This window comes from Demequina sp. NBRC 110056 (assembly GCF_002090155.1).
Classification (GTDB): Bacteria; Actinomycetota; Actinomycetes; order Actinomycetales; family Demequinaceae; genus Demequina.
In genome coordinates this window covers 57,672-114,012 of the sequence record NZ_BBRM01000004.1, presented here as the reverse complement: position 1 = coordinate 114,012, position 56,341 = coordinate 57,672, and the positions used below count along the sequence as shown (strand labels likewise).

Annotated in this window: 50 protein-coding genes and 1 riboswitch (2 of these 51 only partly in view); of the genes, 32 read left to right on the top strand and 18 right to left on the bottom strand. The window is 71.0% G+C overall.

The window, feature by feature from the left end; translation table 11 throughout:
- Positions 1-288: the final stretch of a bifunctional glycosyltransferase family 2 protein/CDP-glycerol:glycerophosphate glycerophosphotransferase gene (locus B7K25_RS06855; RefSeq protein ID WP_144018910.1), read on the top strand. Its footprint begins 1,920 nt before the window's first position; the window shows 288 of its 2,208 coding nt (coding positions 1,921-2,208); its start codon lies off the left edge, out of view; it ends in the stop codon at positions 286-288.
- A gap of 38 nt (positions 289-326) precedes the next feature.
- Positions 327-2,528 (top strand): bifunctional glycosyltransferase family 2 protein/CDP-glycerol:glycerophosphate glycerophosphotransferase, encoded by a 2,202-nt coding sequence (locus tag B7K25_RS06850; RefSeq protein ID WP_084104995.1) that lies wholly within the window; start codon positions 327-329, stop codon positions 2,526-2,528.
- Positions 2,529-2,539: 11 nt separating this feature from the next.
- On the opposite strand, the gene B7K25_RS06845 is transcribed toward B7K25_RS06850, so the two are convergent.
- Both B7K25_RS06845 and B7K25_RS06840 read right to left on the bottom strand, forming a co-directional pair.
- Positions 2,540-3,988 (bottom strand): polysaccharide pyruvyl transferase family protein, encoded by a 1,449-nt coding sequence (locus B7K25_RS06845; protein ID WP_084104994.1) that lies wholly within the window; start codon positions 3,986-3,988, stop codon positions 2,540-2,542.
- Between the two features lie 96 nt (positions 3,989-4,084).
- The gene (locus B7K25_RS06840; protein ID WP_084104993.1) at positions 4,085-4,753 is read right to left on the bottom strand and encodes a sulfotransferase family 2 domain-containing protein; all 669 of its coding nucleotides are present in this window, start codon (positions 4,751-4,753) and stop codon (positions 4,085-4,087) included.
- Between the two features lie 135 nt (positions 4,754-4,888).
- Here B7K25_RS06840 and B7K25_RS06835 point away from each other — a divergent pair, with 135 nt between their 5' ends.
- From B7K25_RS06835 to B7K25_RS06800, 8 genes are all read left to right on the top strand, one after another.
- Positions 4,889-6,094, top strand: coding sequence for an ROK family transcriptional regulator (locus B7K25_RS06835; protein WP_084104992.1), 1,206 nt, complete (start codon positions 4,889-4,891; stop codon positions 6,092-6,094).
- A 68-nt stretch (positions 6,095-6,162) separates the two neighbouring features.
- Positions 6,163-7,500: an extracellular solute-binding protein gene (locus B7K25_RS06830; protein WP_084104991.1), complete on the top strand. Its 1,338-nt coding sequence runs from the start codon at positions 6,163-6,165 to the stop codon at positions 7,498-7,500.
- 204 nt (positions 7,501-7,704) lie between these two features.
- A complete protein-coding gene (locus B7K25_RS06825; protein ID WP_084104990.1) occupies positions 7,705-8,673 on the top strand; it encodes a carbohydrate ABC transporter permease in 969 nt (322 codons plus the stop codon).
- On the top strand, positions 8,670-9,518 hold the full coding sequence (locus B7K25_RS06820; RefSeq protein ID WP_084104989.1) for a carbohydrate ABC transporter permease: 849 nt from the start codon (positions 8,670-8,672) through the stop codon (positions 9,516-9,518). Before B7K25_RS06825 ends, B7K25_RS06820 begins: the two co-directional genes overlap by 4 nt.
- Entirely contained in the window at positions 9,515-10,945 is a 1,431-nt protein-coding gene (gene nagZ, locus B7K25_RS06815) for a beta-N-acetylhexosaminidase (protein ID WP_084104988.1), read from the top strand. Before B7K25_RS06820 ends, nagZ begins: the two co-directional genes overlap by 4 nt.
- A complete protein-coding gene (locus B7K25_RS06810) occupies positions 10,942-11,847 on the top strand; it encodes an ROK family protein (RefSeq protein WP_084104987.1) in 906 nt (301 codons plus the stop codon). Before nagZ ends, B7K25_RS06810 begins: the two co-directional genes overlap by 4 nt.
- Entirely contained in the window at positions 11,840-12,622 is a 783-nt protein-coding gene (locus B7K25_RS06805) for a glucosamine-6-phosphate deaminase (protein ID WP_084104986.1), read from the top strand. Before B7K25_RS06810 ends, B7K25_RS06805 begins: the two co-directional genes overlap by 8 nt.
- 23 nt (positions 12,623-12,645) lie before the next feature.
- On the top strand, positions 12,646-13,518 hold the full coding sequence (locus B7K25_RS06800) for an N-acetylglucosamine-6-phosphate deacetylase (RefSeq protein ID WP_084104985.1): 873 nt from the start codon (positions 12,646-12,648) through the stop codon (positions 13,516-13,518).
- Here the strand turns inward: B7K25_RS06800 and B7K25_RS06795 are convergent.
- Positions 13,515-14,552, bottom strand: a complete 1,038-nt coding sequence (locus tag B7K25_RS06795; protein ID WP_084104984.1) for an S-layer homology domain-containing protein — start codon at positions 14,550-14,552, stop codon at positions 13,515-13,517. The genes B7K25_RS06800 and B7K25_RS06795 overlap by 4 nt on opposite strands.
- A 299-nt stretch (positions 14,553-14,851) precedes the next feature.
- Between B7K25_RS06795 and B7K25_RS06790 the strand changes: the two genes are divergently transcribed.
- Positions 14,852-16,747 (top strand): SpoIID/LytB domain-containing protein, encoded by a 1,896-nt coding sequence (locus B7K25_RS06790; protein ID WP_084104983.1) that lies wholly within the window; start codon positions 14,852-14,854, stop codon positions 16,745-16,747.
- A gap of 36 nt (positions 16,748-16,783) precedes the next feature.
- Here the strand turns inward: B7K25_RS06790 and purU are convergent, their stop codons facing one another.
- A complete protein-coding gene (purU, locus tag B7K25_RS06785) occupies positions 16,784-17,650 on the bottom strand; it encodes a formyltetrahydrofolate deformylase (RefSeq protein ID WP_084104982.1) in 867 nt (288 codons plus the stop codon).
- Positions 17,651-17,714: 64 nt separating this feature from the next.
- Here purU and B7K25_RS06780 point away from each other — a divergent pair, with 64 nt between their 5' ends.
- Entirely contained in the window at positions 17,715-18,242 is a 528-nt protein-coding gene (locus B7K25_RS06780; RefSeq protein WP_084104981.1) for a GNAT family N-acetyltransferase, read from the top strand.
- A gap of 56 nt (positions 18,243-18,298) precedes the next feature.
- Complete coding sequence (locus tag B7K25_RS06775) at positions 18,299-19,357, top strand: acyltransferase family protein (RefSeq protein WP_084104980.1); 1,059 nt, start codon at positions 18,299-18,301, stop codon at positions 19,355-19,357.
- On the opposite strand, the gene B7K25_RS06770 is transcribed toward B7K25_RS06775, so the two are convergent.
- Positions 19,354-21,033, bottom strand: a complete 1,680-nt coding sequence (locus B7K25_RS06770) for a CDP-glycerol glycerophosphotransferase family protein (protein WP_144018909.1) — start codon at positions 21,031-21,033, stop codon at positions 19,354-19,356. The two genes, B7K25_RS06775 and B7K25_RS06770, sit on opposite strands and share 4 nt — an antisense overlap.
- A gap of 111 nt (positions 21,034-21,144) precedes the next feature.
- Positions 21,145-21,244: riboswitch (ZMP/ZTP riboswitch) on the top strand.
- Positions 21,245-21,306: 62 nt separating this feature from the next.
- Here B7K25_RS06770 and glyA point away from each other — a divergent pair.
- From glyA to B7K25_RS06755, 3 genes are read left to right on the top strand one after another with little or no spacing between them, the layout of a single operon-like run.
- On the top strand, positions 21,307-22,605 hold the full coding sequence (gene glyA / locus B7K25_RS06765) for a serine hydroxymethyltransferase (RefSeq protein ID WP_084104978.1): 1,299 nt from the start codon (positions 21,307-21,309) through the stop codon (positions 22,603-22,605).
- Positions 22,605-23,492 carry a bifunctional methylenetetrahydrofolate dehydrogenase/methenyltetrahydrofolate cyclohydrolase gene (locus tag B7K25_RS06760; protein ID WP_084104977.1) on the top strand — a complete coding sequence of 296 codons (888 nt, stop codon included), beginning with the start codon at positions 22,605-22,607 and terminating at the stop codon, positions 23,490-23,492. The genes glyA and B7K25_RS06760 overlap by 1 nt, the downstream gene beginning before the upstream one ends.
- Entirely contained in the window at positions 23,492-24,295 is an 804-nt protein-coding gene (locus B7K25_RS06755; protein WP_084104976.1) for an exodeoxyribonuclease III, read from the top strand. The genes B7K25_RS06760 and B7K25_RS06755 overlap by 1 nt, the downstream gene beginning before the upstream one ends.
- Before the next feature lie 10 nt (positions 24,296-24,305).
- On the opposite strand, the gene B7K25_RS06750 is transcribed toward B7K25_RS06755, so the two are convergent.
- On the bottom strand, positions 24,306-25,535 hold the full coding sequence (locus tag B7K25_RS06750; RefSeq protein WP_159450149.1) for a galactokinase family protein: 1,230 nt from the start codon (positions 25,533-25,535) through the stop codon (positions 24,306-24,308).
- Positions 25,536-25,695: 160 nt separating this feature from the next.
- Here B7K25_RS06750 and B7K25_RS06745 point away from each other — a divergent pair, with 160 nt between their 5' ends.
- Positions 25,696-26,418: a hypothetical protein gene (locus B7K25_RS06745; protein ID WP_084104974.1), complete on the top strand. Its 723-nt coding sequence runs from the start codon at positions 25,696-25,698 to the stop codon at positions 26,416-26,418.
- Between the two features lie 33 nt (positions 26,419-26,451).
- Here B7K25_RS06745 and B7K25_RS06740 read toward each other — a convergent pair whose 3' ends face one another.
- Positions 26,452-27,576, bottom strand: a complete 1,125-nt coding sequence (locus B7K25_RS06740; protein WP_084104973.1) for an Mrp/NBP35 family ATP-binding protein — start codon at positions 27,574-27,576, stop codon at positions 26,452-26,454.
- A gap of 190 nt (positions 27,577-27,766) precedes the next feature.
- On the opposite strand from B7K25_RS06740, the gene B7K25_RS06735 reads away from it, so the two are divergent.
- Positions 27,767-28,348, top strand: coding sequence for a hypothetical protein (locus B7K25_RS06735; RefSeq protein ID WP_084104972.1), 582 nt, complete (start codon positions 27,767-27,769; stop codon positions 28,346-28,348).
- Between the two features lie 11 nt (positions 28,349-28,359).
- Here B7K25_RS06735 and B7K25_RS06730 read toward each other — a convergent pair whose 3' ends face one another.
- The 3 genes from B7K25_RS06730 to B7K25_RS06720 all read right to left on the bottom strand — a co-directional run bounded on the left by B7K25_RS06730 (position 28,360) and on the right by B7K25_RS06720 (position 31,726).
- Positions 28,360-28,863: a DUF1003 domain-containing protein gene (locus B7K25_RS06730; protein WP_084104971.1), complete on the bottom strand. Its 504-nt coding sequence runs from the start codon at positions 28,861-28,863 to the stop codon at positions 28,360-28,362.
- On the bottom strand, positions 28,860-30,149 hold the full coding sequence (locus B7K25_RS06725) for a magnesium transporter MgtE N-terminal domain-containing protein (RefSeq protein ID WP_084104970.1): 1,290 nt from the start codon (positions 30,147-30,149) through the stop codon (positions 28,860-28,862). Before B7K25_RS06725 ends, B7K25_RS06730 begins: the two co-directional genes overlap by 4 nt.
- 167 nt (positions 30,150-30,316) lie before the next feature.
- Positions 30,317-31,726, bottom strand: coding sequence for an aminotransferase class V-fold PLP-dependent enzyme (locus B7K25_RS06720; protein ID WP_159450148.1), 1,410 nt, complete (start codon positions 31,724-31,726; stop codon positions 30,317-30,319).
- A gap of 97 nt (positions 31,727-31,823) precedes the next feature.
- Between B7K25_RS06720 and B7K25_RS06715 the strand changes: the two genes are divergently transcribed.
- A complete protein-coding gene (locus tag B7K25_RS06715; protein WP_084104968.1) occupies positions 31,824-33,224 on the top strand; it encodes a PLP-dependent aminotransferase family protein in 1,401 nt (466 codons plus the stop codon).
- A gap of 79 nt (positions 33,225-33,303) precedes the next feature.
- Here B7K25_RS06715 and B7K25_RS06710 read toward each other — a convergent pair whose 3' ends face one another.
- From B7K25_RS06710 to B7K25_RS13945, 5 genes are all read right to left on the bottom strand, one after another.
- Complete coding sequence (locus B7K25_RS06710; protein ID WP_084104967.1) at positions 33,304-34,278, bottom strand: LLM class flavin-dependent oxidoreductase; 975 nt, start codon at positions 34,276-34,278, stop codon at positions 33,304-33,306.
- A 154-nt stretch (positions 34,279-34,432) separates the two neighbouring features.
- Positions 34,433-35,935 carry a hypothetical protein gene (locus B7K25_RS06705; RefSeq protein WP_084104966.1) on the bottom strand — a complete coding sequence of 501 codons (1,503 nt, stop codon included), beginning with the start codon at positions 35,933-35,935 and terminating at the stop codon, positions 34,433-34,435.
- 10 nt (positions 35,936-35,945) lie between these two features.
- A complete protein-coding gene (locus B7K25_RS13745) occupies positions 35,946-36,116 on the bottom strand; it encodes a hypothetical protein (protein ID WP_159450147.1) in 171 nt (56 codons plus the stop codon).
- A 187-nt stretch (positions 36,117-36,303) separates the two neighbouring features.
- Positions 36,304-36,516: a hypothetical protein gene (locus B7K25_RS13580; protein WP_144018907.1), complete on the bottom strand. Its 213-nt coding sequence runs from the start codon at positions 36,514-36,516 to the stop codon at positions 36,304-36,306.
- Positions 36,517-36,624: 108 nt separating this feature from the next.
- Positions 36,625-37,998, bottom strand: coding sequence for an aminopeptidase P family protein (locus tag B7K25_RS13945; protein ID WP_234988110.1), 1,374 nt, complete (start codon positions 37,996-37,998; stop codon positions 36,625-36,627).
- Positions 37,999-38,181: 183 nt separating this feature from the next.
- On the opposite strand from B7K25_RS13945, the gene B7K25_RS13940 reads away from it, so the two are divergent.
- From B7K25_RS13940 to B7K25_RS06685, 3 genes are all read left to right on the top strand, one after another.
- The gene (locus tag B7K25_RS13940) at positions 38,182-40,020 is read left to right on the top strand and encodes a hypothetical protein (protein WP_084104964.1); all 1,839 of its coding nucleotides are present in this window, start codon (positions 38,182-38,184) and stop codon (positions 40,018-40,020) included.
- 70 nt (positions 40,021-40,090) lie between these two features.
- Positions 40,091-40,915 carry a PHP domain-containing protein gene (locus B7K25_RS06690; protein ID WP_084104963.1) on the top strand — a complete coding sequence of 275 codons (825 nt, stop codon included), beginning with the start codon at positions 40,091-40,093 and terminating at the stop codon, positions 40,913-40,915.
- Positions 40,916-41,033: 118 nt separating this feature from the next.
- Positions 41,034-41,651, top strand: coding sequence for a GNAT family N-acetyltransferase (locus B7K25_RS06685; protein WP_084104962.1), 618 nt, complete (start codon positions 41,034-41,036; stop codon positions 41,649-41,651).
- 133 nt (positions 41,652-41,784) lie between these two features.
- Here B7K25_RS06685 and B7K25_RS06680 read toward each other — a convergent pair whose 3' ends face one another.
- Complete coding sequence (locus tag B7K25_RS06680; RefSeq protein WP_084104961.1) at positions 41,785-43,479, bottom strand: DEAD/DEAH box helicase; 1,695 nt, start codon at positions 43,477-43,479, stop codon at positions 41,785-41,787.
- A 188-nt stretch (positions 43,480-43,667) separates the two neighbouring features.
- Positions 43,668-44,321 (bottom strand): TetR/AcrR family transcriptional regulator, encoded by a 654-nt coding sequence (locus B7K25_RS06675; protein WP_084104960.1) that lies wholly within the window; start codon positions 44,319-44,321, stop codon positions 43,668-43,670.
- Between the two features lie 220 nt (positions 44,322-44,541).
- Here B7K25_RS06675 and B7K25_RS06670 point away from each other — a divergent pair, with 220 nt between their 5' ends.
- From B7K25_RS06670 to B7K25_RS06640, 7 genes are all read left to right on the top strand, one after another.
- Positions 44,542-47,022 (top strand): beta-glucosidase, encoded by a 2,481-nt coding sequence (locus B7K25_RS06670; RefSeq protein ID WP_084104959.1) that lies wholly within the window; start codon positions 44,542-44,544, stop codon positions 47,020-47,022.
- Positions 47,023-47,108: 86 nt separating this feature from the next.
- A complete protein-coding gene (locus B7K25_RS06665; protein ID WP_084104958.1) occupies positions 47,109-48,800 on the top strand; it encodes an ABC transporter substrate-binding protein in 1,692 nt (563 codons plus the stop codon).
- Between the two features lie 115 nt (positions 48,801-48,915).
- Positions 48,916-49,821, top strand: coding sequence for an ABC transporter ATP-binding protein (locus B7K25_RS06660; protein ID WP_084105246.1), 906 nt, complete (start codon positions 48,916-48,918; stop codon positions 49,819-49,821).
- Positions 49,818-50,621 carry an ABC transporter ATP-binding protein gene (locus tag B7K25_RS06655; protein ID WP_084104957.1) on the top strand — a complete coding sequence of 268 codons (804 nt, stop codon included), beginning with the start codon at positions 49,818-49,820 and terminating at the stop codon, positions 50,619-50,621. Before B7K25_RS06660 ends, B7K25_RS06655 begins: the two co-directional genes overlap by 4 nt.
- Positions 50,622-50,625: 4 nt before the next feature.
- Complete coding sequence (locus B7K25_RS06650; protein WP_084104956.1) at positions 50,626-51,609, top strand: ABC transporter permease; 984 nt, start codon at positions 50,626-50,628, stop codon at positions 51,607-51,609.
- Position 51,610: 1 nt separating this feature from the next.
- On the top strand, positions 51,611-52,672 hold the full coding sequence (locus tag B7K25_RS06645) for an ABC transporter permease (RefSeq protein WP_200807872.1): 1,062 nt from the start codon (positions 51,611-51,613) through the stop codon (positions 52,670-52,672).
- Positions 52,673-52,681: 9 nt separating this feature from the next.
- A complete protein-coding gene (locus B7K25_RS06640) occupies positions 52,682-53,176 on the top strand; it encodes a gluconokinase (protein ID WP_084104955.1) in 495 nt (164 codons plus the stop codon).
- 5 nt (positions 53,177-53,181) lie between these two features.
- Here B7K25_RS06640 and B7K25_RS06635 read toward each other — a convergent pair whose 3' ends face one another.
- Positions 53,182-53,400: a DUF3107 domain-containing protein gene (locus B7K25_RS06635; protein ID WP_084104954.1), complete on the bottom strand. Its 219-nt coding sequence runs from the start codon at positions 53,398-53,400 to the stop codon at positions 53,182-53,184.
- A gap of 62 nt (positions 53,401-53,462) precedes the next feature.
- Between B7K25_RS06635 and B7K25_RS06630 the strand changes: the two genes are divergently transcribed.
- The 3 genes in view from B7K25_RS06630 to B7K25_RS06620 are tightly spaced (at most 49 nt apart) and all read left to right on the top strand, a layout consistent with a single transcriptional unit that may run on beyond the window.
- Positions 53,463-54,410: a DUF3152 domain-containing protein gene (locus B7K25_RS06630; RefSeq protein ID WP_159450146.1), complete on the top strand. Its 948-nt coding sequence runs from the start codon at positions 53,463-53,465 to the stop codon at positions 54,408-54,410.
- Positions 54,411-54,420: 10 nt separating this feature from the next.
- Complete coding sequence (locus tag B7K25_RS06625) at positions 54,421-55,389, top strand: DUF368 domain-containing protein (protein ID WP_084104952.1); 969 nt, start codon at positions 54,421-54,423, stop codon at positions 55,387-55,389.
- A gap of 49 nt (positions 55,390-55,438) precedes the next feature.
- A protein-coding gene (locus B7K25_RS06620; RefSeq protein ID WP_084104951.1) for a UrvD/REP family ATP-dependent DNA helicase crosses the window boundary here: on the top strand, positions 55,439-56,341 show its beginning. The gene runs 2,247 nt beyond the window's last position; only the first 903 of its 3,150 coding nucleotides appear in the window; the start codon lies at positions 55,439-55,441; its stop codon lies off the right edge, out of view.

Genomic DNA, 56,341 nt, shown 5'->3' with positions numbered 1-56,341 from the left:
ACCTATCGCGCGATGCGCGGGACCTACTTCGACATCACCGTGGACGCCCCTGGTGTGGTGGTGCGTTCGCAGGATGAGCTGCACGCTTCGCTCGCTGGCCGGAGCTACGAGTCGCCTTCGGCGGCAGAGGCGCTCCAGGCGTTCCAGTCGATCTTCTGCGAGTACGATGATGGTCGCGCTTCCGAGCGCATCGTGCGCACGATCATCCTCGGCGAGGACTTCGAGCCGGCGCAGCGGCTGCATGGACCGCGCGGTGCCCTCGCCTCGTTCGAGATGCCCGTGAGCTAGTTCCCCCCTCTCGCGAGCAAGGAGTCGTCAAGGCCGCCATGGTCAAGTTCTCAGTGGTCGTCCCGGCCTACAACGTGCAGGGCTACCTGCGCCAGGCAGTGAGCTCGGTCGCGCACGAGGACGACACCGAGGTGATCGTCGTGGACGATCGCTCGACCGATGGAACGGCCGAGCTGGCCGACGCTCTCGCGGACACCCACCCCACCGTGCGAGTGGTGCGACCGGACGTCAACTCTGGACTCGGCGAGGCGCGCAACCTGGGCCTCAAGCATGCTGTCGGCGACTACGTGCTCTTCCTCGATGGCGACGACTACTTCGCTCCAGGAGCGTTCGCGCAGATTCGCGCAAGCGTCGACGCGCATCACCCTGACATCGTGATGTTCGGGTACGCGCGCCTGTATCCGAATGGCAAGCGCGAAGAGGGGATCATCCGCGGCCCGCTCGCAGGATTCGAGCCTTTCCGCGCCAGCGAGCGGCTGGACATCTACACGGTCCTGAACGTCGCGTGGAACAAGGCGTACCGGCGCGACTTCCTCGCCGAGGTGGGGCTCACGTTCCCCCGCGGCTACTACGAGGACATCCCGTGGACGTACCCGCTGCTGTCCCAGGCTCGCTCCATCGCGCCCGTCGATGCGCCGCTGTACATGTATCGCCAGCGGGGTTCGGGCTCGATCCTGCGCAGCACGGACGCGCGCCATATCGAGATCGTCGACCAGTTCGACCGCTTGATGTCGATTCTCGCCGAGTACGACCTCGATCCTGTCGAGAGGCGCATGATCTTCGACTGCGCGTTCCGCAACCTCTCGACGCTCGCCTCGCACCAGCGCGCGCGCATCCCGGCAGCGCGTCGACGCGAGTTCTTCGAACGCGTGCAGCAATCCGTCCGCGCGCACGCTCCCGCCGGCTACGAGCCGCCCGCGGAGGGGCACCAGGCGCGCGAGATGCGATGGATCTGGGAAGGGACGTTCGCGACCTTCGAGCGCCAGGTGCGCTCTCGCAGCGCCGCGCGCGCTGCGCGAGAGCGATCGCGCACGCTGGCAAGGAGCGTGGCTCGCTCGCTCAAGCGGTCGCAGCAGCGCCGGATCGCCTACCGAGCCACGGTCGCCGCGACACGCGTCGACGAGAACCTGGTCGTCATGGAGAACCTCTGGGGGCGCGCTCCCAGCCTGAACTGCCTTGCGGTCGACCGTGAGCTTCGTCGCACCCACCCTGATCTCTCGATCGTCTGGCTCGTGACCCCTGCCGAGACGGGCAAGGTGCCGGCCGACATCGACTATGTCGCCCACGGGTCTCGGGAGCACTTCCTCGCGCTCGCTCGCGCGAAGTATCTGTTCGTCGACGCGAACCTGCCCGGCTGGTGGCGCAAGCGCGGCGGCCAGGTGCTGACTCAGCTTCACCACGGCACACCGCTCAAGCTCATGGGGGTCGAGGAGCGTGGAAAGACTCCGGAGTGGCGTGACGGCCTTCTGCGGCGCTGCTCGAACTGGGACTTCTCCGTCGTGTCGAACTCGTACTCGACGGAGGTCTGGCAGCACAGCTACCCCGTCCGGTGCACCACCCTCGAGTACGGATATCCCCGCAACGATGCCTTGGTGAACGCGTCGGAAGCAGACGTCGCCGCTGCCCGCGAGCGCGTGGGTGTCGCGCCGGGTCAGCGCGTCATCCTCTACATGCCCACGTTCCGGCCTGAAGACCAGATGGATGCCGACGAGCCCGATCTCGACGCCGTGACCGCGTCGCTCGGCGAGACCGATGTGCTCCTCGTGCGCTCGCACTACTTCGCGAGCGCCGGCGAGGGCTCGCGCTTGGGTGCGTCTGTGCGGGACGTCTCGGACTATGCGAAGGTCGATGATCTGTACCTCGCGGCAGACGTCATGGTCACCGACTACTCCAGCGCGATGTTCGACTTCTCCAACCTCCGCCGTCCCATCGTGGTCTTCGCCTACGACTGGGAACGCTACTCCGAGCACCGTGGAACGTACTTCGACATCACGGTCGACGCACCTGGCGCCGTCGCGCGGTCCAGCGAAGAGCTCGCGCGCATCCTCGAGGCGCGCGAGTACGACGACCCGAAGAATCGCGGCCGCCTTGAGCGGTTCGCCGCGATCTTCGGCGAGTTCGACCAGGGCACGGCCGCGCAGGACATCGTGACCCGTGTCGTGGACGGCGTCACACCTCCGTCGCGCCGGCGCGAGCCAGTGCCGCATCTCACGTCGTGGATGCTCGACCGCCAGAGTTGAGTCAGCGGCCCTCAGCGCCGTGAGCGCCGGTCCAGCATCTGGATGACCTTGCGGCTCCGGTAGCGCTCGACCGAGGCCTGTGCGGTGGCGAGCTCACGCTCCAGCGCAGCGATGCGGGCGCGTGACTGGATCACAGTGTCCGCGGTCCGAGCGAGTTGCTCATAGACGGGTGTGATGGTCTCGTTGGCGGTGCTCCACTCTCCGCTGGGCTCGAAGCTTGCGTAGCGGGGAGACGTGTCGAAGGCGACGGGCGAGCCCTCTCGGATGGATGCGACGATCGCATCCCACCACGAGTTCTGGAGCCCGCGCGCATGTCGTGAGGCTCCCTCCAGGTGGTCCTTGAGCCGTGCGTCGAGGGAGAGCGCCTCGGCGACGGCCTGGGGCAGCAGGTCGATGGAGCTGGTGTTGACGACGAAGCGTTCCAGCCCGACGTTGCGCAGCGCGCCACGCATGCGAATGCTCGAGTAGTACGACGGGGCGATCGTGATCGCGGGGGTCACCACCGCCGGCGCGAACACTGCCGGGTGATAGCGAGTCGAGATGGACAGCCGCGCGCGCTCGAGAAGCGCGACGTCCTCACGAGCCGTCACCATGCGCGTAGCTCGCACCCTCGGCGACGACGCGAGCGACTCGATGCGTGCGTTGCTCTCCAGATCGCGGGATCGGTCGTCGGGCTCGAACGATCCGGCGTGCGGAACGAGAAGCACGTCGACGCCGTGATCCGAGGCGATGCGCGCGCTGATGCGCGCAAGGTCCGCGTAGTACCGGTCGAGGCTGCCCCAGGTGTTCCCTGAGTGCCACGTGAAGGACGCGACCACGAAGTTGTCGCTCGCGCTGATCTCCGCGGCTCCAGCGCGCGCCTCGTCGTCTGCGTCGAGCAGAACCGCGTCGTCGAGGGTCTCGTGCACGACGGCTGGGCTGGTCGCATGCTGCCGGATGAGGCTCGCGGTCGTCGCTTCGCGGCACCCGAAGGCGCGTGAGGACTGAGCGATCTCGATCACGCGTTCGCGGTCGGGCTCATCGAGGATCGGGCCGACCGTCTGGCTGGTGACGTAGACCGGCCGTCCGAACGCACGTGCGATGCGGACGCTCGCGAGCCGCTCGTACAGGAGGTGGTAGTCGCGGCTGTTCATGTTGCCGCCGCCCGCGATGATCAGGGCATCGCACTCGCGAATCGCGCTGTAGCTCGAGCGCTCCTCGAAGCGTCCCTGTGTCGCGACGCGCATCGAGTCCTCGAGATGCTCGTCGTTGCGTGCCCTGCTCCAGGATGCGCGGAAGCCGATGCGCGGGACGCTCGGGAGGCCGTAGAACTTCTCGGCGGCATCCGGTTCACCGGCGACCAGGGTGATGTCGTCGATGCCCCGTGACCGCAGCGCGTCGATCGCGGCCTCCGTCATCGCCTCGTCACCCAAGTGGTACAGGCCGTGCCAGCCGATGTCGCCGAGCAATACGACCTTCACGATATGGCGTCCTTTGCGGTCGGGAGCGGGCGAGACAAGGGTACCGGCGCAGGGCCCGAGGAGGGGCTCGTGGCGGTGGTCTTCACCGGGACTGGGTCACCTTGTGCGGTCCCCACGGGTGCGAGGCGGGTCTGGCCGTTCGTAGCCGAGGCGCCTGTAGTCCTCGGCGTAGAACTCGCCCACGAGGCGCGCGGCGCGCGCCGTGACCTCGATGTCCGCGGGGCGGACTCCCGTCACGTCTGCGCCGCGATGGGCCCGCGGCACCGACCGGGGGAGGTTAAGCCCTGTGAGGTCGGCCAGATGCGCGAGCCCGGCCGCGATGCCGTCCTCCACACGGAGGTTGCGAGCGCCCGTGACCATGAACTCGACCTGCGGCCGCATGTGGTTGTCGTGGAGCCACGGGTCGTTGAGCGTGCGGCGGAACGTCGATCGCAGCCACTTCTCGAACGCCTTGCCCGAGGCGTCGATGCTCTCCTGCTTGCGCTTGCGCCAGACGTACTCCGATCGCATCCGCGCCAGGGGATCGCGCACGAAGGAGAACACGGCGTCGAACTGGTCGATGCGGAAGATGCGCTCGAGGTCGGCGGCGTGCGTGTGCTGAGGGCTGTTGCGGCGGAGCGCGTTGACGCTGCCGGGGCTGCTGCGATGGTCGAAGAAGTCCATCGTCCAACCGGCGTCCTTGAACGCGGCCTCGACGGAGCCGCCTCCGGTCTTGGGGATGTGGACGAACAGCAGTGCCGCCCCGTCCTTGCGCAGCACGGGCATGCGGGTGACTCCTCGGTGCGATGGGGAGAGCCAAGAATATCAAGCCCGCCGAATGGTCACGGATCGGTAACAGTCGCGATCGAATCGTTCCGACGGACTTGCGCGACATTGGTTAGTAACCTTTACTAACTAACCATGACGACTGATGAGGCGCGTCGCACGACCGCCGCGAACCGAGCGCAGCAGCTCGGCCAGGCCCGCCAGGGCCGGCCCCGCGCGCATGCCGCCACGGTGCGCCCCGGGGCCCGGGTTCGTCCCGAGCACGCCCGTCGTCACAACCGCGCACTGGTCCTCCAGGCGCTCTACCGCAGCGGCGGTCAGAGCCGGGCAGACCTCGCCCGCGAGGTGGGCCTGACCCGAGTGACCATCTCCGACCTCGTCGCGGACCTCATCGAGGAGAACCTGGTCGTCGAGCTCGGCATCCGACCGGACTCGCGCCCCGGCAAGCCGGCGACGCTGCTGGACATCAACCGCTCGGGGTTCTCGATCATCGGCCTCGACCTCTCGCACAACGCCGCGTTCCGTGGCGTCGTCACGAACCTCGACGGCACGGTGCTCGAGCGCGCCGAGGCGTCCGTCGCCGGCGTGACCGGCGACGCCGCGCTCGACGCCGTATGCGCGCTCCTCGACGAGCTGCTGGCACGCGCATCGGCGCCGGTCATCGGCATCGGCATCGGCAGCCCCGGCATCGTCGACCTCGACGGCACCGTCGTCAGCGCTCCCAACCTGCACTGGCAGGACCTGCCGATGCAGCGGATCATCGGAGAGCGCTACGACCTTCCCGTGCAGGTGGCGAACGACGCGAACATGGCGGCCGTCGGCGAGCGATCCTTCGGCGGGGCTGACGCCGACATGATGCTCGTGCGCGTCGGTCGCGGTGTGGGCTCCGGCATCGTCGTGGGCGGACAGCTCGTCTACGGTTCGGGCTTCGCCGCTGGCGAGATCGGCCACGTCGTCGTCGGCACCGATGGCGGCGACGAGTGCGCGTGCGGCAAGCACGGCTGCCTCGAGACCTGGCTCGCGACCCCGCGACTGGAGGCGCGCCTCACGGCCGCGACCTCCGACGCCGAGCGCGAGGCCGTGCTGCGCGAGGCGGGGGAGCGGCTGGGTATCTCGCTCGGCCCCGTCGTCGGCGCGCTCAACCTCGGCGAGGTCGTCCTCGCCGGTCCCTTGAATGTGCTCGGTGGGTCTCTCCTCGAGGGAACCTCCGAGACGCTCCGCAGTCGGACGATGGCCGAACTCCACGGCGATCTGACCCTGCGGATGACCACGCTCGGGCGCGACATCGTCGTGCTCGGGGCCGTGGTCATGGTCCTCACCGGACAGCTGGGGGTCTCCTGACCCTCGCACCACAACGACGTGGCCCACGGGTCACGGACGGCACACACACAAGAGAAGGAAGCAGATCAATGAAGAAGATGACAAGCGGTGCGGTGGCCTTCGCGGCCGCCTCCGCCATCGTCCTCGCAGGATGCTCGTCGTCCGGATCCGACGACGAGTCGACCACCGAGCCCACCGACACCGGTTCGGAGACCCCCACCGAGACCGTCGCGCAGGACATCACCCTGTGGCTGATGGGTGCTCCTGACACCCCCGAGGCGCTCGTGACGTACCTCGAGGAGCAGTACACCGAGGTCAACGGCGGCACGCTGTCCGTCGAGGCCGTCGCCTGGGGCGACGCGCTGCCCAAGCTCACGACCGCTCTCCCGGACGCCGCGAACACCCCCGACGTCGTCGAGATCGGCAACACCTGGGCGCCCACCTTCACCGCGGTCGGCGCGTTCGCGGACCTGTCGGACGTGTACGACGAGCTCGGCGGCGACGACCTGCTCCCCTCGTTCACCGAGGTCGGCTCGGTCGACGGCACCCCCTACGCCCTCCCGTACTACTTCGGCTCGCGCAACATGTGGGCGCGCGCTGACCTCTACGAGCAGGGCGGCGTCTCCGTGCCCACCACGCTCGCCGAGGTGACCGAGGTCCACGCCTCGCTCAAGGAGCAGGGCATCGGCGGTCTCTACCTGGGTGGCCAGGACTGGCGCAACGCCATCTCCTGGATCTTCGCCAACGGCGGCGACCTCGCCGCGAAGGACGGCGACCAGTGGGTGTCGACCCTGTCGAGCCCCGAGAGCCAGGAGGGCATCGCCCAGTGGCAGGAGATGTTCCAGACGGCGTCGATCGCGGCTGCGAACGACACCGACGCGGACAACTACTTCATCATCAACGATGACACCCTCGCGGGCACCGCTGCTGCGGCCTCGATGGCTCCGTCCTGGGCCTCCTGCTGCATCGGCATGCCGACCGGCGAGACCGACGACGACGGCAACCCCGTCCTCGCGTGGGACGACGCGGCGAACACCGCGTACGGCCTGCCCGGGATCGACGGTGGCCTCGCCCCCGTCTTCGCCGGTGGCTCGAACATCGGCATCTCGGCCACCTCGGCCAACCAGGAGGGCTCGCGCGACCTGCTGCGGATCATCTTCTCGGACGAGTACCAGAACCTCCTCGGTGAGAACGGTCTCGGCCCCGCGAACGTGAACGCGAAGGACTCGTTCGTGACCGACGACTTCCGTCAGATCGCCTGGGACACCGCTCAGGTGTCGAAGCTCACCCCGGCCGCGCCGGGCTGGGCCGCCGTCGAGGGCTCGGGCCTGCTGGAGGAGTTCTTCCAGAAGGTCGCCGAGGGTGGCGACATCGCCGCCCTGGCTGCTGAGTACGACGAGCAGATCACCCCTCAGCTGAACAGCTGACCCCCTCGGCTCCCGGCCCGGACGTCCCCCGCGTCCGGGCCGGGACCCCCCGAGACTCTGGGGCCCAGGAGCCCCACCCGTGCGGGGCCACGGCCCCGCCGCACGCGACACCCTCACGGCGCGCATCGGCCCGCCGACCCCGCTGACACTTGAGGCATGAGCCTCGTGTCGCCCACGCCACCGCATTGCTCGAAAGGCTCCGCCATGTCCGCACCCGCCGTCGCACCGCCGGCAGAGGTCCAGCCCCCCGGGCTCCAGGACCCGCCCGCTCCGCGCAAGCGCCGTGGGAAGACCAAGCTTCCCTACTGGCTCATCATCCCCGCGATCGTCGTCGTGGTCGTCGGCACCGGCTACCCGCTGATCTGGCAGTTCATCACCTCCTTCAAGGAGTACGGACTCGCGCAGCAGTTCGGCCAGGCCGCCGAGTTCGTGGGCCTCCAGAACTACACCGAGATGCTGACCGACTCGGGCTTCTGGATCATCGTCCTGAAGTCCGTCGCGTTCTGCGTCGTCACCGCGGCCGCGACCATGGTGCTCGGCATCGGGCTCGCCCTCGTCATGAAGAACACCGGCAAGGGCCTGCGGCTCACGCTGCAGATCGCGCTGCTCCTGGCATGGGCGATGCCGGTCGTCGCCTACATGACTGTCTGGACGTGGCTGTTCGATGACCGCAACGGCATCGTCAACTACCTCCTGAGCCTCATCCCCGGCGTGGACCTCATCGGCCACGACTGGCTCATCAACCCCTGGAGCTTCTTCGCCGTCGCGTCGATCATCATCACCTGGTATTCCGTGCCGTTCGTCGCCTTCTCTGCCTACGCGGGCTTCACCCAGGTCAACGACGAGGTGCTCGAGGCCGCCCAGCTCGACGGGGCCTCCGGGTTCCAGATGACGCGGCGCATCATCCTGCCGATCATCAAGCCGGTGCTGTCGATCGTGTTCCTGCTCCAGCTGATCTGGGACCTGCGCGTGTTCGCGCAGATCCAGCTGCTGCAGGACGCGGGCTCGTTCGGCTCGCAGTACGACCTGCTCGGCACCTACATCTACAAGCTCGGCACTGGATCTCAGGACTTCGGCCTCGCGGCCACCGCGTCGATCGTCGTGATGATCCTCACGCTCGGCCTGTCCTGGGTCTACGTGCGCCAGCTCCTCAAGGAGGACGAGCAGTCATGAACACCACCAAGAAGAGCCCCGCCGCCAAGGTGTTGTGGGGCACGATCGCCCTCGTCGCGACCATCGCGTGGGCCTTCCCCGTCTACTGGATGCTCAACTCGTCCTTCCTTCCGCGCGCGACCCTTGAGAGCCTCACCCCGACGTTCCTGCCCTTCGGCGGAAGCCTGTCGAACTACGAGTCCGCGCTCGACGACGGCACGTTCCTGCGAGCCCTGGGCATGTCCGCCGCGATCACCTTCCTCACGCTGATCGTGTGCATCGCGTTCGCGTTCCTCGCGGCGCTGGCGATCTCCCGGTTCCGGTTCCGCGGCCGCAAGTCGTTCGTGCTCGCGGTCCTCGTGATCCAGATGATCCCCGCTGAGGCGCTGTTCATCGCGCAGTACAAGATGGTCGCCGGCTTCGGCATGCTCAACACCGTGGTGGGCGTGTCGCTCATCTACACGGCCACCGTCATCCCGTTCACCATCTGGATGCTGCGAGGCTTCGTCGCCGGCATCCCGGCGGAGCTCGAGGAGGCTGCCATGGTCGACGGGCTGAGCCGCAACCAGGCCTTCATGCGCATCACGTTCCCGCTGCTCGCCCCGGGTCTGGTCGCCTCCGGCGTCTACGCGTTCCTCCAGGCGTGGAACGAGTTCGCGGTCGCGCTGATCCTGCTGCCCGACGGCACCAAGGCCACGCTGCCGCTGTGGCTGCGCGGCTTCCTGCAGGACTCGGCCGTCAACCAGACCAACTGGGGCGAGGTCATGGCGGCATCGACGCTGGTCGCCGTGCCTGTCATCGTGTTCTTCATGTTCGTCCAGGGCCGCATGACCCAGGGCCTCGTCGGCGGGGCGGTGAAGGGATGACCGCCCTCGCCACCCTCATGCCCGGCTTCGAGGGCACCGTGCTGCCCGCGTGGGTCGAGCGGCGGCTGCGCGAGGGGATGGGTGGGGTCTGCCTGTTCGCGACCAACGTCGAGTCGCCCGAGCAGCTCAAGGCCCTCACCGATGCGATCTACGCGGCGAATCCCGACGCGATCGTGTCCATCGACGAGGAGGGCGGCGACGTGTCGCGCCTGTACCAGCGCGATGGCTCGCCCTTCCCGGGAAACGCGATCCTGGGCCGGCTCGACGACCTCACGCTCACGCGTGAGGTGGGCGCGCAGGTGGGCCGCGAGCTCGCCGCCGTGGGCGTGAACCTGACGCTCGCTCCGGACGTCGACATCAACTCGAACCCCCTCAACCCGGTGATCGGGGTGCGCTCCTTCGGCACGGACCCCGTGCACGTAGGTCGCCACGGCGTCGCATGGACCGAGGGCGTCCAGGCTCAGGGCGTCGCGGCCAACGCGAAGCACTTCCCGGGCCACGGCGACACCGCCGCCGACTCCCACCACGCCCTCCCCGTCGTCGAGGCCGACCTCGAGACGGTGCGCTCCCGCGAGCTCGCACCCTTCGCGGACGTCATCGCTGGTGGCACGCTCACCATCATGAGCTCGCACATCCTGGTGCCCGCGCTCGATGCCGACAACCCGGCCACGTTCTCCCGCGCGATCCTCACGGACCTGCTGCGTGGCGAGATGGGCTTCGACGGCGTGGTCGTCTCCGATGCTCTCGACATGGCCGGGGCATCGGGCGAGATCGGCATCCCAGCAGCTGCGGCGCGTGCGTTGGCAGCGGGCTGCGACCTCCTGTGCATCGGGACCGCGAACACGGACGAGCAGATGGGGCAGATCGTCGACGCGATCGATGCGGCCGTCGCGGACGGCGAGCTCGAGGCTGCGCGCGTCGCCGACGCCGCGGCTCGGCTGCGCGCGCTCGTCGAGCACTTGTGCGGCATCGACCCCGAGCCGGCCGCAGGAGCGGCGGGCCAGGTCGGCGGCCTCGAGCTCGACGCCGTGCGGTCCTCCTTCACCGTCTCCGACGAGGCCGCGGCGGCGATCGCGGCTCGCGACGAGTCCACACCCGTGCACTGGGTGCGCTTCGAGCCCGCGCCGAACATGGCGGTGGGAGCGAGCCCGTGGGGGCCGTTCGCGGCCGGAGCGGTCGCTGGCACGGTCGTCGGTCCGACGGACACGCTTGACGTGGCGGGTGTGCCCGAGGGGCACCTCATCGTCGCCGTCGGCAAGGACAATCACCGCCACGCGTGGATCAAGGAGGCCGTCGGTGCCCTGCGCGAGCGCGGCGCCATCGTGGTCGACATGGGGTGGCCGGATCCCGACCAGCCGTACGCCGACATCGCCACCTACGGTGCGTCGCGCCTGACCGGCGCCGCACTGCTGGAGCTGGTCCGATGACGGGCGAGCGCATCGGCGTCGACATCGGCGGCACCAAGGTCGACGCCGTCGTCCTGTCGGCCGATGGCACGGTCGTCGCCCGTCACCGCGTCCCCGTGCGCAAGGGTGATGACGGCGTCGTCGAGTCCGCGCTCGAGGCCGTCGCGGCAGCGTGCGACCTCGCGGGGCTGTCCATCGGCGACGCCGCGAGCGTCGGGGTCGGCATCCCGGGCGCCGTCAGCGGTGGGGTCGTGCGACACGCGCTCAACCTCGGCGTGACGGAGCTCGACCTCGCGAGCGCCCTGTCTGCGCACTGGTCCGTCTCCGTCCAGGTCGAGAACGACGTGAACGCGGCGGCCGTCGGGGCGTGGCACCTGCTCGGCGATGGTAAGAAGTCAGTCGCCTACCTGAACCTCGGCACGGGACTGGCGGCCGGCATCATCCTCGATGGTCGACTGTGGCGCGGAGCGCACGGAGCGGCAGGGGAGATCGGCCACATCTCGGTCGACCCGAGCGGACCCGTGGGCGGCGACGGCCTCCGCGGTGGCATCGAGACGTACGCCTCGGGCTCCGGCATCGCGCTTCAGTGGAGCCGCGATGGTCAGACCAGCGCGGACGTCCTCGAGCACGCCCGTGCCGGCGACACGGAGGCCATCGAGATCCGCGATCGCCTCATGTTCGGACTGGCCAGCGCGGTGCGCGTGCTCGTGCTGACTCTCGACCTCGACCACGTGATCCTCGGTGGCGGCCTCACCGGCATCGGCGCCGAGCTCACAGACGGCGCGCGTGCCGTCATCGACGACTGGGAGGCGGCGTCCCCGTTCCTCGCCTCCCTCCGCATGGGCGACCGCATCAGCATCGCTCCCGCGGAGCAGCCCGTGGCCGCGATCGGCGCGGCGATGCTGGAGGCAGACCATGGCTGAGGTGCTCGTCCTCGACACGAAGGAGGCTGGTGCGGCGCTCGTCGCCGACCACATCGCCTCGCTCGTCCGCGACAACCCGCGCGCGACCCTCGGAGTCGCCACCGGCTCCACGCCGTTGCCGGTCTATCAGGCGCTGGGAGAGCGCCGTGCGGCAGGCGTCGACTTCTCGCAGGCGTCGGCGTTCGCGCTCGACGAGTACGTCGGGCTGCCCGACGGACACGTCGAGTCCTACCGTGCGGTGATCGACCGCGAGGTGACGCAGCGGCTCGGGATGGACCCCGAGCGTGTCCACGTTCCCGACGGCTCACAGGTGGGCATCGAGTCCGCAGGAGAGCGGTACGAGCAGGCGATGATCGCCCACGGCGGCGTCGACATCCAGCTGCTGGGCATCGGCTCGACCGGACACCTGGGCTTCAACGAGCCCGGCTCGAGCTTCGCCTCCCTGACGCGCGTCAAGACCCTCACGGAGCAGACGCGCCGAGACAACGCCCGCTTCTTCGCCTCCCTCGACGAGGTCCCGATGCACTGCGTCACCCAGGGACTCGGCACGATCCTGCGAGCGCGCCACCTCGTGCTGCTCGCCTTCGGCGAGGGTAAGGCCGCGGCCGTCGCGGCAGCCGTCGAGGGCCCCGTGTCCGCGTCGATGCCTGGTTCCGCGATCCAGCTCCACCCGAAGGTGACGGTCGTGCTCGACCCGGCTGCCGCATCGGCGCTCCGCCACCGCGACTACTACCGTTGGGCGCAGGACAACAAGCCCGACTGGCAGGGCATCTAGCGGTGGGGGATGACGTGGGGCCGATGCGCTTGCTGACAGATCTGCACTGTCACGGGGGCGGTGGCCACTACTTCGGCGACACCGTCGAGGGCTCGCTCGCCGCCGCGGCGGCGCACCGCGCCGCCGGTGCGGAACGCATCGTCGCGTCACTCGTCTCGGCTCCCCTCCCGGCGCTGCGCCAGCAGATGGGGGTGGTCCGCGAGGCGATGGCCGAGGACCCGTCGATCCTCGGCGTGCACCTCGAGGGGCCCTTCCTGTCGCACGCGCGCAAGGGCGCGCACGATCCGGACGCGCTCATCTCGCCGACGGCGGAGGCCATCGCCGAGCTGCTCGCTGCGGGTGAGGGCATCCTGCGGCAGATCACGATCGCCCCGGAGCTTCCGGGCGCCCTCGACGCGATCGAGCGCCTCGCCGATGCCGGCGTGGTCGTCGCCGTCGGTCACACCGAGGCCGACGCCGCACTAGCGCGCGATGCCTTCGACCGCGGCGCGACCCTCATCACGCACGCCTTCAACGCGATGCGGGGCATCGCCGCGCGGGAGGTCGGCCCTGCCGGGGCGGCTCTCGCGGATGAGCGCGTGTTCCTCGAGGTCATCGCGGACGGCATCCACATGGAGCCAACCCTGATCGGCTCGCTCTTCCGCGCGGCTCCCGGACGCATCGCGCTCGTCACGGACGCGATGTCCGCGGCGGCGGCGCCGGACGGCGCGTACACGCTTGGCCCTCTCGAGGTCGAGGTGGAGGATGGGCGCGCGCTCATCGCGGGGACGGAGACGCTCGCCGGCTCGACGCTGACGCTCGCGCGCGCGATCGAGGTGTGCGTCGAGGCAGGCGTGTCGCGCGAGGCCGCAGTCGAGGCGGCGTCGACGGTACCGAGCCGGGTGCTTGGGCTCTAGCCCTCCGCGCGCTCCAGGAACGCCGCCGTGGCCTCGCGCGTCACGGTCGCGCCGGGGCGGAAGGTGCCGTCCGAGTATCCGGTCGTGATGCCGGACGAGGCGAGCCAGCTGATCTCGGTGAGGAAGTTCGAGCCGCGGTTGATGTCGGAGAACTTCGAGGCCGCGGAGGACTTCGACGTCGAGGGGTTGCCGTAGTACCGGTAGAGGAACGCGGCCATCGCCTCGCGGGTGATCTCGTCCTTGGGGCGGAAGGTGCCGTCGGACCAGCCGGTGCTGATGCCCTCCTGCGAGAGCCACACGATCTGCTTGTAGAACTGAGCGCTCGTCGGCACGTCCTTGAAGGGCGACCGCGCGGGCGTCGACACCTTGGGGGAGCCCGCGAGCCGGTAGAGGAACGCGGCGAAGGCCTCGCGCGACACGTCGTCCTTGGGGCGGAAGGTGCCATCGGCGTAGCCGGTGGTGATGCCCTCGCCCGAGAGCCAGTCGATCTCGTCGTAGAACTGGTGGCGCAGCGGGACGTCGAAGTACTCCTGCGCGTAGTCGCCGAAGTTCTGCACGGCGTAGCCGCAGTCCGAACTCGTGTCGTAGGCGTAGCCGATGCCGATGTGCGTGTACCGCTTGTTCAGCATGTTCGCGCGGTGCCCGGAGGAGTTGTACCAGTTGCGCATGATGCGCTCGGCGTTCGCCTTGGCGCCGCCATAGCCGCACGCGTACGCCACATTCTCGGCCGCCGCGGACATCCCCGTGCGGGGCATCTGCGCGCTGTAGGACGGGTTGTGGGAGAGCGACTTCGACGAGCGCATCTTCACGGCCCAGGCCTGAGCGACGTCATCGATGAGACCCGCGCGCGTCAGCGCTGCGGCGCCTGCGCTCTTCCGGTAGTCGTTGGTGACCGAGAGGATCACGGCGGCACCGGTGTCCGTGGCGCCCGAGCCCGCGCCCGCCGCCGGTCCGATCGCGACGGCCGCGACGATGGCTCCCGCAGTGGCTGCGACGACGCGCCAGGCTGCTCTCGAGCGTCGTTCCGTGGCCATTGTCGACTCCGTCTCATCTGGTCCTGCGCGCCCGAAAGCGCATCTGTCCTGGTCGTGAGTCTGGAAAAGGTCGAGTCTCAGATTCAACGGAGTGTGACAAATGCCGCACGAGCGGACACGACGCCCGCATGAGGTGCGAGGGTGGTCCCGGCGATGGTGGACGAGGCGCAAGAAGGGGGTTGCGCTCTCAATCTCATCTGTCACACTGGTCACATCCGTCACGTAGTTTCGTGCGGTGCGTGTGACGATGCGCGCACCGGCGAGCGGCGCCGACACCGTGCTATCCGAGGTGGTTCTTCGTGCAGTTCCCGTCAGGCCGAGTCCTTCGTCGCGGCGTGGCCGCGATCGCCGCTGCGGTGCTCGCGCTACCGCTGTTCGCCGCGACCGTATCGGCCGCCGACTCCTTCAAGGACGTCCCCCCGTCGCACAAGTTCTACAAGGAGATCACCTGGGCGGCGCAGGCGAACATCACCTACGGACACAGCGACGGCACCTTCCGACCCAAGGATGCGGTGACGCGTGAGGCGTTCGCGGCGTTCCTCTACCGCATGGCGGGCTCGCCGGCAGTGTCGCTCCCGTCGACGTCGCCCTTCAAGGACGTGAAGCCCGGCGACACTTTCTACAAGCACATCGTGTGGGCGGCGCAGAAGGGCATCACCACCGGCCATTCCGACGGCACCTTCCGTCCCAAGTCCGCGATCGACCGCGACGCGATGGCAGCGTTCCTGTACCGGTACCACGGCAAGCCCTCGTTCACGCCGCCGTCGAAGTCTCCCTTCAAGGACATGACGCCCTCCTCGAAGTTCTACAAGGACGTCACCTGGCTCGCGAAGTCGGGCATCTCGACCGGGCACGCGGACGGTACCTTCCGCCCCAAGTCCGACGTCACCCGCGAGGCCACGGCGGCGTTCATGTATCGCATGGCCGGGCGACCGACGGTGCCGGGCGTGGGCGTCCCGTCGTCCTTCACCATCAAGGGAGCGGGATACGGGCACGGCGTGGGCATGTCCCAGTACGGCGCTCAAGCGATGGCGCTGGAGGGCTACGGCGCAGGCACCATCCTGGAGAAGTACTACAAGGGCACGGACGTGACCACGGTCGCCGCTCAACAGGACATCAAGGTGGAGGTCTACGGCTCCGGCAACGACTGGAAGGACTCGGTCACCGTGGTCGTGCGGTCACCCGGATCCGACAGCACGGATGACGGACAGTGGGTCATGCGCTTCTACAACACCGGCTCGACGTCTGCTCACACGACGTGGACCGGCAAGAACAACGAGAAGCTCCACATCACGCGGTCGGGCACGTCGGTGACCGTCGAGCGCGACGGCGGCACCAAGGTCACCGCGACCAAGGACGTGTCGCTGCAGTGGGAGGCCACCAGCTACTACCAGCCGACCTCCTCTGAGGAGCCCTACGTCGACATCTACGACGGCAACGGGGCGTCCGAGATCCGCGGGACCCACGGCAAGTACCGTCACGGCAAGCTGCTCATCTCGGTGCCGCAGAGCCGCATCATCATCGCCAACGAGCTCAAGCTCAACACCGAGTACCTCTACGGCATCGCCGAGATGCCGTCGTCGTGGGACCACGACGCGCTCCAGGCCCAGGCGATCGTCGCCCGCGGCTACGCGATCAAGCAGATGAGCAACTACAGCGCGAACTGCAACTGCCACATCTACGACGACACCCGCGACCAGAACTTCACCGGGTGGAACAAGGAGAACGAGGGCACCAACGCGTACTACGGCAAGCGCTGGGTCGCCGCTGTGGACGCGACGAACTCGTCCGGCGGCGCGAACGGCAAGGTGCTCAAGTCCGGCAACGCCATCGCGAACACCTACTACTTCTCGTCCTCGGGCGGCCAGACCGAGAACAGCGAGGACATCTGGAGCTCGGCCCTGCCGTACCTCCGCTCGGTCGACGACCCGTGGTCGGAGTCCTCGATCAACCCCAACAGGTCGTGGGCCATGTCGCTGTCGCAGGCCAAGGCGAAGTCGGTGTTCGGCCTGCCGGACGTCGTGTCGATCAAGGTCACGGCACGCACCGCGGGCGGCTCGGACGCCGCCGCGACCAAGGTGACCGCGACCTCGTCCTCCGGCAAGACGTCCTCGATCACCGGGCCGGAGAGCATCCGCAGCAAGCTCGCGAGCGGCAAGTCCCCGTGGCTGTGGTCGTTCACCCCGAACTTCTGATCCGCCTCTCCCCGGCGGCGCGAGCGCCGAGGGGCGCTAGCTGAAGACGATGGTGCGATGGCCGTCGAGCAGCACCCGGTGCTCGGCGTGCCAACGGACCGCACGCGCGAGCGCCCGGCGCTCGACGTCAGCACCGATCGCTGTGAGCGTCTCCGGCGTCGCGGTGTGGTCCACGCGGTCGACGTCCTGCTCGATGATGGGTCCCTCGTCCAGATCCGCCGTGACGTAGTGCGCGGTCGCGCCGATGAGCTTCACGCCGCGGTCGTGGGCCTGGAAGTACGGCCGCGCGCCCTTGAAGCTCGGCAGGAACGAGTGGTGGATGTTGATCGCCTTGCCGTGCAGCGCCGTCGACAGCTCGGGCGACAGGATCTGCATGTAGCGCGCGAGCACCACCAGCTCGACGTCGAGCTCGTCGACAAGCGACAGCAACTGAGCCTCGGAGTCGGCCTTGGTGTCCGCAGACACCGGGATGTGGTGGAACGGCTTGCCGTAGAACTCGGCGAGCTTGGACAGCGTCGGGTGGTTGCCCACCACGGCGGCGATGTCGATGGGCAGGGTGCCGGCGCGCTCGCGGAACAGCAGGTCGTTCACGCAATGCGCGGCCTTCGACACCATGACGATCGTGCGCATCCGACGGCCCGCGATGTCGAGGTTCCAGGTCATGTCGAACCGGCCGGCGAGCTCCTCCACGGCTGAGGCGAGCTCCTCGCGCCCCGCGGCGCTCGCGAACTGCACCCGCATGAAGAACAGTCCCGTGTCGGGATCGCCGAACTGCTGGCTCTCCGTGATGTTGCCCTCGTGCTGCGCGAGCAGGCCGGACACGGCATGCACGATGCCAGGTCGGTCAGGGCAGGACAGGCTGAGGATCCACGCGGGGTCGGGCACGCTCGACATGCCCCGCATCCTAGCCGGGCGACGCTCCGGCACGGCGCGCCGCGAGCAGGCGTGACAGTGGCAAGATGGGCGTATGGATGAGGGCCAGGTGCGCATCGATGTGGTCGGCGTCGCGGATGCCGGTGAGCTGCTGACGGTGCGGCGTGCCGCGTTCGTCGTGGAGGCGCAGCTCTACAACGACCCGAACATCCCCGCGCTCACGCAGACGCTCGAGGAGCTCGAGGTGGACCTCGAGTCCGAGGACGTGGTCACGCTGGGCGCGTGGGAGGGACACCGCCTCATCGGCTCCATCCGCGTGGGCATCGAGGGCGACAAGGCGACCATCGGCCGGCTCGCGGTGACGCCCGACAAGCAGGGCAGGGGCATCGGCACGCAGCTGCTGTTCGCGGTGCTCGGGCACCTTCCGGAGTCGACCCGCGAGGTGTGGGTCTTCACCGGCCAGAACTCGAAGCACAACATCGCGCTGTACAACAAGGCCGGCTACGAGCACCAGTTCGATCAGGTCGCCGGCGACCTGACGTACGCCTACCTGCGCAAGGTCCTCGAGTCGGGCGCCATCGTGGACGACGAGGCGGACAACGCCGTGCGCGGCGACAACTGACGCCTCCGCCGACCGCTCTCTGAGGGAGTCTCAGAAACTCGAGCGTTGTCCCTGTCGTGGTCACGACAGCGACGCCAGTCACGCACGCCCGCGCGGACGGCTCTCTCCAGAGGGCCGATGCGCGGGCAGCCAAGCCGCGCACGCGCGACCGGTCCGTGGACACGGTCGCCGGCGCGCTGATCATCCTCGTGGTACTCGGTCACGCGATCGAGCCGCTCGAGGGACGGCTGTCCGAAGCGCTGCTCCAGTGGATCTTCCTCTTCCACATGCCGGCCTTCGTGTTCCTGTCCGGCTATCTCACCGGGTGGTCCTCGCATCTGAGCGCGCGCGAGCTGGCCATCCGCCTCCTCTTCCCCTTCGCCGTGTTCGAGGTGCTGCACCTCGCGCTCGCCGCGGCGTTCTCGCCTGAGCCGGTGGGGATCAGCCCGCTCACCCCGGCGTGGACACTCTGGTACCTGGTCGCGCTCTTCGCGTGGAGGCTGTGCGCGCCGTGGATCGCGCGCATCCCGGCGGCGGTGACGATCACGGCCTGCGCCGCGCTGCTCGCCGGAACGGTCGACGCGGTCGGCCAGGAGCTGAGCCTCTCGCGCATCGTCGGCTTCCTGCCGTTCTTCGCGGCCGGTCTGCTGTGGAAGGACGCGTGGTGGTCCCGGCTGCGCTCGCGATCGGTGCGCATCGGCGGTGTCATCGCCCTGGGCGGCGCCTTCGCCTGGGCATGGACCTCGCAGGCGACGGTGAATCGCGAGCTCTTCTTCCTGAGCGGCAGCTACGAGGATCTGGGCCTCACCAACGCTGCCGGCATCGTCCAGAGGGCGGGCGTGCTGGTCGTGGGTGGGCTGCTCACACTGGCCGTGCTGTCGCTGAGCGGACGCGCGTCGCGCACGCTCGCGGGCATCGGCGCGGCCACGCTCCCGGTCTACCTCCTGCACCCGCTCGTGCTGTATCCCAGCCACGAGCGCGGGTTCCCCGCCGGCGTGCCGGAGGCGCTGCTGCTGCCGGCCCTCGTGGTCGGGTCCGTCGCCTTCGCGTGGCTCGCCTCACGGCCGCGCACCGTCGCCGCGATCCGCCCGCTCACCGACCTGCGGTGGTGGCGCGGCCGGTTGACGCGCAGCTAGAGCCACTCCCTCACGAGGGTCGCCAGCCGCTCCGTCGCGCCTCCGTCGTCGTGCGCGTTGAACCGCCCGGTCCAGGCGTCGTAGCGCGCCGAACTCGCGTGCCGGTGCTCCCACGCGTAGCGCACCGCATCGGCGATGTGGCGCTCATCGTGGACCACGGGACCCGGCGCGACCGACGCAAGATCGAAGTACACGCCGCGTCCGTCGTTCGCGTAGGCGTCCAGGTCAGGCGTGAAGAAGACGATGGGTCTGCGCGTGGCCGTGAAGTCGAACATGACCGACGAGTAGTCGGTGATGAGCACGTCAGCGATGGCGAGCATGTGCGCCGACTCCGGGTAGGTCGTGACGTCGATGACGTGCGGGCCGCCGATCGCGCGGGCGGAGCGCAAGGTCGCGCTGTGGCCGCGAACCAGGAGGCGGTGTCCCGCGCCGAGCCTGCGATCGAGAGCCGCGACGTCACAGAACGTGCTCCGGTCCGCCTCGCCCTCACGGAAGGTCGGGGCATAGAGCACCACGATCTCACCAGGCCCGATGCCGAGGGAACGGCGCAGCCGGTCGCGTGTCCCGTCGGGCGCGGCGAGCACGTCGTTGCGCGGGTAGCCCGTCTCGGCGATGGTGCCGTCGTACGTGTACGCCCGCCTCAGGATCTCCGTCGAGTAGGAGTTGGGCGACACCAGCAGGTCCCATTTCGAGCTGCCCCACTTGAAGCTTTGCGGTGTCGAGCTCCTTCCCTCGTGCTGGGAACGGTCGAACCCGAGCTTCTTGAGCGGCGTGCCGTGCCACGTCTGGACGACCCGTTGACCCGGGCGCCGCTTGAACTGACTCGGGATCCAGCTGTTGTCGATGACCACCTGCGCAGACGTCAGGGCTTCCCACCACGCGGATGACCCGACGATGGTGGGCGTGACGAAGTCGGGGACCTCCACGGAATGGTCATGGACTCCCACGCGGACCTCGGTGAAGTCGTGGCGCAGCGCCTCCGCCAACGCCGCGGGACTGTCCGAGAAGGACTTGCCGAACCAGCTTTGAGCGAACAGGGTGCCGTTCGCCACCGGTGTGGGGCGCTTGACGGCGGTCACGGATGCTCTGCCGGCCTTGCCGACCTCGGAGGGCGCCAAGGGCGGAGCCATGCTGACGGTGACCAGCCCGAGTCCCGCGTGCGAGACGCGTACGTTGGCGAGCCGTCCGTGAGCGTGCAAGGGCAGCACCTCCCGCAACGCCCCCGACGCGACCAGGACCCGCGGCGCTCCGCGGCCGTAGACCACCTCGAGCACGTACGCCCCCGAAGGGATGGCGCGGTCCTGACCCCACCATCCGGCGGCATGGAGCGGTATGCGGCACTCGAAGGTGTCGGGTCCGGCGACGGTGACGGCTCCGATGGTGTCGACGCGGCTGCCGCGCAACGTCAGCGCCGTGGGGGGTGTGCCCGCGTGCGACCCGCGGATGGTGAGCACCCGCTCGGAGTCCGCCAGCTCGATGGACTCCACCGCGCAGCGTCGCTCGATCCGCACGGCGCTCAGCGCGCGGTGAGGCGTGGTCGAGATCACCAGGTCGGCGCCGGGGAAGTGACGCGACACCGGCCGCGCAAGTCGCGCGGCCCGTCGCCTGGCAAGGCGATCCACCCGCGCCAGCGCGCGGACGCGCACAGCCTCGAGTCGAGAAGGCGTGGTGGTCAAGGGTGCACATCCTCAGCGCTGTGGTTCGACGGCTCGTGCCTGCGAAGGATGGTACTGGCGTCGCCGGCAGGCGCCGAAGCGCGCGGCCACAGCTGGGCCTGACGGACCTCGCCCTCGTTGCTAGACTGGCGCGCGTCGCGACTGGCGCAGTGGGTCACCACGAGGGAGCGGCAACTTCTCAGACTGTTGGTCGTACGCCTGGGCCAAGGTCACCGGACAACCGGCGGCCCTGTGCCGTCACTCAGCACAGTGCCGCCACCAGAGAGGAAGACGATGACCACCGACTCCAGCGCCACCGCAGAGGTCATGAACGCGACCCTGCAGGACTTCGACCCCGAGATCGCCCAGGTCCTCGACCGCGAGCTCGGCCGCCAGCGCACGTACCTCGAGATGATCGCCTCGGAGAACTTCGTGCCGCGCGCCGTGCTCCAGGCTCAGGGCTCTGTCCTCACCAACAAGTACGCCGAGGGCTACCCCGGCCGTCGCTACTACGGCGGCTGCGAGGAGGTCGACGTCGCGGAGACCATCGCGATCGAGCGCGCTAAGAGCCTCTTCGGCGCCGAGTACGCGAACGTCCAGCCGCACTCGGGCGCGACGGCGAACGCCGCCGTGCTCCACGCCCTCATCAACGCCGGCGACAAGATCATGGGCCTGTCGCTCGCGCACGGCGGTCACCTCACGCACGGCATGAAGCTCAACTTCTCCGGCAAGCTCTACGAGGTCGCCGCGTACGGGCTCGACGAGGCCACGCACCGCATCGAGATGGACCAGGTGCGCGAGCAGGCGCTGGCCGAGCGCCCCGACGTGATCATCGCGGGCTGGTCCGCCTACCCGCGTCACATCGACTTCGAGGCGTTCCGGTCGATCGCCGACGAGGTGGGCGCCAAGCTGTGGACCGACATGGCGCACTTCGCCGGGCTCGTCGCCGCGGGTCTGCACCCCAGCCCCGTGCCGCACTCGGACGTGGTGTCGACCACCATCCACAAGACCATCGGTGGCCCGCGCTCCGGCATGATCCTGTCCCGCGACACCGAGTACGCCAAGAAGCTCAACTCCGCGGTGTTCCCGGGCCAGCAGGGCGGTCCGCTCATGCACGTCATCGCGGCGAAGGCCGTGGCGCTCAAGGCCGCGGCCGCTCCCGAGTTCAAGGAGCGCCAGTCGCGCGTGCTCGAGGGTGCGCGCATCATCGCGGAGCGCCTCACGGCGGCCGATGCGGTCGAGGCGGGCGTCAACGTCGTCACGGGCGGCACGGACGTGCACCTGGTGCTGGCCGACCTGCGCCACTCGCCGCTGACCGGCCAGGACGCGGAGGATCTGCTCCACGAGGTCGGCATCACCGTGAACCGCAACGCGGTGCCGTTCGACCCGCGTCCGCCGATGGTGACGTCGGGCCTGCGCATCGGCACCCCGGCGCTCGCCTCTCGCGGCTTCGGCGCGGAGGAGTTCACGGAGGTCGCCGAGGTCATCGCACAGGCGCTCATCGGCGGCAAGGACGCGGACGTCGCTGGGCTGCGCGCTCGCGTCGCGAAGCTCGCCGACGACTTCCCGCTCTACCCCGAGCTCCAGCAGTAATGGCTCCGCAGCGGCTCGACGGCAAGGCCACTGCAGCCACCATCAAGGCCGAGCTCGGCGAGCGCGTCGCTGTCCTCGCGGACTGCGGCGCGACGCCGGGCCTCGGCACGCTGCTCGTCGGCGACGACCCGGGCTCGACCTGGTACGTCAACGGCAAGCACGCGGACTGCGCGGAGGTGGGCATCGCGTCGATCCGCGAGGACCTGCCCGCCTCGGCCACGCAGGACGAGATCGAGGCGGCCGTCACGCGCCTCAACGAGGACCCGGCCTGCACGGGGTTCATCGTGCAGCTGCCTCTCCCCGCGGGCATCGACACCAACCGCGTGCTCGAGCTGATCGACCCGGACAAGGACGCCGACGGCCTGCACCCGACCAACCTCGGTCGCCTGGTGCTGCGCACGTCGGAGCCCGTCGAGTCGAGCCTGCCCTGCACGCCCAAGGGCATCATCGAGCTCATCGAGCGCCACGGCGTCTCGCTGCGCGGCAAGCACGTGGTCGTCGTCGGCCGCGGCACCACGGTCGGCCGCAGCATCGGCCTGCTGCTGACGCGCAAGGACGTCAACGCCACCGTGACGCTGTGCCACACCGGCACCGCCGACCTCGCCTCTCACACGCGGGAGGCCGACGTCATCGTCGCCGCGGCCGGCGTTCCGGGGATCATCACGGGGGACATGGTCAAGGACGACGCCGTGCTGATCGACGTGGGCGTCTCGCGCGTCACGGACCCGGAGACCGGCAAGTCCAAGGTCGCGGGGGACATCAGCGCCGATGCGGTGGCAAGGTCCTCGTGGTTCTCGCCCAACCCCGGGGGAGTGGGTCCCATGACCAGGGCGATGCTGCTGGCGAACGTCGTCGAGGCAAGCGAGCGAAAGGCAGGGCTGCGCTGATGCGGATCGTGTCCGTCAACGTCAACGGGGTGCGCGCCGCGCTGCGCAAGGGCATGCTGCCGTGGCTCGACGAGGTGGGCGCCGACGTCGTGTGCCTGCAGGAGGTGCGCGCACCCGAGGACCTGCTGGCCGCCGAGCTGGGCTCGACCTGGCACGTCGCGGACCACATCTCCGAGCAGAAGGGTCGCAACGGCGTCGCGATCCTGGCGCGCGAGGAGCTATCGGACGTCCACGTCGGCGCCGAGGCGCTCGGCGAGACGGCGACGGCCGCCACCCACACCGGCCGGTGGGTCGAGGGCACGGTGCCGTCGCCCGCCGGCGATGTGCGCATCGTCAGCGTCTACGTCCACTCGGGCAACGCCGAGGACGCGGTGAAGATGGCCGACAAGTACGCGTTCCTGGACCTCATGACCGCGCGCCTCGAGGCCCTTGCCGCCGCGCACGAGCGCGTGGTCGTGATGGGCGACATCAACATCGCCCACCAGAACAACGACATCAAGAACTGGAAGGGCAACCTCAAGTCGGCGGGCTTCCTGCCGGAGGAGCGCGCCTACCTCGACCGGTGGATCGAGGCGGGCTGGGTGGACGTCCACCGCGTGCACGCCGGCGATGTCCCCGGCCCGTACACGTGGTGGTCGCAGCGCGGCAAGGCGTTCGACAACGACGCCGGCTGGCGCATCGACTACCAGCTCACGTCCCCCACGCTCGCGGCGGCGGTCACGGACGTTCGGGTGGACCGGGCGCCGTCGTACGACACGCGCTGGTCCGACCACGCGCCGCTCGTCGTCGACTACGCGCTGTAGCCCAGCCGCCTCACACCACGAGGAAGCGGGGCCGTTCGCGCCCCGACGCAGTAAAGGCGCGGTCGATGTCGCTCGCCACCGCATCGGCATCGGCCCTGCGCACCAGGGCGAGGGTCGAGCCTCCGAATCCAGCGCCCACCATGCGCGCGCCGAGCGCGCCCGAACGGAACGCGGTGTCGACCGCGAGGTTGAGCTCGGGGGTCGACGCCTCGAAGTCCACCTCGAGCGAGGCGTGCGAGCGGAAGAGCTGCTTGCCGATGTCGACGAACCGTTCATGCGCCGGCCCGGTGCCGGCGAGCTGCGCGCTCACGTCGATGACCCGCTCGACCTCCGTGACCACGTGTCGGGCTCGCGCGCGCAGCACCGGGTCAGGCAGCCCCTCGATCCTGAAGCGCGCACCGTGGACACCGACGAGGTCCCTGAGCCGCTCCACGCCGAGCGCCGCCGCTGCGGCGGCGCATTGATCGCGCCGTTCCACGTAGCCCGCGGTGCGCTGACGGCCCCGGCTGCGGACGTCGGTGATGAGCAGGCACAGCCCGTAGTCGGGGAAGTAGAGCGGCCGATGCGTGGCGATCGGGGGACGCTCGGAGAAGTCCAGCTCGAGCGCCTCGCCTTCGCGGCACCGCAGCTGCGTGTGCTGATCGAGCCCGCCCGTCGGCGCCTGGGCGATCGCCTCCTCGCCGTCGATGCAAGCCTCGGCGAGCTCCGCGTGTGCATCGTCCGAGTCGAGCGCCAGGCGCCACAGGGCGTTGACGGCGAGGGCCGTCGCGCACTCCACCGCTCCCGAGGAGCCGAGCCCCGCGTCGGCCGGCAGGCACGACGTGATCGCCAGATCGACGCCCGGGCCGTCGTAGCCGCGCTCGCGCAGCGCCCACAGCACGCCGGTGACGTAGGCGGGCCACCCGCCGACGCTGGACGGAGCGATGTCGGAGAGCCTGCCCTCCCACGTCTCGCCGGGACCGGCGAGGTCGCCAGCGCCCTCGGACGCGATCCTGACACTGGAGTCCTCGCGCCGGCGCGCGGCCACGTAGGTCCGATGCGCGGTCACGGTGGGCAGCGACAGGCCGCCGCTGTAGTCGGTGTGCTCGCCGATGATGGTGAGCCTGCCGGGCGCGGACCACACGCCGTCGGCTGCGCCGCCCCAGGCGCGTTCGAAGAAGGCGAGAGTGCGCGTCTCGCCCTGGCCACGCGTCCACGGCTCGATCCACGCTGGGTCCCCCGTGGAGCCGTCGCTCCCCATGAGCGCCATTGTGCCAGGCGGGATCTCCGGGCGTCGAGAGCCCAGCCGGCCCTTTCCCGGCACGCGTTCGGCGGGCAGGCTCGCGTGCTGGAGGGGCCGCATCTGCGCTCCCGTATGCGGGCGTACGATGGGCGAACTCGCCCTACGAGGAGGTCAGTCGATGTCAGACGGCACGCCCGAGACGCCCGCCGAGCAGACGCCCAAGAAGGCTCCCGCTCGCAAGCCGGCCGCGAAGCGGTCTGCGGCGAAGAGCGCGCCCGCGAAGGCGGCCGCCGCGTCTGCGCCCGCGGCCGACGCGGCGCCCATCACCGAGCAGGCGCCCATCGCCGACCCCGAGCCCGCACCTGTCGCACAGGCGACAGCCGCATCGGCGCCACCCACCCCGGACGAGCGCACGGGTGCGTCCGCTCCCGCGCCCTCGTCGAGCCCGTCGATCCTTGACCGCGTCCGCGCGAACCGCGTGGGGCCGCTCGCCGCGGGGCTGCTGGTCGCGCTCCTCGTGGGGTTGCTGCTGTCTGTGCTCGTGCCGAACGACCCGGGCGCGCTGGCGATGCTCATCCTCGGCGCACTCCTGGCGGCGGCCGTGGGCTTCACCGTGCGCTACCTCAGCACCTGTGCGGGTCTGCGTCGCCAGGTGGAGGCGTTCATCGCCGCGGCGCTCGGCATCCACGTGATGGCGGTGACCGGACTGGTGGGCGGCGAGCTTCCGTTGCTCGACCTCGTCGGCGCTGAGGGGCCGTCGTTCAACGACGCGCTGCTCGCCGCCCTGGCGACGCCACCGGTGTCCACCGGCGGTCTGCTCGCTGGCCTGACCGCCGCGATCATCGTGGGGTGGGGCGAGCGTCCCCGCCGAGACGAGCACGCTCAGCACCACGGCCACTGACGGTCACGGCGCGGCAGGCGCCTGCGAGAGGCGTCAGCGCTTGACGGGAGTCACACCCAGCGAGCGCCCCGCGAGGCCGCGCTGACGCGAGGTCAACGACCGGGCGATCGCCTTCAAGGACTGGGCGGCGCTCGAGTCCGGGTCGCTCACGACCACGGGAGTCCCGGCGTCGCCGGCCTCACGGGCGGTGATGTCGAGTGGCACCTGGCCGAGGACGGGCACCTGGGTGCCAAGGGTCGTGGTCAACCGCTCGGCGACCACCTGGCCGCCGCCCTCGCCGAACAGGTACAGACGCGAGCCGTCGGGCTGGTCCAGCCACGCCATGTTCTCGATGACGCCGACGACGTTCTGCGAGGTCTGCGTGGCGATGGAGCCGGCGCGCTCGGCCACTCCCGCAGCCGCGGACTGCGGCGTCGTGACGACAACGAGCTCAGCGTGGGGGAGGAGCTGCGCGACGGAGATCGCGATGTCGCCGGTGCCGGGCGGCAGGTCGAGCAGGAGGACGTCGAGGTCACCCCAGTAGACGTCGGCGAGGAACTGCTCGATCGCGCGGTGCAGCATGGGCCCGCGCCACACCACGGGCTGGCCGGCGGGGACGAACATGCCGATGCTGACGGCCTTGACCTCGTGCGCGATGGGCGGCAGCAGCATGTCGTCGAGCCGCGTGGGCTGGCCGGTCACGCCGAGCATGCCCGGGATCGAGAAGCCGAAGATGTCCGCGTCGAGCACGCCGACCTTGAGCCCGTCGGCGGCCATCGCGGCGGCCAGGTTGGCGGTCACGGTGGACTTGCCCACGCCGCCCTTGCCCGAGGCGATCGCGTAGATGCGCGTCATGTTGCCGGGCTGGGTGAACTGGATCACCGGCTCGGGCTTGCCGCCGCGCAGCTTCGAGCGCAGCGCGAGGCGCTGCTCCTCGTCCATGACGCCCAGCTCGATGGCCACCTCGTCGACGCCGGCGACGCGTGACGCGGCACCCTTGACGTCGTCCGTGATCCGCTCCTTCATGGGGCATCCGGCGGTCGTGAGATCGATCCCGATGATCGCGCGGGAGCCGTCGACGTCCACGGATCGGACCATGCCGATCTCGGTGATCGGACGGCGGATCTCGGGGTCGATGACGGTGCTGAGGGCGTCGCGGAGCTGCTCGACGGTAGGCATGCGTCCATGGTAGGCGGTATGCGGGGGTCCACCTCTCGCCCCCAGGGTGATCAGAGGCGGGCTTCCGGCACGCCGAAGGCTCGAACGTGTGGCATCCGTCACACGGCGTGCCGCGCACCCTTGTGCCCTGGTAGATCGCGTGGCACGATGCTCCCCAACACGAGGTGGGCGAGCGCGGGAGGGGGCGCCGATGCAATCTCGGACGTTCTATCCCGAATCGGGCGATCCGAACGGGATCCTGGGCCCGAACGGTTGGCTGCGCTCGGGCGATCCCGAGGCGCCGCGCATCCACGTCCCCCTGCAGCCCTCGACGGACACGGCCGCGCCCTCCGAGCCGCACTACCGCCTGCGCGCCATGGGCCTGGGCCTGGTGTTCGCCCTTCTCGGAGGTGTCTTCTACGTCTCGCTGTTCGTCCTCACGGGCCAGGAGGTGCTGGCGGCGTCGCTCATGATCGGACTTCTCGCCGGAGCCGGGATGCGCCTGGGCGGAGCCCGCGACCGGTGGTCTGTGGCGTTCGCCGCGAGCGCCATGGGCACCGTGATGTGGGGTGTCGCCTCAGCCGGGGGCAAGGCGCTGCTGGTGGCGATCGACCCCTCGGCCGATGCCACCGTCGCCATGACCAATGGCCTCGTGGACACCGCGGGGATGCTCGCGAGCCCGTCGGCGGACTCGCTCATCGCGGTGATCGCGGTCGGCCTCATCATGGCCGGCGCCGTCGTGTCGACGGCGCTGTTCACGAAGCGCCGCTCGCGGCGCTCGCCCCAGCTCTGAGGCGGGCGCCCTCAGCGGCTCTCGCGCTGAGCGGCCTCGTCGTCGAGCTGCTGCAGCTCCTCGAGCAGCGCCCGCAGCTCGGATCGAACGAAGTCGCGGGTGGCGGTCTCGCCGACGGCCTGGCGCAGCGAGGCGACCTCGCGGGCGAGGTACTCGGTGTCGGCCAGCGAGCGCTCCGCGCGCTGGCGGTCCTGCTCAGCGGCGACGCGGTCGCGGTCGTCCTGCCTGTTCTGGGCGAGCAGGATCAGCGGCGCGGCGTAGGAGGCCTGGAGCGACAGCATCAGGGTGAGTGCCGTGAAGCCGTTCGCCGCCGAGTCGAAGCGCAGGTTCGTCGGGGCGAACGAGTTCCACAGCAGCCACACGATGCAGAACACCGTGAGGTAGATGAGGAAGCGTGTGGTGCCGAGGAAGCGTGCGATGCCCTCGGTGGCGGCGCCCATGCGGTCGGACCCCTTGCGGCGGCGGTGCCAGGGGCGGCGCTGCTCCGCCTTGGGTCGATCGAGCCGATCGCTCATGACGCCACCTCCGGCGCCTCGTCGTCGCTCATCTCGTCGTCCATGTGCTCGCGCCAGTCGCTCGGCAGCAGGTGGTCGAGGACGTCGTCGATCGAGATCGCGCCCAGCAGCCTGTGGTCCTCGTCGATGACGGGCAGGGCGAGGATGTCGTAGGCCGCCATGCGACGCGAAACCTCCTGGAGCGAGTCGAACGGCGCGAGCGGCTCGATGGCCGTGTCGCAGAAGTTGCCGATGGACTCGTGCGGGGCCTCGCGCAGCAGACGCTGGATGTGGACGATGCCGATGAAGCGGCCCGTCGGCGTCTCGAGCGGAGGCCGCACCACGAACACCATCGACGCGAGCGCCGGCGGCAGCTCCTGCTTGCGCACGAGCGCGAGGCAGCCCGCGACCGACGTCTCGGGACCGACGATGACCGGCTCGGTGGTCATGAGACCACCCGCAGTATCGTCCTCGTAGCCGAGCAGCTGTCGCACCTGGTCGGCGTCCTCGGGCTCCATGAGGTCGAGCAGCGCCTCCGCCTCCGCGTCGGGAAGGTCGCCGAGCAGGTCCGCGGCGTCGTCGGGGTCCATCGCCTCGAGCACGTCCGCCGCGCGGTCCGTGCGCAGGGTGCCGAGGAGCGTGATCTGGTCCTCCTCGGGCATCTCCTCGAGCACGTCGGCGAGCCGCTCGTCGTCGAGGGCCGCGGCGATCTCCGCCGAGCGCGCCGGCGACATCTCCATGAGCGCCGCGGCGAGGTCCGCGGGCTTGTGGTCCGCGAAGCGCTGGATGACCAGCTGGGCGCCCTGCACCTCGTCGCGCCTCATGAGGCCGGTGATCTCGTCGAGGCCGACGACCACGGCCTCGCCGCGACGCGAGAAGCCGAGCACGCCCTTGCGCCGCTCGGCCTTGCGCACGAACAGCTTCGACACCGCCCAGGTGCCGCCGCGCATCGGCTCGATGGCGATGTCCTCGATGAAGGCCTTCTCGCGCCCGGCCTTGATGGTGACGGACCGCTCGAGCAGCTCGGCGATCGCGAGCGTCTCCGACGAGCGCGCCTTGAAGCGGCGCAGGTTGAGGACGCCCGTGCAGATGACCTGGCCCGGCGCGATCGAGGTGACGCGCGTGAGCGGCAGGAAGACCCGGCGGCGTCCCGGCACCTCCACGACGAGTCCGACGGCGACGGGAGCGGAGCCGCGGCGCATCAGGATGACGACGTCGCGCACGCGGCCCACCGCGTCCCCGATGGGGTCGAAGACGGTGGTGCCCGCGAGGCGCGCGACGTACACCCGCTCCACTGGCTGGCTCATGCGCTCAGCCTAACGGCGCGCCACCCGAGGCCCGGGAGGCGGGGCGACGCCTCGCCGCGCCCTCGTCGTGCGAACCCGGCGCGCCGTGCGCTCGCGGAGCGGCGTCGCCATGGTCCCACGACCCGGTCACACCGTCCGGTCACCCCAGCCGGCTCGCGACTGCCCGCTCACCCCCGCAGGCCGGCCCAGCAGCGCAGCATCGCGGCGACCGCCGCGTCCACGTCGTCGGCGGTGGTGGCGGCGTCCGACACGGACACCCGCATCGCGCGCCTGCCCTTCCACACCGTGGTGCCCGCCCAGGCGGTCCCGTCGGCCTCGAGCGCCGCGATGGTGGCGAGCGTGGACTCCTCGTCGCCGAAGGCGACGAGGACCTGGTTGAGCTGCACGGGGGCGAGCACCTCGGCGCCCCCGGCGGCGAGCGCATCGGCCATCCGTCGGGCCTGCGAGCAGGTCCGCTCGATCAGCGCCGCGAGTCCGTCGCGGCCCAGCGCGGCGAGCGCGGCCCACGTCTCGATCCCGCGCGCTCGCTGGGAGATCTGGATGCCCTTGTTCATCGGGGCGTCCGCGGCGAAGGTGATGTACGGAGCGTCTCCCGCCATGGCGCGGTGGAGGTCCTCGCGGGCGCGGACGATCACGATGCCCGAGTCGTAGGGGACGGACAGCCACTTGTGCGCGTCGGTGGCCCAGGAGTCCGCCAGCTCGACGCCGGACACCTGGTGGCGAAGCGCAGGGGACGCCGCCGCCCACAGGCCGAACGCACCGTCGACGTGCACCCAGCCGCCGCGGTCGCGCACGCCGGGGATGATCGCGGAGAACGGGTCGGAGGCGCCGGTGTTCACGTTGCCCGCCTGGAGCAGCACGAGCGTGAGGGCGTCGGTGTCCGCAGGGAAGGCGTCAGCGTCGATCGCCCCGGTGGCGTCGGTCGGCACGCGTTCGATCTGCGCCTCGCCGAATCCCGCCAGGCGCAGCGCCTTGAGCGCCGAGGCGTGGACCTCCTCGCCCACGATCACCCGGAGCGCCGGCGCGCCCTGGATCCCGCGCTCCGCGACGGACCAGCCGGCGCGGGCGAGCAGGGCGTCGCGTCCGGCGATGATGCCGGTGAGGTTCGCGACCGTGGCGCCGCCATTGAACGCCGCGATGGCCGTCGGGGGCAGGTGCAGGGCGTCGACCACCCAGGAGCACGTGACCGCATCGAGCACCGAGGCGACGGGCGAGCCGCCGCCGGCGTTCTGGTCCCACGCGCCGGCGAGGATCGCGGCGGCCTGCGCCGCCGGCTCCGTCCCGCCCGTGACGAACCCGAAGTAGCGTCCGTCGTTCACGACGGTGGTCGCGGGCGAGCCGAACGCGTCGAGCTCGGCCAGCAGCTCGTGCGGCTCGCGGCCGTGCTCGGGCAGCCCCGTGCGGAAGGCGTCGAGTGCCGCCACCGCATCGGGGGAGGGGAAGACGGGCCGATGCGCGGCGTTGGCGGCGTACGAACCCGCCCTTCGTGCGGCCTCGGTGATGAGGCCGATGCGCTCGCGGGTGCGGGCCCGCGTCGCCGGGTTGGTGTGGACTCGCTCCAGGGGTGTGGTGGTCATGGCACGAGCATGCGCCGGACTGGACCCGTGATGAAAGGGCCACCTCGCGGGCCACTGGCTCTTGCTCCAAGGGGCCAGTTCGCGGTGGGATGGCTCCATGCGCACCACCGCCGATCAGCTCCGCGACGTCCTCGACCACTGGCAGTCGGGCACCGGCCCGCTGTACTCCCAGCTGGCCGACGCGATCGTGTCGCTCGCCGAGGCGGGCTCGCTCGACCACGGAACCCGGCTGCCGTCCGAGCGTGCACTCGCCGAGGCGCTGCACCTGTCGCGCAACACCGTCACCGCCGCGTACCAGCGGCTGCGCGACGACGAGTGGCTCGAGGTTCGGCCGGGAGCGGCGCCCACCCTGGGGGCGCGAGCCCGGGGGCTCGACGGCATGTCGTACCAGGACCGCTTCGCGAAGATCCTGCCCGGCACGCGTGCGCCGCTGGTGGGCCTGAGCTCGGCGTGCCCCCCGCCCGCGCCCGTGGTGACCGAGGCTCTGCGAGACCCGGGGGAGCTGCTCGATGGCTCGCTGTCCGGAGGCACGGGGTACGCCGCGCTCGGTGATCCCGAGCTGGTGCGTGCGGTCGTCGAGCACCTGCGCTCCCGCGGCATCGACGCGCACCCGGACGAGGTGGTGATCACCGCCGGCGGCCAGCAGGCGCTGTGGCTCGCGGTCACGGCGCTCGCGGGTCCGTCGTGCCCGGTCGCCATGGAGGCGGTCGCGTACCCGGGGGTGTTCGACGCGCTCACCTCGGCCGGCTCGCGGCCCCTGGCGCTGCCGATGACCCGCGAGGGCCTCGACGTCACCGCGTCCGTCAAGCTGATCCGGGCCGCGCGCCCCGATGTCGCCTACCTCACGAGCTTCCAGAACCCGACGGGCACCGTGCTCGAGGAGGAGGACGCGCTGCGACTGCTGGCCGCCGCGTCCGCCGCAGGCACCACGGTGATCGACGACCGCATCACCGGCGAGCTGGCGCTGACCGGCTCGCCGCGACCGCCCTTCGCGTCGCTCGAGACCGACGCCGCCGTGGTGACCATCGGCGGGCTGTCGAAGGTGTTCTGGGGCGGCCTGCGCATCGGCTGGCTGCACGCCAACGCGACGCTCGCCACCCAGCTGCGCAACCGCAAGGCGGCGATGGACCTGGGTAGCCCGGCGTTCTTCCAGCAGCTCGCGACGCGGTTCCTCACCGAGCACTACGAGGCGACGCTGGCCTGGCGCCTCGACGCCATGCGCGAGTCGCTCGCGGCGACGGTGGACGCGATCGTCGAGCACGGGCTGGACTGGGAGTTCCGCACTCCCGACGGCGGGCCGTGCCTGTGGGTGCGGATCCCCGGCGGCAACGCGGAGCGATTCGCCGCGCGCGCGTCTGACGCGGGCGTGCCGGTCGCCCCCGGCACGGCCTTCGAGGTGGTGCCGGGCCAGGGCTCGGAGCACTTCCGGCTGCCGTTCTACCTGTCGCCCGAGGAGATGCGGCTGGGCGTCAAGGTGCTCGCCGAGCGCGCGGCCTGATCCCGTCCACCGAGCGTCCTAGCAGGACATGAGTGCCGAAAATCGGCCGAAATCGGCATTCATGTCCTTCTAGGAGACATCACGCGGCGGTCAGCCCCACGGACTCGACCCGCGCCTCTGCCTCGAGAGCGCCGTGAGCCGTGATGACCTCGTGCGCCCCGACCGAGGCGGCGAAGTCGTCGAGCCAGGCCCGCGCATCGGCGCCCGTGCCGACGGCGGTGCACCGCATCATGTCGGCCATCTGGGCGCCCTGGGGTGACGTGAGGAAGGCGTCGATGTCCGCGTCCGAGTACTCGGGGATGCTCGGCCCACGCTTGAGCATCCCGCGCACGCGCCAGCGTCGCGCGGCCTCGAACTGCTCGCTCGCCGTGTCGGCATCGGCCGCGGCGAAGACGTTGGCAGCGACCATGAGGTAGGGCTCTGCGAGCTGCTCCGACGGCTGGAACGTGTCGACGTAGACGGCCGTCGCCTGCTCGAGCGCGGCAGGCGCGAAATGCGAGGCGAACGCGTACGGCAGGCCCAGCTGTGCCGCGAGCTGAGCGCCGAACAGCGACGAGCCCAAGATGTACAGCGGCACCTCGGTGCCCTTGCCCGGGGTGGCCTCGACGCCGTGCACGCGGGTGGTGTCGCCCAGGTAGCCCTGCAGCTCGAGCACGTCCTGGGGGAATCGGTCCGAGTCCTGCGGGTCGCGCCGGAGCGCGGCGAAGACGTTCCGGTCGCCGCCGGGCGCGCGCCCGAGACCCAGGTCGATGCGCCCGGGGTTGAGCTCGGCGAGGGTGCCGTATTGCTCGGCGATGGCGAGAGGAGAGTGGTTGGGCAGCATCACGCCTCCGGCGCCCAGACGAATGGTCGACGTGTGCGCCGCGACGTGAGCGATGAGCACGGCAGGCGCGGCGGACGCGATGCGGTCGATGTTGTGGTGCTCGGCGTACCAGACGCGTGCGTAGCCCGACTCCTCGGCGGCGCGCGCGAGGGCGACGGAGTGGCGGTAGGCGTCAGACGGGCGCTCGCCGGGGGCGATGGGGGCAAGGTCGAGGACGGACAGCGTGGTCACAGGTCTCCAAGCGTGAGGGGGTCTGGTGGCGCAACGCCGATGCGCGCGCGGCTATGCCCGCGCCGGCGCCCTGGAAGGCGCTGAGTGCCACTTTCGCCGTCTATTCGGCACTGGGTGCCTTCCAGGAGGCGAGCGGAGCGGAAGCGAGCCCGTCTTACTCGCGGTCGGAGCCCGACGCGGCCAGCGCATCGGCCGGCCGCGATCTCGAGCGGACCCGTGAAGCGACCACGTGGACCGCAGCGGCGAGCACGAACGCGGCAGCGAACAGCCCAAGCGCCATCACCGGCGACTCCATGAGGGTCGGGTCGATGAGCATGACGACGGCCAGCACCAGCATCGTGACGCCGGCGAACAGCTTGAGCAGCTCGCCGTGCTTGTCCTGGAGCTTGGTGGCGCGCATCGTCGCGACCGCGATCCCGAAGATGATGAGCTCGTCGAGCAGGAACGGGATCATGTACGCGAGGAACAGTCCCGCGGTCTCCGCCGGGCCGACGCCGTTCGCGTGCAGCATTCCTGTCCACAGGACCGGGAAGCCCGCGGTGCACGGCGTCTCCAACAGGGACACGCCCACGGCGAGCGCGATGGTGGCCCCGAGGGCAGGCAGCAGGCGTTCCTTGCCGGCGGCCTCGCGCATGCGCCGGTAGATGCCGGGCTTGTCCTCCTTCCTGATGGTGAAGGACACGCCCTTGCCGAACGCGAAGTAGTCCTTGACGGACACCACGCCGAACACGCCCGCGATGACGGCGACGGCGATCTGGATCCATCCCATCATCCCCACGACGGCGAGCGCGGAGTAGAACGCCGCCATGTACAGCCCGTACATGGCTGCGGTGATGACGAGGAACGTGGTGCCGATCGCGAGCACCCGCCGGCGCGAGTTGCTGCGCAGCACGATGGCGAGCAGCACCGACAGCACCCACAGGGAGCAGGGGTTGATGCCGTCGACGAAGCCGATGACGATGGTCGACATCAGCAGCGAGTCTGCGGACACGGTGACCTCGCCGATCAGCGGCACGTCGATCACCGTCTGCGGTGCCTCGGCCGAGCACGCGCCGGCGTCCTGCGAGCACGTGCCGGCGCCCTCGGTGCCGAACACGCCCGGCATCGGCGTCCCGCCGCTCTCGACCGTCGCGATGGCGCCCGCCATGTCCTGCTCGATCTGGTCGGTCCAGCCGATCCACACGCGGTCGCCGATGATGGTGGTCGGCACCGAGCCCGCGGCGAAGCCGAGCCGCTCCGCCTCCTGGGCGAACAGGTCCTGGTTGACGTCGTCGTGCCAAACCTCGTACTCGACGATCTCGAGGTCCGGGTGCTGCTGCTCGACGGTCGCGAGCCACTCCTTCTCCGCCGCGCAGTTGGGGCAGCCGTCGCCCCAGAACAGGACCAGGTCGGCGTCGGGGTCCACCGTCGGGGAGGTCGCCGTAGGCAGCGCCGATGCGCTCGCGGCCCCCGTGGCCGACGCAGGGAGCGCTGTGGCAGGGAAGGCGGCGATCGAGGCCGGGTTGGCGGCACCCGAGGTGGCGGCGACCGCGCCCGATGTCGCTGCGACCGCGCCCGCGGTGGTGGCCGGGGCGAGCAGCACGACGAGCACCGTGACGACGAGCACCGTGCCGAGGGCCGCGAGGGCCAGGCGCGCGTGCCGCATCGCGACCGTCACGTCCGTGAGCTCAGTCGGTGGACTCGTGCGCCACGGGTGCCGGCTGGTCACCCGTCGCCGCGATCGCGGTGATGGCGTTGCCGCCGCTGAGGATGAGGAGCGCGCCGGCGAGGAGCGTTCCGCACACCGCGGCGAGGGTGCGCTGGGTGCGGGAGGGCTGAGGGACGGCACGGGTGCTCATGCGACCACGGTAGGTTCGCGCCGCGCGCCGTCAGCGGGCCCTAGGTCCCGTCGTCAGGGGCGTCGACGGGGAGCGTCGGCGCACCACCTCACGGATCACCTCTGCGCGGATGCTGCACCCAAGCGGGACGCGGACCGCTTTCCCCGAGTTCGTCCGCGAGTTCGTGCGCGCGCGGCCAGCGTCAGCGCTACGGGCTCGGGTAGCCGTACCCGAGCACCAGCCCGGCCAGCGGGGCGTAGGTCGTCTCGCACGTTCCGGTTGTCGTGGTCGATGCGCACGAGGTGGACGTGGAGACGGGCACCAGGAACACGGCCGCCGCGAGGAGACCGACGACCCAGCGCCGCACGCGTACGCGCCGCTCGTGCGGGAGCGACCCGCGTACCGGTGCCGGCTGGTCCATGGGGCCAGGCTACTGGCGTGGTGCGTGCAGAACCCTCGCCTCCACGCAGCGCGCGTCCCGCACGCAGATGCGGGCGAGGTCTACACGAACTCGGGATGTGGGCGAGCGTCAGGCCCTCCGGTGCTGACGCATCCACGCCTCGACCGCGTCGGGCTCGCGCGGAAGCGCCGCGGAGAGGTTCTCGACGCCGTCCTCCGTCACGAGCACGTCGTCCTCGATCCGCACGCCGATGCCGCGCAGCTCCGCGGGGACCGCCAGGTCGTCGGCCTTGAAGTACAGCCCCGGCTCGATGGTGAACACCATGCCCGGCTCGAGCGGCCCATCCATGTAGAGCTCGCGCTTGGCCTGCGCGCAGTCGTGCACGTCGAGGCCCAGGTGGTGAGAGGTCGAGTGCACCATCCAGCGGCGGAACAGCTTGGACTCCTCGTGCTCGGCCTCGGGCACGATGCCCCACTCGCGCAGGCGAGCCTCGATGACGTCCATCGCCGCCTCATGGACGTCGCGGAACGTGGCGCCGGGGCGCGCGGCCGCGAACGCCGCGTCGGCCGCCTCGAGCACCACGCCGTACACGCGGCGCTGCACGTCGGAGAACTCGCCGGTCACCGGCATGGTGCGGGTGATGTCGGCGGTGTAGAGCGACTCGACCTCGACGCCGGCGTCGAGCAGCAGCAGGTCGCCCTCGCGCACCTGGCCGTGGTTGGTGATCCAGTGCAGCGTCGTGGCGTGCGCGCCCGACGCGGCGATGGTCTCGTACCCGACGGCGTTGCCCTCCTCGCGGGCGTGGCCGTCGAAGGTCGCCTCGACCACGCGCTCGCCGCGCTTGTGCGCGATGGCGCGCGGCAGCTCGCCGACCACGCGCTCGAAGCCCGCGATGGTCGCGTCGACGGCGTCGCGCAGCTGCTGGACCTCCCACTCGTCCTTGACGAGGCGCATCTCCGACAGCGCGCGCCGCACCGGCTTGTGCGGGTGGGCGCTCAGGCGCAGCCCGCTCGGGAGGTCGGCCAGCGGCGCCGTGGCGATGCCCGTCATCGCCGCGAACTCCTCGAGGCCGGGACGGCGGCCGATCCAGAACTCGCCGGTGCGCGGATCCGTGTAGAAGCCGTCATCGTCCTTGCCGGCGGGCGGCACGAGGTACAGCGTGGCGTCGTGGCCGGTCGCGGTGGGCTCGAGGATCAGCACGGCGCCCGGCTCGCGGTCGGTGCCCAGGCCCGTGAGGTAGGCGAAGTCGCGGTCGGGGGAGAAGCGGTAGTCGGTGTCGTTCGAGCGGACCTTGAGGTCTCCGGCCGGGACGACGATGCGCTTGCCGGGGAAGCGCGCCGACAGCGCCGCCCGGCGCTCGGCGGCGAAGGACGCCGACGCCATCGCGGTCGACTCGAGGTCGTCGGGCTCGGCCCACTGGGAGCCGATCCACGCCTTGAACTCGTCGTTGTCGGGGCGCAGCGCGCGGGCCTTGTTGGACTTCTGGGACTGCTCTTCGTTCACCGCACCATCGTCGCACGTCGGCGGCGCGCCGCGGCGCCAGCCCGCCGGCCGAAAGGGACGAATCGGGCGATCCGCCGCGCTCGCAGTGACCTCGGTCACACCGGTTTGTTCCAGGGGTTTCGCCGCCCGTAGAGTCGCGCTCGCGTGAGAGCCCGTCGGGCTCCGCTGAGGGGAGAACCAACCATGGGCCGTCTGCGCCTGCCTGCCGTCGTGCTGTCCGGAGTGACCGCCGCCGCTGTGACCATCGGGAGCGTCGCTCCCGCCGCCGCCCTGCCGGGCACGCCGTCCGAGCTCGAGCTGCTCGAGCAGTCGGCGGCCGCCGCCTCGGCTGCGGCCGACCAGGCGTTCATCGACGCCGACTGGAGCGACGTCCTCGCCCAGGCTGACGCGTTCGACGCGATCGTCGCGGAGCTCCGCTCCCGACGCGACGCTGCGGCGAACGCCGTCGCCGCCGCCGAGCAGGTGCGTGACGAGGCCGCCGAGATCGCCGAGGCCGCCGAGGCCGACCACCGCGCCAAGCAGATCGCGCGCAACAAGGCGAAGAAGGCGGCGGACGCTCAGGAGGAGGTCGTCAACGCCGCCCGCGTCGCGCGCAACGGCGCCGTGAAGGCGCTGCGCGCCGCCGAGGCCGAGGTCGAGCGCCTCGAGGGCCTCGTGCCCGCCGCCGAGCAGGCAGTGACCGATGCGGAGGCGGCTGCCGCCGCGACCGCCACGGCCCTCGCCACCGCTGAGGCCGACTACCAGACGCCGGTCGCGACGCTCATCGGCGCCCCCGCGTGGTGGACCGACGTCGTGTCGGAGCCCCTGACTGTGGCCCAGCTGTTCTCGCGCATCGCCGACGCCGAGACCGCCGTCGAGGCCAAGCGCGCTGGCGCCGAGGCCGCTCAGGCTGCCATCGACTCCGCGCAATCCGCGTATGACGCAGCGACCGGCTTCGTGAAGCTCGCTGCAGCATTGCGTCTCGCGGAGGCACGCCTGACCCATGGTCCGACGCTGCTCGAGTTCGCCGGCCTCCAGGCCCGCGTGACCGTGCTTCAGCGCGCGGCCGACGAGACCGGCGCGACGGCCCTGCGCACCGCGCTGAACGACGCCCAGGCCGCCCACACCGCGGCGCTTGGTGCCGTGGCCGACGCGGAGCAGGCGCTGTCGGACCTCGAGGCCGACGTGGATGCCGCGCGCCTCGCCGCCGTCGCGGCCCAGGAGGACAAGGACGCCAAGCAGGCAGCCCTGTTCGCCGCTCAGGACCTGCGCGACGAGCTCAAGGCGGCTCAGCAGGCCGCTCACGACGCGCTGATCGCCGCGAAGGGACCGCGCGACGCCGCGGTCGCCGACCTCGAGGCAGCGCAGGCGGACCTCGACGCCGCCGAGGCGCGCCTCGCGGAGATCGACGCGGTCCTCGGGCGCCTCGCGGACGCCCTCCGCTCGGTCGCCGACCGCCGCGCCGACCTGGCCGACTTCGAGCGCGTCCGCTCGGAGGTCGTGTGGAACCTGCTCGACGGACCGCAGTCGGCGCAGACCGGCGACGTGGTGACGCTGAGCTTCACCGTGCCGGGCTCGACGACGTTCGACCTGCTCGACGCCTCCGTGGCGGTCGTCCAGCCGGACGCCGACGTGGCCGCGTGCGACATCCCCGCCGACGGCATCGTCCCGGCAGGCACCGTCGTGACCTGCGAGGTCGAGCACACCGTCACCTTCGAGGACCTGCTCGAGGGTGCCGTGACCGTCAAGGTCGAGCTGACCGGCTTCCTGCCGCTCGGCCCGGGCAACCCGCGTGCGACCGCCGCCACCCGCACGGCGCTCGTCGTCGAGCACGAGGTCTCCTTCGAGGTGCTGCCTGCCGCCGCGCCCGTCGCGACCGAGGACGACGTCGTGGCCACCGAGGACGAGGAGGCCCCCGCCGTTGAGACCACGTCCGAGGAGCTGTCGGACACGGGCGCGGACACCTCGCTCGTGACCTTCGCCGCGGTCCTGGTCGCCGTCGGAGCCGCGCTCGTGATCGGCACCCGTCGCCAGCGCGCCTGACGCACCGGCGCGATCGAAGGCCGCCGCACTCCCGCACGGGAGGCGGCGGCCTTCGCCGTAGGCTGGCGGGATGCGGATCGACCTTCACACCCACTCGCGGGTGTCCGACGGCACTGGCTCGCCGGCGCAGGTCATGCGCGAGGCGGCCGAGGCCGGCCTCGACGTCGTCGCGCTCACCGATCACGACAGCGTCGACGGGTGGGACGAGGCGTCGGAGACCGCCGCCGAGCTGGGTCTGGTCTTCGTGCCCGGCATCGAGGTCTCGTGCCGCCACCGCGGCATCTCGATCCACCTACTCAGCTATTGGCACCGGCGCGACGACGACGGGGTCGAGCTGATGCTCGCGAGGACGCGCGACGCGCGCGTGGACCGCGCACGAGAGATCGTCCGCCGCATCGGGCAGGACTACCCCGTCACCTGGGAGGCCGTGTCCGAGCAGGCGGGCGGCGCCGCCACGGTGGGCCGCCCCCACATCGCCGATGCGCTCGTCGCCCAGGGCGTCGTCCCCACCCGGGACGCGGCGTTCCACTCGATCCTCATCCCCGGCTCGCGGTACTACGTCCCGCACTACGCCCCTGAGGTCACCGACGCCGTCAGGACGATGCGCCAGGCCGGGGGAGTGACGGTCTTCGCCCACCCCGGCGCCGATGCGCGTGGAAAGGTCGTGACGACCTCCGTCATTGAAGGCATGGCCCGCGCGGGTCTCGCGGGTCTCGAGGTCGACCACCGCGACCACGACGAGCGCCAGGTCACCCGCCTGTCGCGGATCGCCGACCGCCTCGGCCTGGTCCGCACCGGGGCGAGCGACTACCACGGCACCGGGAAGCGCAACCGGCTCGGCGAGAACGTCACGACCCCCGAAGCCTTCGCCCGGCTTGAGGCGGCTCGCGCGTAGCGGGACGGCGGGCTCGTCCCGCCTCGACCGGCGGCCCCGACCGGCGCCCTCGGTGCCGGGGGCCGTCCGCCGGTGCGATCGTCGCGAGGCGCGGCGGCGGCGTCCCTAGACTCGCGCCATGACCTTCGCCGCGACGCCCCTCCTGGAGAGTGCCCACGTGCGCCTCGAGCCGCTCGTGCCTGCGCACGCTCCGGACCTCGCGCAGGCGATCGCCGAGGGCGACCTGTCGAGCCTCGCGTACACGCGCATCCCGGCGCCTGACGATGTGCGCGAGGAGATCGCCAGGCGGTTGGCCGCGCAGGTCGTGGGAACCATGGCGCCGTGGGCGGTCGTCGACCTGGCCTCGGGCCGCGCGATCGGCATGACCACCTACATGAACATCGACGAGCCGAACCGCCGGGTCGAGATCGGCTCGACGTGGCTCGCGCGCTCCGTGCACGGCACCACCGTGAACCCCGCGGCGAAGCTGCTCCTGCTCGAGCGGGCCTTCGACGTGCTCGGCTGCGTCGCCGTCGAGCTGCGCACGGATCGTCGCAACGCGCAGTCGCGCGCCGCGATCGCGAAGCTCGGCGCCACGCAGGACGGCATCCTCCGCCGCCACACGGTCATGGCCGACGGCCACATCCGCGACACCGTGGTGTTCTCGATCCTCGACAGCGAGTGGCCAGGGGTTCGCGATGGACTGGTGGCGCGCCTCGAGACGGGGCCAGGCTCAGGCGCGCACTCCCCGGCATAGCGCTGTTCGTCGGGCGCGGCGTACCGCCGACGCCTGCGACGCCGCCAGCACCCGGCGCCTCGGACCCGCCGGACGCACGAGGGCCCCGGCGCCGGTGACGACGTCGGGGCCCTGCGTGAGAGTCGGTGGGTTGTCAGGCCTGCGGCTGCGCCGACTGGCTCTGGCCGCCCTGGCCGCCGCTGCGGCGACGGCGGCGGTTGCGCTTGCGGCGCTGGCCGCCCTCGCCCGAGCCGGCGTCGGTACGGCGCTCGGCGCCTGCATCGGCGCTGCGCGACTCGTTCGAGCGGCCCTCACCGGAACGGCCGCCCTCACCGCCGCGGCCCCCGCGCCCGCCGCGCGAGCGGCCCCGGCCACCCTGGCCGCCGCGGCCGCCGTCACGTCCGCCGTCGCGGCCACCCGAGCGCTGGCCGCCCGTGTGCTTGCCGGTCTCGCCGAGGTCCTCGACCTTCTCGGCCTCGAGGCCCGCGAGGTGCTGCTCCGACTTGGGCAGACGGCCCTTGGTGCCCTCGGGGATGTCGAGGTCGTCGAACAGGTGCGGCGACGTCGAGTAGGTCTCGACGGGCTCGGGGTAGCCGAGGTCGAGCGCCTTGTCGATGAGCGACCAGCGCGGGACGTCGTCCCAATCCACGAAGCTCACCGCGGTGCCGGTCTTGCCGGCACGGCCCGTGCGGCCGATGCGGTGGAGGTACGTCTTCTCGTCCTCGGGGCACTGGTAGTTGATCACGTGGGTGACGTCCTCGACGTCGATGCCGCGCGCGGCGACGTCGGTCGCGACCAGCACGTCGATCTTCGAGTTGCGGAACGCGCGCAGCGCCTGCTCGCGAGCGCCCTGGCCCAGGTCGCCGTGGATCGCGCCGGCCGCGAAGCCGCGGTCGCGCAGCTCGTCCGAGACCTTCGCGGCGGTGCGCTTGGTGCGCGCGAACACGACGGTGCGGCCGCGGCCGTTCGCCTGCAGGATGCGCGCGAGCACCTCGATCTTGTCGAGCGCGTGGGCGCGGTAGACGACCTGCTTGATGGCCTTGACGGTGGCGCCGTCGTCGTCCGGGTCCGCGGCGCGGATGTGCGTGGGCTGCGTCATGTAGCGACGCGCCAGCGCGACGACCGGCCCGGGCATGGTGGCCGAGAACAGCATGGTGTGGCGCGAGGCCGGGGTGGCGGCGAGCAGGCGCTCGACGTCGGGCAGGAAGCCCAGGTCGAGCATCTCGTCGGCCTCGTCGAGCACGACGGTGCGCACGAAGCGCAGGTCGAGGTGTCCCTGGTTGAGGAGGTCGATCATGCGGCCGGGGGTGCCGACGACGACCTCGGCGCCCTTCTCGAGCGCCTCGATCTGGGGCTCGTATGCGCGGCCACCGTAGATCTGGACGATGCGCGTCGAGCGCTTCTTCGACGCCGTGATGAGGTCGCCCGCCACCTGCACCGCGAGCTCGCGGGTCGGGGCGACGACGAGGGCCTGCGGCTTGCCGGGCTCGTCGAGCGCGTCGAAGCCGTCCTCGCCGGGCGAGACGGTGCGATGCAGCAGCGGGACGCCGAAGCCGAGCGTCTTGCCCGTTCCCGTCTTCGCCTGGCCGATGATGTCGTGGCCGCTCAGCGCGACCGGCAGCGTCATCGCCTGGATCGGGAAGGGCGTCTCGATGCCCTTGTCCGCGAGCGCCTGCGCGATCAGCGGGTTGATCGGGTACTCGGCGAAGGTCTTCTCGGGAGGGGCCGATGCGGTCGTCGCCTCGGGCGCGGCGGCGTCGGTGGTCGAGGTGGCGTCGTCGAGCACGGTGGTGCTCTCAGGCGCAGTGGTGCTCTCGGGCGCAGGTGCGCCCGCGGGGGTGTCAGTCATGGAGATCCTTGTTCGGATGCGCGCGTCGGGCGCGCTGTCGGCGGGCAGCCGATCGCGAATCATTGTCCTTGCGGCCATCGCTGTCTGCAGCGGAACCGCGCTTCTCATGACGACCGGTCAGCCCCGGGTCGCCGTCCAGTCTACCGGTCGCGCGCGGCCGAGGCCAGGACCGCCGGCGCGAGGGCCGCTCAGGCGGGGGAGTCCGGCGCGGCCGTGAACGGAGCGGAGCGCGGGTCGAGCACCTGCGCGGCGATGGCCTCGATGGCGAACGCGCTGGTCTTCGCGAGCGTCACGTTCGACGGGTCGAGCAGCCACTGCACCTGCATGCCGTCCATGACCGCGAGGATGGACGCGGCGGCGTGGTCGAGGGTCTCGGGGTCCTCGACGCCCTGCTCGGCGCACATGACGCGGAACGCCGCGGCGACCTCGCCGCGCAGGACCTGGTAGCGCTCCTCGAAGTACTCGCGGCCCGGGTTGCCGTCGGTCACCGACTCGGCGGACAGGACGGCGTAGGCCTGGACGATGCCGGGGCGCTGCTCGTTGGCGAACGCGGTGCGGATGAGGTGACGGAACAGCTCGGTGCCATCAGGGATGTGCTGGCCCTCGATGCCCTCGACGTCGGACTCGTCGCGGTAGCGCAGGACCTCGACCAGGAGGCGGTCCTTCGACCCGAAGTGGTGGAGGATCCCGGCGTGGGTCATGCCCACCTGCTCGGCGATCTCCGCGAGCGGGCCGTTGTTGTAGCCCTTCGACCCGAAGATCTCGAGCGCAGCCCGGAGGATGTCGCGGCGCCGCTCGGCGGTCTCGGGCCGCGGCGGCAGCTGCCTCCTGGTGGGGCTCATGGATGACCTCGCTTGGCTTCGCTGCTCGGCGCCCGAAACGGTTCGGGCGTGGTGCCGAGTCTATTCACACCCTCGCGTCGTGCTGCGGCGCGGTCCCGGAAGGTCACGAATCGGCAACATCGGCGGTCAGGTCTTGCTAGTTACTGACTGTACTGTAAGTTAATCGCAGATGGCCCCGCCGGGGTCCCGTCAATGATGATCGGGAGACACGTTCGTGACGATGACGTCCAGCCAGAGCGCCGCACCGGCGACGCTCGACGCGAGCCGCGCGCTCGCCGCTGCGCTGCCCCTCGAGCGACAGGTCGAGCTGCTGACCGGCGCCACCATGTGGCGACTGATCGCGCTGCCCGAGCTCGGCGCCCGGTCGGTCACCTTCTCGGACGGCCCTGTCGGCGTGCGCGGCATCGGCGAGCGCGAGGGCGAGACCTCGATCCTCTTCCCGACGCCGTCCGCGATGGCCGCCGCGTGGGACCCCGAGCTCGCCCGCACCATCGGTCAGGGCTTCGCGCAGGAGGCCCGCGAGCACGGCGTCGACGTCGTGCTCGCGCCCCAGGTCAACCTCCAGCGCACGCCCGTCGGGGGACGCCACTTCGAGTGCTTCTCCGAGGACCCGCTGCTGACGTCCGTGATCGGCTCCGCCGTCGTGGAGGGCCTCCAGCAGGAGGGCGTCGCGGCCTGCATGAAGCACTTCATCGCCAACGATTCCGAGACCGAGCGCACGAGCTACACGTCCGTCGTCGACGAGCGCGTCCTGCGCGAGGTCTACCTCGCCCCGTTCGAGGCTGCTGTCCAGGCGGGCCTGTGGTCGCTGATGGCCGCCTACAACGGGGTCGACGACGGCGCCGAGTCCGCCACGATGACCGAGCATCGCCACCTCACCGTGGACGTCCTCAAGGGCGACCTGGGGTTCGACGGCGTGGTCGTGTCCGACTGGGAGGCGACGCGTCGCGCGGCGCAGGCGGCCCGCGGCGGGCTCGACCTGGTGATGCCGGGCCCGGGCGGGCCGTGGGCCGAGGGTCTTCTCGCCGCGGTGCACGAGGGCTTGGTGAGCCCTGCGGAGATCGAGGACAAGGTGGCCCGGGTGCTGCTGCTCGCCGCTCGTGTGGGGGCGTTCGGCTCGGACCCCGCCGCTACCCCCGAGCACCGCGACCTGCGTGTCCTGGTCCGTGACGTCGCCGCGCGCTCGACGGTCGCGCTGCGGGCGGTGCGCGGGCACGCGCCGTGGGAGCGCCCCGCGCCTCGGTCGATCGCGCTCGTGGGCTCGAACGCGCAGCGGCCCCACGTGCTCGGCGGGGGCTCCTCGACGGTGCACCCGGCCCACGTCGTGACGCCCCTCGAGGGCCTCGCCGCCCGGTGGCCGGATGCGCGCATCGTGGTCGAGCGCGGCGGTGACACCCGTGCCTTCGCCCCGCGGTTGGACCTCGACGGTCGCTCGAACGGGCTGCACGTGACGTGGTTCGACGCGCGGGGCGACGTGCTCGGGCGCGAGCGCGTCGTCGAGCACGACGGCTGGCTTCGTGAGATCCCCGACGGCGCCGTCGAGGCGGAGCTCGCGTGCACCGTCGCCCTCGCGGAGCCCGGTGCACACCAGCTGTCGGTCGGCACGGTCGGCGTGCATTCGACGCGCATCGACGGTGCCGTCGCCTCGGCCTCCGACGTGTCCGTCGGCGTGGACTGCATCCTCGACTCGTCGGCGAACAACCCCGACTGCCCCGCAGTCGAGGTCGCCATCGAGGCCCCGCGCGAGGTCGCGATCCTGTCGCGCCACGAGGTCGTGGACGCCGCCGGGTACGGGCGCTTCGTGCGCGCCGAGCTCCGCCACGCGCTGCCCCGGCGCAGCGACGACGAGGAGATCGCGGATGCCGTGCGGGCAGCCGCGGCCGCAGACCTCGCCGTGGTCGTGGTGGGCACCAACGAGGAGAGCGAGTCCGAGGGTTGGGACCGCATCACCCTCGCCCTGCCCGGCCGCCAGGACGAGCTGGTCGAGCGGGTTCTCGAGGAGGCTCCTGACGCCGTGATCGTCGTCAACGCCGGCGCCCCGGTGCTCCTGCCGTGGCTCGAGCGCGCTCGCACCGTGCTCTGGGCGTGGTTCCCTGGCCAGGAGGCAGGCCACGCCCTGGCCGACGTCCTTGCGGGCGAGGTCGAGCCGGAGGGGCGCCTGCCCTGGACCCTTCCCGCGCGCGACAGCGACGTGCCCGTGCCGCACGCGATCCCCCAGGACGGGGTCGTGGCGTACACGGACGGGCTCGACGTCGGCTACCGGGCGTGGGAGCGCTCCGGTGCCGTGCCGGCCGGGCCGTTCGGGCACGGCCTTGGCTGGACCGACTGGAGCCATCGCGTCCACGCCGGCCCGCGCATCGGCCCTGATGGAGCGGTCGAGCTGGACGTCGAGGTGACGAACACGGGCGAGCGGCGCGGCCGCGAGGTCGTCCAGGTCTACGTCGAGGGTCCGGAAGATGGCCCCGAGCGGCCGGTCAGGTGGCTCGGCGGCTTCGCCGCCGTGAGCGCCGATGCGGGCGAGGCGGCGACGGCGACGGTGCGCCTCGCGGCGCGGGTCTTCGAGGTGTGGGACGTGCAGCGGCAGGCCTGGATCCTGCCCGAGGGCGAGTACCGCCTGCGCGTCGGGAGGTCAGTGCGCGACATCCGCGCGGACGCTGTGGTCCGCCTGGGCGCGTCCGAGACGACGAGGAGGTCGTTGTAGTCCGGCGCCGCACGACCCAAGGGCGCAATGCCAAGAACCATGCACGGTCTCGTGGACAATCGGGATCGCAACTCAAGGAGGAGAACATGAGGATGAGGAAGTCCTCGATCGCGGCGATCTCCGTCGCCGCGGCCCTGACCCTCGCCGCGTGCAGCGGCGAGGACCCCACCACCCCGGAGGAGTCGAGCACGGGCGGCGACAGCACGCCCACGGCCGGCGCCCCTCTCACCATCGCGAAGCCCGACGGCGCGATCGCCACCGAGTCGAACAACCCCTGGGTGGGAGACTCGTCCGGCCTCAAGCTGGGCTACATCAACGCGATCCTCGAGCCGCTGGGACACGTGAACACCGTGGACCCGACGGCCGAGGTCACCCCGTGGCTGGCCAAGGACATCAGCTGGAACGACGACTGGACCCAGGTCACCCTGGTGCCCCAGGACGGCGTCACCTGGTCCGACGGCGAGGCCTTCGACGTCGAGGACATCGCGTTCACGTTCCAGCTGTTCCTCGACTACCCGGAGCTCGACACCGCGGCCATGGGCCTCACCGGCGTCGAGAACACCGGGGAGTCGGTGGTCCTGACCTTCGACGCGCCGATGTTCGTCAAGCAGGACAAGGTGCTCCACAAGCTCATCGTCCCCGAGCACGTGTGGAAGGACGTGGCGGACCCCGCCACCGAGACCTTCCTCGAGCCGGTGGGCACCGGCCCGTACGTCATGGACAGCTTCTCGACCCAGTCGGTCGAGCTGACGGCGCGTGACGACTACTGGGGCGGCGAGCTCGCGGTGCCGACGCTGTACTACGTCTCGTACAACGACAACACCGCCCTCACGACGGCGCTCGCGACGGGCGACGCCGACTGGGCGCAGGCGTTCATCCCGAACGTCCAGTCCGCGTACCTCGACAAGGACCCCGACCACAACAAGTATTGGGCGCCCGCCGGCCTCGCCGCCGACGTCATGTACATGAACCTGTCGGAGAAGCCCTTCGACGACGTGGCGTTCCGCACCGCGGTCAACATGGTCGTGGACCGTGCCAAGCATGCCGAGATCGCCCGCGAGGGCGGCGTCCCCGAGCTCACCTCGGTGACGGGCCTGCCCACGCCGGTCGGCGACTCGTACATCTCGTCCGACTACGTCGGCCAGACGTACGCGGTGGACGTCGAGGGCGCGCGCGGCGTGCTCGAGGACGCGGGGTACACCTGGGACGGCTCGGACATGCTGGTCGACCCCGACGGCGAGACCGTGACGTTCGAGCTCCAGGTCCCGCAGGGCTGGAACGACTACGTGACCGGCATCTCGCTGATCGCGGACTCCGTGGCCGCGCTCGGCGTGACCGCGACCGTGAACACGCCGGACGTCGACACGTGGTGGAACGACAAGTCGATCGGAGACTTCGACGCGATCCTCCACTGGACCGACGGCGGCGTCACCCCGTACGACATGTACAAGTCGATGCTGAGCGGCGAGTGGCTGGTGCCCTTCGGGGAGCCCGCGAACAACAACTTCGGCCGGTTCGACAATGCCGAGGTGACGGCAGCGCTGAACGACTTCGCGAACGCCCAGGACGACGCCGCGCGCCAGTCCGCGCTCGACGTCGTCGAGCAGGTGTTCGTCGACGAGGTGCCGGTCATCCCGGTGGGCACCCGACCGTCGATCGGCGAGTACAACACCCGTAACTACGTCGGATGGCCCTCGGACGAGGACCCGTACGCCGACATCAACCCGACGGTGGCGGCCGCGTCGCTCATCCTCACCCGTCTCGAGCAGGCGAGCTGAGGCACGGCCCCTCGGGCACGCTCCCCGAGGGGCCGAGCGCACGCACCCTGCGGGTCCGGGCATCCCCCGCCCGGGCCCGCAGGGCTCCCCACCCCAACCCAGAGAGGCACCCGTGATCAGCGACGACACCCTGCTGACCGTGAGCGACTTCAGCGTCGTGTACGACGTGGACCCGCCCGTCGAGGCCGTCAGCGGAGTCTCGCTCGAGCTGCGCCGCGGCGAGATCCTCGGGCTCGCAGGAGAGTCCGGCTGCGGAAAGACCACGCTCGCGTACGGGATCCAGCGGCTGCTGAAGCCCCCCGCCGTCATCACGTCGGGCCACACCGTCTTCCACGATGCCTCGGGCGAGGACATCGACATCAACGCCCTCGACGCCGCGCAGATGCGGGCGTTCCGCTGGGACAAGGTGTCGATGGTGTTCCAGGGCGCCATGAACTCCCTCAACCCGGTCGCGCCCATCGGGCGCCAGCTCGAGGACGTCTTCACCACGCATCGGCCCTCCATGCCGAAGGGGGAGCGGCGCGAGAACGCCGGCCGCCTGCTCGACACCGTCGGGGTCGGGCGCGACCGCCTGCGGTCGTACCCGCACGAGCTCTCGGGCGGCATGCGCCAGCGCGTCATGATCGCCATGGCGATGGCGCTGCGGCCGCAGCTGATGATCATGGACGAGCCCACCACGGCGCTCGACGTGCTCGTGCAGCGGGAGATCCTGCTGCAGATCTCTGAGCTGCGCGAGCAGCTGGGCTTCTCCGTCATCTTCATCACCCACGACCTTCCGCTGCTGCTGGAGATCTCCGACCGCATCGCCGTGATGAAGGACGGGCGCATCGTCGAGCTCGACACGGCCGAGCGGATCTATCACGGCGCCCAGCACGCCTACACCCGCACGCTCCTTGAGTCGTTCCCGAGCCTCACCGGCGACCGCGGCGACTTCGTGCGCGGCGCCGAGCCCGCGACCGCGGGCTCCGCGAGCGAGCAGACCGCCCGGCCCGACGCATCGTCGACGGAGGCGAACGCATGACCACCCTCGACTTCAGCCACGTCAGCAAGCGCTACCACGTGCGCGGCTCCGGCGACCTGCTCGCCGTGGACGACGTCTCGTTCTCGCTCACGTCCGGCCAGACCATCGCGCTCGTCGGGCAATCGGGCTCGGGCAAGTCCACCATCGCGAAGATCCTCACCCAGCTCGAGCACCAGACCTCCGGCGAGGTGCTGCTCGACGGCGAGGCGATCCCGCGCCGCGGCCCCGCGCTGCGCCGGTACCGGCAGCGCGTGCGGATGGTGTTCCAGGACCCCTTCGCCTCGCTCAACCCGTACCACACCATCCGTCACCACATCGAGCGTCCGCTGCGCCTCGACAAGGTCGTTCCCAAGCACGAGGTGGACGACGAGGTCCACCGGCTGCTCGAGCGCGTGCGGCTCGACGCCGCGGTGATCGACCGCCGCCCGCACGAGCTGTCGGGCGGCCAGCGTCAACGCGTCGCGATCGCCCGCGCGCTCGCGTCGCGGCCCGAGCTGCTCATCGCGGACGAGCCCGTGTCGATGCTGGACGTGTCGATCCGCCTGGGCGTCCTCAACCTGCTCGCGGACCTTCAGCGCCAGTCGAACCTCGGGGTCCTCTACATCACCCACGACCTCGCCACCGCACGCCACTTCTCCGACGAGATCATGGTGATGCACCGCGGCGTCATCGTCGAGCGCGGCCCCGCCGACGACGTGATCCTCGATCCCCAGCACCCGTACACGAGGGAGCTGCGCTCCGCCTCTCCCGATCCCGACAAGCACTTCGCCGGCCGGTCCGGCATGGACGCGAGGAGCTGACGCCATGCGCTTCATCCTGCGCCGCGCCGCGTTCTACCTGTTCACGGCATGGGCGGCCATCACCATCAACTTCTTCCTGCCGCGGTTCATGAAGGGCGACCCCATCACCGCGTACCTGCAGAAGCACCAGAGCGACTTCAACCCGGAGGCCATCGAGTCCCTCAAGACGCTCTTCGGGCTCGACGAAGACAAGTCGCTGCTCCAGCAGTACATCGACTACTGGGGCCTGCTGCTCGACGGCGACCTCGGGCGGTCGTTCTCGAAGGGTCTCGCGCCGGTGACTGAGGTGATCGCGACCGGTCTGCCGTGGACGCTCGGGCTGGTCGGCATCTCCACGATCCTGAGCTTCCTCATCGGCACCGTGGTCGGCTCCGTGATCGGGTGGCGTCGCGGCTCCCGCGCGGACCTGGTCGTGCCGTTCGCGACGTTCTTCTCGACCGTGCCGTACTTCTGGATGGCGCTCATCGTCATCGCGATCTTCTCGACCCAGCTGGGATGGTTCCCGGCGTCGCACGCCTACGACAAGGGCTCGGTGCCGGAGCTATCGTGGGACTTCATCGGCCAGGTGATCGCCCACGGCACCCTGCCCGCCCTCACCATCGTGTTCGCCTCGCTGGGCGGCTGGATCCTCGGCATGCGCAACATGATGATCACCGTCCTCGACGAGGACTACGTGACCGTCGCGGAGGCGAAGGGCCTGCATCCGCGGCGGGTGCTGCGCCGCTACGCCGCTCGCAACGCCGTCCTTCCGCAGCTGTCGAGCTTCGCGCTCGCCCTCGGCTTCATCGTCGGCGGCACGCTCGTCACCGAGCTCGTCTTCTCGTATCCCGGCGTCGGCAAGATGCTCCTGGACGCGACCAACGCCAAGGACTGGCCGCTCATGCAGGGCCTGTTCCTGGTCATCACCATGGCGGTGCTGGTCGCGAACATCCTCGCGGACATCGTCCACGCGATCCTCGATCCCCGCACCCGAATGATGGAGTCCTGAGATGACGGTGTCGAACTTCCCACCCACCGACGACGGCGAGCCGGTCTCGGATGCGATCCGCACCGAGCCGCGCCGGCCGCGGCGCATGGCGCGCGTCGGCCAGACCTTCGCGATGTTCCGCAACGGCAAGTCGATCGCGGGCCTCATCATCCTCGCGGTGTTCGTGATCGCGGCGGTGTTCGCCGACGTGATCGCCCCGTACGGCGCGCTCGAGAAGGACTTCACGGCGCTCAAGCAGCCGCCGAGCGCGCAGCACTGGCTCGGCACCACCCACCTCGGCGAGGACGTGTTCAGCCAGATCATCTACGGGACCCGAGGCGTCCTCGTTGTCGGTCTCGTGGCGGGTGTCCTCGCGACCTTCGTCGCCGTGGTGGTCGGAGTCGCCGCGGGCTACGTGCGCGGGTGGAGGTCGGAGTCGCTGTCGGCCCTCACCAACGTGTTCCTCGTGATCCCCGGCTTGCCGCTCATCATCATCGTGGCCTCGCAGTACGACAACCCCAGCATCGTCCTCATCTCCGCGGTGATCGCGATCACCGGCTGGGCGTGGGGCGCGCGCGTGCTGCGCGCGCAGACCATGTCGTTGCGCAACCGCGACTTCGTCCTCGCGGCGAGGGCCAACGGCGAGAAGCTCTACCGCATCATCGCCGTGGAGATGCTGCCCAACCTGACCGCCATCATCGCCTCGAGCTTCGTCGGCACCGTCACCGCAGCGGTGCTGGGGCTCACGACGCTGGCGTTCATCGGCGTGATCCCGATCACCAACCTCAACTGGGGCACCATCCTGTTCTGGGCGCAGCAGAACGGCGCGTTCCCCGACTTCTGGTGGTGGTACATCCCTGCCGGTCTGTGCATCGCCATCTTCGGCATGGCGCTGTCGCTGATCAACTTCGGCATCGACGAGTACGTCAACCCGCGCCTGCGGTCCGCAGGCGAGCGTGCGCGCGCGATGCGCAAGAAGGGCATGAGCCTGACGTCGGGGGTGACCGCGGTGCGGTCCGAGCCCGCCGCGAAGAGCCCGAGCTCCGTCGAGATCGAGGAGGACCGGGAGCCCGCGAGACCCTAGGCTCGTCCCATGCGCGTCGTCGTCATGGGGGTCACCGGGTGCGGCAAGTCCACCGTCGGGATGCTCGTGGCGGAGGAGCTCGGCGCCGAGTTCGCCGATGCCGACGACTTCCACACCGCGGAGAACGTGGCGAAGATGGCCGCCGGCACCCCGCTGACCGACGAGGACCGGTGGCCCTGGCTCGAGGACGTCGCGGCGTGGCTCGCCAGTCGCGACGAGGGCGTGGTCGCGTGCTCCGCGCTCAAGCGCTCCTACCGCGACCTCATGCGGTCGGTCGCGGACGGAGCGGTGTTCGTCCATCTGGCGGCGCCACAGGCGGTGCTCGAGCCGCGCGTGCGCACCCGCGCGGAGCGTGACGGCCACTTTGCGCCGCCGGGGCTGCTGGACTCGCAGTACGCGACGCTCGAAGGGCTCGCGCCGGACGAGGAAGGCGTCACGATCGACGTCTCGAGCGCCGATGCGCGCGCCGCCGCGGACGCGGCGCTCGCCTCAGTGACGGGGTAGGGGAGTCAGGCCCCGAAGCCGACGCGGCGCTTCGACTCCTCGCCGATCTCGACGTAGCCGAGCGCGCCGGCAGGCACCACCACGCGGCGCCCCTTCGTGTCCGTGAGGTCGAGGGTCGCGCCGGCGACCGCGTCCGTGACCGCCTGGGAGACCTGGTCGGAGGACAGGTCCGTCTCGATGACGATCTCTCGCGCGACATTCTGAACGCCGATGCGGATCTCCATGGGTGCCTCCGTGGTCTGGGTCGATGGTCATGGTTCGGGGGGTCTCCAACTATCGTAGAGGCGTGGATCGAGGCTTCGGGGCGATGTTCGCGCGCAGGGGAACGGGCGGACCTGGCCTCCTCGCGGTGCTCGCCGTCGTGCTCGTCGCGTTCCTCGTCGGCATCGGCGTCGGGTGGGGCACGGGCCAGCTGGGCTCGACGCTCGCGGCACCCGAGGCGTCACCGTCGGCATCACCGTCGCCCTCGGCCGAGCCGGAGCTCGAGGTGTCGCTGCCGCCGCTCGAGCCCATCACCCGCGAGCTCGACGACGACGATCGCCTGGCCGGCCTCGTCTCTCTCGACGTGCCGACCGAGGGCGAGGGCACGTTCCGCACCGTGACGCTCGACGGCGTGCCTTCGGGTGAGGCCGCCGCGGTGCGCTGGGTGCGCGTCGAGGTCGAGGACGGACTCGACATGGACGGCAGTGCGCTCGCGACGTTCGTGCTCGCCGCGCTCAACGACCCTCGCGGCTGGGGCGCCAACGGCCGCTACGAGTTCGTGCCCACGGCAGGAGCCTCCGACATCCGAGTCGTCATCGCGAGCCCCACCACCGCGGCCACGATGTGCCCCAACCCGCACACCGCCGCGACGGTCGTCGGCAACGACGACGACGCCTCGGCCGAGCCCGAGGCGTCGCCGAGCCCCGTCACGAGCGCGACCGAGGATGTGCCGTGCACCTTCCGGGGCATCGTCGCCGTGAGCCAGTACGACTGGGCCGCCGGCCTGACGAGCTACGGCGACGACACGACCGGTGCCCGCGTGTATCTCGTCAACCACGGCGTCGGCCACGTCCTGGGCAACGAGGACGGCGTGTGCGCGTCGGGGCGCGCGCTGATCATGACCGATCAGGTCGACCTGAGCGAAGACTGCGAGCCCAACCCGTGGCCGTGGCCCGACGAGCCGCTGCCGGAGCCGAGCCCGTCGGCCACCGCCTCGAACGTCGCCACCATTCGCGAGACCGACCCTCAGTAGACTCGCGCTCATGTCAGCCGAGAACCCCGCGGACGGGGCGCGTCGCCGTCCCTCTCCGGTCGCCGCAGCGCTCAACGTCGGGCGTGGCGCCGTGATCGGTGCCGTCGAGATCGTGCCAGGCGTGTCCGGCGGCACCATGGCGCTCGTGCTCGGCGTGTACGAGACCATCATCGACTCGGCGGGATCGCTCGTGCGGGCCGCGGTGGCGGGAGCGCGCTCCCTCGTCGCGCGGGACCGCCGGGCGGAGTTGCGAGCGGATGCGCGCGAGCACGCCTCGCACGTACGGTGGGGGGTCCTCATCCCGCTCGGGATCGGCATGCTCATCGCGATCGTCGCGGTGTCCGCGACCTTGGCGCCGCTGCTCGAGGAGCACCCGGTGGAGACCCGCGCGCTCTTCGCCGGCCTGATCGTCGCGTCGATCTCGGTTCCCGCGAGGATGGTCGGGCGGTGGGGCACGAGCGAGGTCGTGGCCGTCGTCGCCGGAGCCGCCGCCGCATTCTGGCTGACGAGCCTCACCGGCACGCCGCACGACGACCCTGCGCCGTGGATGATCGCGGGCTCCGCGTCGATCGCCATCTGTGCCCTGGTCCTGCCGGGGGTGTCCGGCTCGTTCATGCTGCTCGTGCTGGGGATGTACGGGGCGACCCTCGAGGCCGTCAACGAGCGGGACCTCGCCTACCTCGCGACCTTCGCTCTCGGAGCGATCGTGGGCCTTGCCCTGTTCGTCACGGGCCTGCAGTGGCTGCTCGCGCATCGGCGCTCGCTCACGCTCGCCGCGATGACGGGCCTCATGGTCGGCTCCCTGCGTGCGCTGTGGCCGTGGCAGGGCGAGGACGGCACGCTCGAGCCGCCCGGAGAGTCCGTCGGCGCGGTGATCGTGCTGTTCGTCGTCGGCATCGCTGCGGTGCTCGCGCTCGTGATGATCGAGCGCGCGGTGGCTGCGCGCGCCGAGGAGCCAGCGGCGACGCCGACGGCGTGAGCGCCGCGTGTCAGTCATGTGTGTCAGTCCCGTGTGATGGGCTGATCCCATGACCTCCACGTCGCTCGTTCGCCCAGGGGATCGTCTGCGTGCCCCGGAGTTGGACGGCGACCAGCAGGCGGCGGTCGAGCGCGCGGTCGACGGACCCGGGTCCGTCGTGGTCGTCGGCCCTCCGGGCTCCGGCAAGTCGACCGTGGTGTGCGCGGTCGCGGCGCAGGCGGCAGCGCGCGGGGTGCGGCCCGAGCGACTCCTCGTGCTCGCACCCACCCGCGACGCGGCGGCCCGCCTGCGCGACACCGTCGCCTCCGGCGTCGGCCGAGCCTCGGGCGTCGCCGTCGTCCACACCGCCGCCTCCGTCGCGCACGCGGTGCTCACGGCGCGAGCGGAGGCGCTCGGGGAGCCGCCGCCGAGCCTCGTCACCGGCGCCGACCAGGATGCGATCCTGCGTGACCTCCTCGAGGGGCACCGGCGCGGCGCTGGCGCGGCGACCGACTGGTCCCCGGTGGTGCCGGAGGAGGCGACGCTCCTTCCGGGCTTCCGCGCCGAGCTCCGCGACCTCATCATGAGGGCGACCGAGGCGGGGCTCGAGCCCGACGGGCTGCGCTCCCTGGGCGAGCGCACGGGCCGCGTCGAATGGATCCTCGCGGCCGAGGTCTACGCGGAGTACCGCGACGTCATCATGTGGCCCGGCCTCGAGGGGCGAGGGCTCCGCTACGACCCGGCGAGCGCCGCGCGCGAGGCAGCCGTGGCGCTCGATGGGTGGGAGCGGGCCTGGGGGGAGAGACCCACGTGGGACCTCGTGGTCGTCGACGACTACCAGGACGCGACGGCGGCGACCATCGCGCTCCTCGAATCGCTCACCGCGGCGGGCGCGCGGCTCGTGCTCGTCGGCAACGCGGACGAGTCGGTGCAGGGATACCGCGGTGGTGTGCCGTCGGCACTCGGCCAGGCC

What these genes read in the sequence shown, in the direction of transcription:
- B7K25_RS06850 (WP_084104995.1), top strand. Translation starts at nt 327, where the DNA reads ATGGTCAAGTTCTCAGTGGTCGTCCCGGCCTACAACGTGCAGGGCTAC.
- B7K25_RS06840 (WP_084104993.1), bottom strand. Translation starts at nt 4,753, where the DNA reads ATGCCCGTGCTGCGCAAGGACGGGGCGGCACTGCTGTTCGTCCACATC.
- B7K25_RS06835 (WP_084104992.1), top strand. Translation starts at nt 4,889, where the DNA reads ATGACGACTGATGAGGCGCGTCGCACGACCGCCGCGAACCGAGCGCAG.
- B7K25_RS06830 (WP_084104991.1), top strand. Translation starts at nt 6,163, where the DNA reads ATGAAGAAGATGACAAGCGGTGCGGTGGCCTTCGCGGCCGCCTCCGCC.
- B7K25_RS06825 (WP_084104990.1), top strand. Translation starts at nt 7,705, where the DNA reads ATGTCCGCACCCGCCGTCGCACCGCCGGCAGAGGTCCAGCCCCCCGGG.
- B7K25_RS06820 (WP_084104989.1), top strand. Translation starts at nt 8,670, where the DNA reads ATGAACACCACCAAGAAGAGCCCCGCCGCCAAGGTGTTGTGGGGCACG.
- nagZ (WP_084104988.1), top strand. Translation starts at nt 9,515, where the DNA reads ATGACCGCCCTCGCCACCCTCATGCCCGGCTTCGAGGGCACCGTGCTG.
- B7K25_RS06810 (WP_084104987.1), top strand. Translation starts at nt 10,942, where the DNA reads ATGACGGGCGAGCGCATCGGCGTCGACATCGGCGGCACCAAGGTCGAC.
- B7K25_RS06805 (WP_084104986.1), top strand. Translation starts at nt 11,840, where the DNA reads ATGGCTGAGGTGCTCGTCCTCGACACGAAGGAGGCTGGTGCGGCGCTC.
- B7K25_RS06800 (WP_084104985.1), top strand. Translation starts at nt 12,646, where the DNA reads ATGCGCTTGCTGACAGATCTGCACTGTCACGGGGGCGGTGGCCACTAC.
- B7K25_RS06795 (WP_084104984.1), bottom strand. Translation starts at nt 14,552, where the DNA reads ATGGCCACGGAACGACGCTCGAGAGCAGCCTGGCGCGTCGTCGCAGCC.
- purU (WP_084104982.1), bottom strand. Translation starts at nt 17,650, where the DNA reads ATGCGGGGCATGTCGAGCGTGCCCGACCCCGCGTGGATCCTCAGCCTG.
- B7K25_RS06780 (WP_084104981.1), top strand. Translation starts at nt 17,715, where the DNA reads ATGGATGAGGGCCAGGTGCGCATCGATGTGGTCGGCGTCGCGGATGCC.
- glyA (WP_084104978.1), top strand. Translation starts at nt 21,307, where the DNA reads ATGACCACCGACTCCAGCGCCACCGCAGAGGTCATGAACGCGACCCTG.
- B7K25_RS06760 (WP_084104977.1), top strand. Translation starts at nt 22,605, where the DNA reads ATGGCTCCGCAGCGGCTCGACGGCAAGGCCACTGCAGCCACCATCAAG.
- B7K25_RS06755 (WP_084104976.1), top strand. Translation starts at nt 23,492, where the DNA reads ATGCGGATCGTGTCCGTCAACGTCAACGGGGTGCGCGCCGCGCTGCGC.
- B7K25_RS06750 (WP_159450149.1), bottom strand. Translation starts at nt 25,535, where the DNA reads ATGGGGAGCGACGGCTCCACGGGGGACCCAGCGTGGATCGAGCCGTGG.
- B7K25_RS06745 (WP_084104974.1), top strand. Translation starts at nt 25,696, where the DNA reads ATGTCAGACGGCACGCCCGAGACGCCCGCCGAGCAGACGCCCAAGAAG.
- B7K25_RS06740 (WP_084104973.1), bottom strand. Translation starts at nt 27,576, where the DNA reads ATGCCTACCGTCGAGCAGCTCCGCGACGCCCTCAGCACCGTCATCGAC.
- B7K25_RS06735 (WP_084104972.1), top strand. Translation starts at nt 27,767, where the DNA reads ATGCAATCTCGGACGTTCTATCCCGAATCGGGCGATCCGAACGGGATC.
- B7K25_RS06730 (WP_084104971.1), bottom strand. Translation starts at nt 28,863, where the DNA reads ATGAGCGATCGGCTCGATCGACCCAAGGCGGAGCAGCGCCGCCCCTGG.
- B7K25_RS06725 (WP_084104970.1), bottom strand. Translation starts at nt 30,149, where the DNA reads ATGAGCCAGCCAGTGGAGCGGGTGTACGTCGCGCGCCTCGCGGGCACC.
- B7K25_RS06720 (WP_159450148.1), bottom strand. Translation starts at nt 31,726, where the DNA reads ATGACCACCACACCCCTGGAGCGAGTCCACACCAACCCGGCGACGCGG.
- B7K25_RS06715 (WP_084104968.1), top strand. Translation starts at nt 31,824, where the DNA reads ATGCGCACCACCGCCGATCAGCTCCGCGACGTCCTCGACCACTGGCAG.
- B7K25_RS13745 (WP_159450147.1), bottom strand. Translation starts at nt 36,116, where the DNA reads ATGAGCACCCGTGCCGTCCCTCAGCCCTCCCGCACCCAGCGCACCCTC.
- B7K25_RS13580 (WP_144018907.1), bottom strand. Translation starts at nt 36,516, where the DNA reads ATGGACCAGCCGGCACCGGTACGCGGGTCGCTCCCGCACGAGCGGCGC.
- B7K25_RS13940 (WP_084104964.1), top strand. Translation starts at nt 38,182, where the DNA reads ATGGGCCGTCTGCGCCTGCCTGCCGTCGTGCTGTCCGGAGTGACCGCC.
- B7K25_RS06690 (WP_084104963.1), top strand. Translation starts at nt 40,091, where the DNA reads ATGCGGATCGACCTTCACACCCACTCGCGGGTGTCCGACGGCACTGGC.
- B7K25_RS06685 (WP_084104962.1), top strand. Translation starts at nt 41,034, where the DNA reads ATGACCTTCGCCGCGACGCCCCTCCTGGAGAGTGCCCACGTGCGCCTC.
- B7K25_RS06680 (WP_084104961.1), bottom strand. Translation starts at nt 43,479, where the DNA reads ATGACTGACACCCCCGCGGGCGCACCTGCGCCCGAGAGCACCACTGCG.
- B7K25_RS06675 (WP_084104960.1), bottom strand. Translation starts at nt 44,321, where the DNA reads ATGAGCCCCACCAGGAGGCAGCTGCCGCCGCGGCCCGAGACCGCCGAG.
- B7K25_RS06670 (WP_084104959.1), top strand. Translation starts at nt 44,542, where the DNA reads ATGACGTCCAGCCAGAGCGCCGCACCGGCGACGCTCGACGCGAGCCGC.
- B7K25_RS06665 (WP_084104958.1), top strand. Translation starts at nt 47,109, where the DNA reads ATGAGGATGAGGAAGTCCTCGATCGCGGCGATCTCCGTCGCCGCGGCC.
- B7K25_RS06655 (WP_084104957.1), top strand. Translation starts at nt 49,818, where the DNA reads ATGACCACCCTCGACTTCAGCCACGTCAGCAAGCGCTACCACGTGCGC.
- B7K25_RS06650 (WP_084104956.1), top strand. Translation starts at nt 50,626, where the DNA reads ATGCGCTTCATCCTGCGCCGCGCCGCGTTCTACCTGTTCACGGCATGG.
- B7K25_RS06645 (WP_200807872.1), top strand. Translation starts at nt 51,611, where the DNA reads ATGACGGTGTCGAACTTCCCACCCACCGACGACGGCGAGCCGGTCTCG.
- B7K25_RS06640 (WP_084104955.1), top strand. Translation starts at nt 52,682, where the DNA reads ATGCGCGTCGTCGTCATGGGGGTCACCGGGTGCGGCAAGTCCACCGTC.
- B7K25_RS06635 (WP_084104954.1), bottom strand. Translation starts at nt 53,400, where the DNA reads ATGGAGATCCGCATCGGCGTTCAGAATGTCGCGCGAGAGATCGTCATC.
- B7K25_RS06625 (WP_084104952.1), top strand. Translation starts at nt 54,421, where the DNA reads ATGTCAGCCGAGAACCCCGCGGACGGGGCGCGTCGCCGTCCCTCTCCG.